We start from the raw sequence: 54,575 nt of genomic DNA, 5'->3' as shown, positions 1-54,575 counted from the left end.
CGCCCTCGGCTCGGCCGTCCACGACGCGTGTGCGCGGCTGATCGGCGCCGTGCTCGACCTCGCGCGCGACGACCCCGGATCACCGTTGCACGGCAGTGCTCCCGCGGACGTGATCGCCACCGGCGGACGGATCCAACGGCGCGACGACCCGGACCGCGGCGAGACCTACACCGCCGTATTGACCCGCCACGGACTGCCGGAGCTCACCGCCGAGGGAAGCAGCACCCCGGCCGATCCCCACCGCCTGGGAATGGCACCCGCGGGGTCGTTCGGAGCGCATTTCGCCGAGGTCCGCGTCGACGAGGACCTCGGCCTGGTCCGGGTGACACGCGTGGTGTCGGTGATCGACGGTGGGCGGATCCTCAACGAGAAGACGGCCACCAGCCAGATCATCGGTGGCGTGATCGGCGGGATCGGCATGGCGCTGTTCGAGGACACGGTCACCGACCCGGCCACCGGTCGCATCACGAACGCCACTTTCGGCGACTATCTGGTCCCCGTGCACGCGGACATCCCCGACCTCGACGTGACCTTCGTCGGCGAGCCCGACCGGATGAACCCGATCGGCACCAAGGGAGTCGGTGAGGTCGGCCTGGTGGGCGTCGCCGCCGCGATCGCCAACGCAGTGCACCACGCGACCGGGGTACGCGTGCGGTCGCTGCCGATCACTTTGGACGCATTGCTGTGACACGCCGGCGGGAGGGCTGCCGAACCGGGACCCGAGGTGCGTCAGCCGAGGGCCTGAGCGAGATCGGCGATGAGGTCGTCGGGGTCCTCGATGCCCACGGAGATCCGGACGAGCGAGTCCGTGAGGCCGATCTCCTCACGCAGCTCGACCGGCACGCCCGAGTGCCTCGTGGACGCAGGGTGCACACGAGCGTCTCGGTGCCGCCGAGGCTCACGGCCAGTTTGCAGATCCGCAGCCACTCCAGGAAGGCGAACGCACCGGCTTCCCCGCCCTCGACGTCGAACGAGAAGGTCGATCCCGGCGCGGTGGCTTGCCGGTCGAACACTGCCCGGGCCGGATCGCCGGGCTCGAGGAACCCGAGATAGTCCACTTTGGTCCGGCCAGGAACTCCGCGAGGCGCCGCGCGTTGCGGCACGCTCGCTCCGCACGGATGTGCAGGGTCTCCAGCGAACGCAGCAGCAGCCAGGACGAATGGGGGTCGAGCTGCGTTCCGATCGCGCCGCGGGTGCGATCGACGCGGCCGACCAGGTCGGCGCTGCCGGTGAGGCCGCCGGCCACCAAGTCGCTGTGCCCTCCGGCGTACTTGGTCAGCGAGTACACCGCGAGGTCGGCACGGTGGCGCAGCGGTTGCTGGAACATCGGGCCCAGGAGCGTGTGGTCGCACACGACCACCGGGCGCCGGCCTTGTCGTTGTGCGATCAGGTCGGCCACGTCGGCCATCAACGACAGGTCGACAACGCCGCTGGTCGGATTGGCCGGTGTCTCCACGAAGATCACCCCGACCGGCCCGAGCGCCATCGCCTCCTCGGCGGCGTTCGTGACGTCACCCCGGTCGAGGCCGTCGGTGAACCCGGCCGATGGAATTCCCAGTGCCGACAAAGTGCTGCGCACCAGCGTTTCGGTGCCTCCGTAAAGGGGCCGCGAGTGCAGGACAACCTCACCGGGGCCGACGAACGTCAGCACCGTCGTCGCGATCGCCGCCATGCCTGACGAAAAGACGGCGCCGCGCTCGGCTTCGTCCCAGACCGCGAGCCGGTCCTCGAGGATTTCGAAGTTCGGGTTGTTGAAGCGGGAGTACACCAGGCCCGCCTCCTCGCCCTCGCGGGCCGGGCGCCGCCCCGACGTGATGTCGAAGAAGTCCTTGCCCTGCTGGGCGGACTCGAACACGAACGTCGAAGTCAGGAACATCGGCGGCTTCAGCGATCCTTCGGACAGCGCCGGCGAGAAGCCGTAGCCCATCATCAAGGTCTCCGGCCGCAGCTGCCGACCTCCGACGTCACGCTGCTTGTAGTTCCCGCTCTTCATCGCCCAACTCCCTCATGATTCTCCACCGCACGCCTATCGCGGCGGCACGACAATTCCGGCTTTCGTGAAACGAAACGGGACTTCCTTGTCCTCACGTCGGCTCCCTCACGCGCGAGGCTCGGGGCGACACTCACGCCGAAATCACGAAGTCGGGAGACGGCGCGCTCGGCGTTCACCGCACGCTCCGGCACGTGCAAACCCGCGGCGAGCGGTGCCCCGCCGTCCAAGCCCAGCACTCGCTCGGTGCCGATCAACACGCCCACCGCGGTGACGTGGGCCTGGCCGAACGGATCGCTGACCGTCACGCGCGTGTGACGCACAGCGCCGTCGGCGCCAAGACCGAGGATTTCCGCCACCGCGATCCCGCTCGCGTCCAACGCGACATGCACCAACGACGGCAGCAACCGGAACAACAGGCCAGTCAAGGGCAAGCCCGGATTCCTCACTGGCAGCACGTTGTCCCCGCGCCGGTGACGTGCTATACACACCTGCTATAACGATACGTTATAGTACGGAGGATCGGGATGGGGCAACCGGTGCGGTCGTGGATCGATGATCACGCGGCGCGGACACCCGGACGCGAGGCGGTCGTCGATCTGGCGACCGGGCGCAGGCTCACCTACGCGCAGCTCAGCCTGCGGGTGCGGGCGCTGGCGGTGGCCTTGCGGGAGCGTGGTGTCGAGCGAGGCACCCGGGTCGCCGTGCTGTCCCGCAACGACTTCCGCACCTTCGAAGTCCTCTATGCGTGTGCGCACGTGGGCGCGATCTGCGTACTGCTCAACTGGCGGCTGAGCCCGGACGAGCTCACCGCCATCGTCACCGACGCCGACCCGCTGGTCCTGCTCGCCGAGAGCTGGTCGGCGCGGACCGCGGACCAGCTCGCCGAGACGACCGGCATCGCGGTGCGGGTGACGTGGGCCAGCGAGGCGGATGAGCACGACGACTACGAGCCGCTGACCGAGGCGCGCGACGGTGCCGTCGAGCGGTTTCCGGAGGTCGACGAAGACGACCCGTGGACGATCATCTACACCTCCGGGACCACCGGCCTGCCCAAGGGAGTGCTCGCGACACACCGCAACGTCTTGGCGAGCATCACGGGGATCGCCCTGGCCGGCGAGGTCGGTCCCCAGTCCCGCTGCCTGACAGTGCTGCCGACCTTCCACGTCGCTGGGCTGGCCCTGTTCGCGCATCCGGTACTGCTGCTCGGTGGAACGGTGGTGGTGATGCGCCAGTTCGACCCGGCACGGGCGCTGGCACTGCTGACGGACACCACCGAGCCCCTCACCCACTTCTGCGGCGTACCGGCCAACTTCCAGTTCATGGAGCGGCTGGACGCCTTCCGGGACGCCGACTTCCGTGGTGTCGTCGCCGCGGTGGGCGGTGCGCCCGTGCCGACGGCGTTGATCGAGTCGTGGACCGGACACCACGCTTCGATGGTGACCGTGTACGGCATCACCGAGGCAGGAGCGACGGTGATCGCGGTCCCCGCCGCGCGAGCGGTGGACAAGAACGGCACGATCGGCCTGCCGCTGCTGCACGCGGCCTGCCGGATCCGAGCCGAGAACGGCCGGGCCGCCGATCCGGGCGAGGTCGGCGAGCTGCAGATCCGGGGCGCCCTGGTCACTCCGGGCTATTGGCGCAACCCCGAGGCGACCAGGACGGCCATCGGCGAGGACGGGTGGTTCGGCACGGGGGATCTGGCCGTGCGAAGTGCGGACGGGTACTTCACCGTCGTCGACCGCCGCAAAGACATGTACATCTCGGGTGGGGAGAACGTCTACCCCGCCGAGGTGGAGAACATTCTCCACGCCCATCCTCAGGTTTCCCAGGCGGCGGTCATCGGCGTCCCGGACGACCGTTGGGGCGAGGTGGGTCTCGCCTATGTCGTCCCCGCCGGAACCCAGGCGCCTGCCCCGGCGGAACTGGCCGACTGGTGCGCCACCCGGCTGGCCCGCTACAAAGTGCCCGCGCGGTTCCACCTCACCGAAGAGCTCCCGCGCAACGCGACGGGAAAGATCCTCAAGACCGAACTGCGCCGACTCGCTGCCACCTCATGACGACCCGGCCTCGCCCCGCCGCCGGGCAGGACCCGCTGACGGACCTGCATGCACGACGCCATGCCCTGACCGAGGCCTGGGCTGATTTCTTCGGTGGCGCAGCCGTTCCGGCGCAGTGCGTTCCCGCCGACATCGAGGCGAGCTGGCACCGGACGCGGCGGAGCGGGCTGCGCGAAACCGCGCCCGCCGAGTTGCCCGGCGTGCCTGCGTCCGCGGAAGGGTCGCTGCTGGCCGGCCACCGCCGCTCGTTGGAGCAACCGCTGCACGACGTGGCCGAGAACACCGGGTTTCTCGTTGCCTTGGCAGGTCCGGACGCCTCCCTGGTAACCGCGCGCGCCGGCCGGCACATGGCGAAACCCGCACGCCGGCTCAACGCGGTCGACGGCACGCTGTGGACCGAGAACGCGATGGGCACCAACGCGGTCGCGCTCGCGCTACACAGCGGGCACCCGGTCGAGGTGTTCACCGCACAGCATGCCAATGAAGTGCTGCACGACTGGACTTGCTGGGCCTTCCCGGTCCGGGATCCGCGTACCGGGGCCATCATCGGTGCGGTCGATGTCTCGGCGCCGTGGTCGCACCATTCGGGCAGCGGACGCGCTTTGGCCCGTACCCTCGCGGCGCTGGTCGAGCTGCGCTTGAGTGATCTGCCGCCGGCCCCGGCCACGACGTCCGTGCTCGCGCTGTCCGTGCTCGGACACCCGCGGGCCACGGTCAACGGGCGGTCCCTGCACCTGTCACCCCGCCAGTTCGAGATCCTCACGATCCTCGCTCTGCGCCCCGACGGCACGGACCTCAAGCAGCTGCACGCGGCCCTGTACGGCGACCACCCCGTGGCCGCGGTCACCCTGCGGGCCGAGCTGTCGAAGCTGCGGCATTGTCTCGGTGCGGACGTGGTGCGGTCGCATCCTTACCACCTCGCCGGTGAGGTCCGGTGCGATCTGGCCGAACAGCTCCACCATGTGGCCGACGGCCGGCTCGGCGCCGCACTGGAGCTGCAGCGCGGCGACCTGCTCCCCGCCTCGGAGGCCCCGTTCCTGCGCGCGATGCGCGATCAGGCCCAGGTCGCGCTGCGCACCGCGGTGCTCACCACCGGGACCGTCCGCGAGGCGTTGCGCTACCTGGACAGCTTTCCCGACGACCTCCAGGTCCTCGAATCCGCCTGCGCCCGCTCCACCGCCACGGCATCGGAGCACGCACTGTGTCTCGGCAAGCTGCACGCCGCGTCCGCGGGCAACCCCTGACCCCGGCCCGGGCCACCGCAGCGCCAACGCTTCACCAACCTCGTGCGCGCTTGGCTGTCCGCCATCGACGGCACAGCGCTGTCCCGATCGAGGAGAAACACCATGACCACCATCCCCCGTCCTGCCTCGACACCGGTCTCGGCGGCCAGGGATTTCCTGTCGCGGGCCGGAAAACTGCTGATCGACGGCCGGTTCGTCGACGCCGCCGAGGGACGGACGTTCCCGAGCGTCGATCCCGGCAACGGGCAGGAACTCGCTCGGATCGCCGAGGCCACCGAACGGGACGTCGACCTCGCGGTGGCGGCCGCGCGCCGGGCGTTGGACGGTCCCTGGAAGCGAATGTCCACATCGGAGCGTGGCCGGTTGCTGCACCGGATCGGCGACCTGATCTCCCGGCACGCGGAGGAGCTCGCGGAGCTGGAGTCGCTGGACAACGGCAAGCCCTACAGCGCCGCGCTGGGAGTGGAGGTACCGCTGGCAGCCGACATGTTCTGGTACATGGCGGGCGCGACGACGCGCCTGAACGGACTCTCCGTCACTCCCACCGTGCCTTACCTGCCAGGCCAGGAATTCCACGCCTACACCCTGCGCGAGCCCGTGGGCGTGGTCGGGCAGATCATCCCGTGGAACGCTCCCTTGCTGATGGTCGCCTGGAAACTGGCGCCCGCGCTGGCCACGGGCAACACCGTTGTCCTCAAACCGGCCGAACAGACCCCGCTGACCGCGCTGCGCGTCGGCGAGCTGCTGCTGGAGGCCGGCCTGCCCGAGGGTGTGGTGAACATCGTCCCGGGCTTCGGGGAGATCGCCGGGGCGCACCTGGCCGCGCACGACGGGGTCGACAAGATCGCGTTCACCGGATCGACCGAGGTCGGCAAGTCGATCGTGCGTGCCGCCGCGGGCAACCTCAAGCGGGTCTCGTTGGAGCTCGGCGGTAAGTCGCCGAACATCGTGCTCGCCGACGCCGATGTCGACGCCGCGATCGCGGGGGCGTCGCTGGGCATCTTCTACAACCAGGGTGAGGTCTGCTCGGCCGGAAGCCGGCTCTACGTGCACGAGTCGCAGTACGACCGCGTCGTCGAGGGCATCGCCGAACGGGCCCGGGCGATCAAGGTCGGGTACGGCATGGACCCCGACACCGACATGGGTCCCCTGGTCTCCCGCGAACAGTTCGACCGCGTCAGCCACTACCTGGGCCTGCGCCACGGACCGGAGGGCGGCCGGGCCCTCGCCGGCGGCAACGTGCTGGACCGGCCCGGCTACTTCGTCGAGCCGACCGTGATCGCCGGCCCGGATGCCGGGCACCCGATCGTGCGGGAGGAGATCTTCGGTCCCGTGCTCACGGCCCTGCCCTTCACTGACCTGGACGACCTGGCCCACCAGGCCAACGACACCACCTACGGCTTGGCCGCCGGCGTCTGGACGAAGGACCTCTCCGCCGCGCACAAACTGGCCCGCCGGCTGCAGGCGGGCACCGTGCACGTGAACACGTACCACGTGTTCGCCGCCGAGCTGCCGTTCGGCGGGTACAAACAAAGCGGCTGGGGACGGGAGAAGGGCGACGAGGTGCTGCAGCAGTACTTGGAGACCAAGACCGTCGTCGCGGCGCTCTGACCAGCGGCGACCGGCACGTGAGCGGTGGTCGGCTAGGGTCGGGCGCTGTGACCCCGAAGCCGACCACCGCGGCCGGTGCGCAGGCACCCTCGGCCCGGGACCTGCGCACCGCCACCCTGGACGCGGCCGCCCGGCTGCTGGCGACAGCAGGGCCGGACGGGCTGACCATCCGCAAGATCGCCGCCGCCGCGGGCTGCTCGACCATCACCGTCTACCACTACTTCCAGAACAAGCAGGGGCTGCTGGACGCCGTCTACGTCGAAGGGCACACCCGGCTCAGCGAAGCCCAGCGCCGGCAGCAGTTCACCGATGATCCCGAAGCCGACGTTCGCAACACCTGCCTCGTCTACCGCGACATCGCCTTGGCCAACCGGTACTACTTCCACGTGATGTTCGGGCAACTGGACTCGGTCCACCGCCCCACCGGCGACACCCGGGCGACCGGCCGGGAAAACTTCGCCCGCTTCATCGAGGTCGTCCGCAGGTGGGGCGAACGGACTCCGCTGCGGACCGACCCGGAGTCCGCCGCACACGCACTGTGGGCCTGCGGGCACGGCATGGTCGCTCTCGAACTGACCGACAACGCCCCCCACAGCGCGGCCGCGCACCGCTATCGCACGGCCATCGACCTCATGATGACCGGCCTGCGCACCTGATCGGCGCCCTGCCGCCACAGTCATCGGCACAGTCATCTGACGGGTGATCGACCCCGGACGGGCCCGCGAACATGGAGGCTGTCGGAGCGAACGCGGGGAAGGGATTCGCGTCATGACAGTCGGCGCCCGTCGGGAGCGTCCGGAGGCGAACGAGGCCGCGGCCGTCTCGCTCCGCGACGCCGTGCGGGAGTTCGCGCTCACGGCGATCGTCCTGTGTGCCACCGTGGTCGCGGTCGGGGTGGTCTTCGGGAGTGGCTGGAAGGTCGCGGAGACGCAGGTCCGCGTGGGACAGCTGGTGATCGCCGGATTCGTCGCGGTGCTCCTCGTCGTCCTGATCCGGTCGCCGTGGGGGCGGCGCTCGGGTGGCCACATGAACCCGGTCGTCACGCTCGGTCTCTGGTTGATGGGCGCGTTCCCCGGGCGGCACGTCACGCCCTACGTGTGCGCGCAGAGTCTCGGCTCGCTCGCGGGCACGGCCGTCGCGGCGGTCGTGCTCGGACCCCTCGCGGGGCAGGTCCACTTCGGAACCGTGTCGGCGGCGCCGGCGTGGAGCGCGGGTGCCGTCTTCGCTTGCGAGGCGGCGGGCGGGGTTGCGACGACGCTGCTGGCCGGGTATTTCCTCGCCCATCCCCGGTACGCGCCGCTGCTGCCCTACGCGATCGCCGTCGCCGTGGCCGCGTTGATCGTCGGCCTGGGCCCGCTCAGCGGCGGTGCGGTGAACCCCGCCCGTCAGCTCGGGCCCGCCGTGCTCGACGGTTCGGCGCACTTCCTGTGGATCTACCTGCCCGCACCCGCCGCCGGCGCGATCCTCGGCGCCGTGATCCACCGCCTGCTGATCCGGCGAGTCCCTGCCACACATCGGCTGTGCGGCACGGATCCGCACTGACCTGCCCGCGGCGAGCGCGTCGGGCCCGGCCGCCGTGAACATCACTTCGGGGATCCGCCACGGTCGTGGCGTCTTCTCGTCGCGTGGCGCAGGATGGGGCCATGCTTTCGTATCCGATGTGGCGCCGGTGTGGAACGAACGTCGAGATCCCGGGGGTGCCCGCGTGACCGAACCGACGAAACCCGCAAACCGCCTGCGGGGCTACGTGTCGCACGGCGAGGACCTGCGGTCCGGCCGGCTCAGCCCCCGTACCTACCTCGAAGAGACGCTGACCCGCATCGACGAGCTCGACGGCACGGTGGCCGCGTTCGTCGTCGTCAACCGCGCGGGGGCGCGGCTGGCCGCGGACGAGTCGGCGCGGCGGTGGGCCGCCGGGAAGCCGCTGTCGCCGATCGACGGCATGCCCGTGGCGATCAAGGACATCATCGAGACCGCCGACATGCCGACCGGGCAGGGCTCGCCGCTGTGGGAAGGCACCGACGGGAAGCGCGACTCGGCGAGCGTGCACGCGTTGCGCGAGGCCGGCGCGGTCATCGTGGGCAAGACCACCACGACCGAGCTGGCGTCGAAGCACCCGTGGCACGAGACCACGAACCCGCACGACCCGAGCCGCACGCCGGGCGGCTCTTCCAGCGGCACAGCGGCGGCCGTCGGGGCCGGCATGGTCCCGGTGGGTCTCGGCACGCAGCTGCTCGGCTCGATCCTGCGCCCGTCGAGTTTCTGCGGCGCGGTGGGCTTCAAGCCGAGCGTCGGCGCCGTCAACCGGAGTGGTTCGCACGACCACTTCAGCCAAAGCTGCCAAGGCTCGATCGGCGCGACGCTCGCCGACACCTGGGCGGTCCTGCGCGCCATCGCCGACCGCGCCGGCGGCGACCCGGGCTACGGCGGCCTGGCCGGCGACGTGGACTTCACCCGGCGCACCAAGCCGGTGAAGCTCGCCGTCCTCGAGACCGCCGGCTGGAGCGCGACGACCGAAGGCGCGCGTCGGGCGTTCGCCGCGGTGAAGCAACGCCTGCAGGAGCACGGCGTCAAGGTGCTGGACCGCACGCAGGACGACCGGGTCGAAACGGTCGAAAAGGCGGTCGCCGAGGCTCTACGGCTGACGCAGGCGATCGTCGCCTGGGAAGGACGCTGGCCGCTCAACACCTACGCCGACCTGGACGCCGCCAAGCTCAGCCTCGACGCCCGCGACCGGCTGAAAATCGCCGAAGCGATGACACAGCAGGAATACCGCGAGCTCCTCGACCAGCGTGCCGCGGTACGCGCCACCTACGAGAACACCGCGGCCGACTACGACGCGGTGATCACCCTCGCCGCCTGCGGCGCCGCCCCGACCGGCCTCGGCTCGACCGGCGACGTCGCCATGAACGTGACCGCCTCACTGCTCGGCTGTCCCGCCCTGACCCTCCCGGTGCTGGCCGACGAAGGCTTGCCGCTCGGTCTGCAGGTGCTGGGCCGCACCAACCGCGATGCGGAGCTGTTCGACGTGGCGAACTGGATCGCGGGTGATGCGCTGGGCCGGCCGGATTTGGTAGGTAAGGTCTTTTAGCCGGATAGGCGGCCGACGGCGAGGTCGGGCCGGCGGCTGAGGAAATCGCGCAACTGCACGAGAACCAGGCGCGCCGAGCGGCTCAGCCGCGGATCAGGAGGGTGACCGCGTCGCCCGGCTCTCAGGTGCACGGCTACTTCTTCAGAATGAAACTCAAAACCCCGATGACCAGCGTGACCAAGACGGCTACCGAACCGATCACCGAGGAGCGCCACGCGTGGCTTGCCTGCGTACGGTGTTTTCGGTAGTCCTCGTTGCTCAAAGCGTGTACTGCTGCATATGACTCGGGGAGTCGCTGGAGCGACCACGTGCCCGACACAACGGCCAGGAACGTCACACCGCCGCCCAGAAACCAGCCGGAGGCACCCATATCGGGAACAATTCTCACGGGCGTGACCACAGCCATCACCGCCGCGAGAAGGTATGGCCATGCTGCCGCCCGGTACCGGGCGGACGGTCGGGGACCAGGTCTGTCTTTCGTCTGCCGTGCCCGTGCCCACCGCGTGTAAACGGCTTCGCTCAAATGCCGCTCGCCGATCGCGACTGCTTGGGTGCTGCTCAGGATCACTTCAACGTTTGCCGACTTCACGACGATGCGACGAAGCTCCGCATCCGACAGCTTCGGAAGGTCAGCAGGCTCCTCGAACGAGCCGCCGTCGAACTCGAACTCGGTGCGAGTCGCCCCGTCGGCGAGGCCCTCGTCGAGAAGCTCACGGAGAGCTTGAAGGTCGTCGATGGTGACATGCACCCGGCCCAGTCGCCGCCGGTGCCGGCCGAGGGCCTGCTGCTGGTCCAGAAGCCCGCGTCGCTTGACCGTCATCAGCGAAGCGTATCGAGCAACATAAAACGATCTTTAACCTGATGACCAAATCCGCAGGAGATCCCCAGCGCGCATTCAAACCACGCCGAAAGGGTCACCCTGGCGACCGGCCCGATGCCGCCCCGGCGTCGTGCCCACGAGTTTGGTGAACGCGGCGATGAAGTGGCTCGGATTGGCCCAGCCGCAGGCGTGCGCGACATACGTGGTGTCGTGGCCTTCGGACAACAGGCGCAGCTGGGTGCGCCACGCGTAGAAGGTCATGCCGAGTTCGTGGTGGAGCAGGCGGCTGAGGGTGCGGGCGCTGGCGCCGATCGTCCGCCCCAGCTCGGCCAGCGGGGTGTTGTCCGCCGGGCTTTCGTGCAGCAGCCGGGCGACGGCCTGCAAGCGGTCGTCGTGGGGGTCCGGCAGGTGCAGGGGCTGTTCGGGGGCCTCGTGGAGCTCGTCGACGAGGACGCGGCGGAGGCGGGCGCGCGCGGCGGGGTCGAGAGGGCGCGCGGCGGGGTCGTAGTTGCGGGGACCGGTGAGGGTCAGCAGGGCGCTGCGGGCGAGGTCGGACGCGGTGAACACGGCGGGGTGGTCCGGCACGAGCCGGGCGAGGGACGGGGGCAGGAAGACGATCCGCATGTCCGTGTCGCCGTGCGCGCGGTGGTGGTGGGTGGTGCCGGCGGGGGTCCAGGCGACGCGGTTGGCCGGGACGATGGAGGTGCCCTGTCCGGTGTGGACCGACAGCACGCCGCGAGCCGCGTAGACCAGGTGGCCACGCGGGTGGGATGACACGGGGCTCGTTCCACCCGACGGCCAGAAGTGCGCGCCTCCGGACGGCCAGACGTGCGAGCGGGCAGGTTGGCGGCCATCGGGCATGGGTTGGCATTTTACCGGTGGCCGGTCAGCACGCGACCGGGCGAGAGTGCACGGCATGAGTACGACGATGCGAGCGGCGGTCTGCGTCCGGGCGGGCGGGCCGGAGGTGCTGGAGATCCGTGAGGTGCCGGTGCCGGCGGTGCGGAAGGGCTGGAGCCTGGTGCGGGTGCGCGGCGCGGGCCTCAACCGGTCGGAACTGAGGACGCGCCAGGGGCACTCCCCCCACGTGACGTTCCCGCGGGTGCTGGGCATCGAGTGCGCGGGAACCGTGGCGGTCTCCACCGATCCCCTGCTGCCGGAGGGCACGACGGTCGCGGTGTGATGGGTGAGCTGGGACGGGAGTACGACGGCGGTTACGCGGAGTACGCCCTGGTGCCGAACCCGCTGCTGATGCCGATCACGACCACGTTGCCCTGGGACGTCCTGGCCGCGCTGCCGGAGACGTACCTGACCGCGCAGGGCGCGCTGGACACCCTGGCGGCCACGCGCGGGCGGCTGCTGATCCGCGGCGGGACGTCGTCGGTGGGGCTGGCGGCCGCGTCGATCGCGGCCGCCCACGGGGTCGAGATCGCGGCGACGACCCGGCGGCCGGACAAGGCCGACGCCTTGAGGGCGGCCGGTGTCGACCACGTGCTCCTCGACCCCGGTGGCTCGCTGGCGGCGAGCGTGCACGCGCTCTGGCCCGGAGGACCGGACCACGTGCTGGACCTCGTCGGCGCGAACACGGCGGTCGACTCGCTGAGCCTGGTCCGGCGCACCGGGACGGTGTGCGTGGCGGGTTCGCTGAGCGGGTGGGTGATCCCGGACCTCGAACCGATCGCGATGATTCCGTCCGGAACGAAGCTCACGGCGTTCCACAGCGACACCCTCAAGGGCAGCACGCCCGCGCTGCAGCGGATCGTCCGCGAGGTCGAAGCCGGCGCCTACCGGCCCAACGTCGACCGGGTCTTCGGCCTCGAGGACATCGCCGCGGCGCACCGGTACATGGAAAACGACCGCGCCACCGGGAAACTTGTCGTGCTGCCCTAGGTCGAGCCTGACAAAGCTGCGCCTTGTTGCCGCGATGCTGCCGGTCGTGTCGCCGAAACGGCTTGGTCGTTCGAGTTGGCGGCCCGACCGACGATTCGGTCCTGGTCGCGCAGCTCGACAAGGTCCTCACCATGATGCGGACGCGGTGCTTGATCCCGGTCACCGCGGAGGGGATCGTCGTGGACGGCTCGACGGTGCGGCCGCGCTGTCAGGTGGCCGAGCTCGGCGGCGTCGTCCTGGCCGGAGCGCGCTCCCGAAGGGTGTGTCCCGGCGGGAGGTCCGGTGCGAGCGCACCGAACACGGCTGGTGGTGCGCGGCCCGTATCGACCCCTGAGCCGCCGTCAGCCAGACAGGATCGGTACGTGGTCCTCAACTGCCTGCCGAACAGGCCGGGCTGCTCCCAGCGCAACGGTCGGCATCGGGATACCGGCTCCATGACGACGAGTCGGTGAAGCCGCCCCTGCCACCTGGCCTCACCCTCGGTTTCTCGAACATACGTTCGATATTTGAGAGATAACCGCCCACACGGCAACCTCCTCGTGCTTGACGCGATCGGGCCCGTGGGGATGTACTTGACTTGGCGATGGATCCCGCCGGGTCCTCTGGGCCGAACCGCCTCGCATGGGGCTGATGGCTTCCTGGTGCAGACGTGTGACGACCACTCGTGCCAGGAGGACGCAGATGACCACGAAAAGCTCCGAGCGGGTTTTGCGGCTGTCGATCTTTGTCGGCGACGGCGACCTCTGGCACCACAAACCGCTCTCCACGGAGATCGTCGACCGCGCCCACCATGCCGGCCTCGCCGGCGCGACCGTCATCCGCGGCATCGAGGGCTACGGCGCCACCTCCCGGATTCACACCCAACGCGCGTTCCGGCTCGGCAACGACCTCCCCATGCTGATCACGATCGCCGACAGCGAAGAGCGAATCAGGGCCTTCCTGCCGCAACTGGACGACCTCGACATGAGCGGGCTGGTCACTCTCGACGAGGTCGAGGGCATCCGCTACACCGCACCCGAGCGCCCGCACACCCACTGGTGGCAGCACACCGAGTAGCCCGCGGACCGGGCGAGAACAGCAGACGGTACCCGACACGAGGACTCCCGGCAGGAGGCGCGACCCATGCAGCTCACCGGAAAGGCGTTGCGCACCTTGATCTTCCTCGGCGAGGACGACACCTGGAATCACAAACCACTGCACCACGAAATCGTGAAACGCGCCCGCGAAGCCGGCCTTGCCGGCGCGACGGTGCTGCACGGCTGCGAAGGTTTCGGCACGACATCACGAATCCACACCGACGAGATCTTGAGTCTGACCGAGGACCTTCCCATCGTCGTGATCATCGTCGACGCCGAAGACAAAGTCCGCGCGTTCCTGCCCGCGCTCGACGAGCTCATCGCCAACGGCACCGTGCTCCTCGACGAGGTCGAAATACTCCGCTACGAAGGGGCGCCCCGAGCATGACCGTCCCGGTGCGCAGGCACGCTTACCTGTGTCACCTACTTGCTGGCACTGCGCCCAGCGGAGGCGTCCACCAGCCTTCGATGCACCCGATTACCGTGGGCACAACGTCGTCGAGCGAGGCTTCAACCTGCTCAGACAATGGCGCGGCTTGGCCACTCGCTACGACAAGCTCGCCATCGTCTATTGCTCCGCAGTCGTCCTGCGTGCCGTGATCACCTGGACCAAGACATTGTCGGACCGCCCTAGCCGCGGACCACGGAGACCGTCCACTCAGGACGGCAGCTCCACCTCGAGCCCCATGATCGTCGTGGTCCGGCTGCGGCGGAACCATCTGCGGGCCGGGGCGATGTCGGGCAGCTCGTCGAGCAGGGCCTTGCGTTGCGCCGGAGTCACCGCGCGCCAGCGCAGTTCCAGCACGGGCCGGACCGGGGACACGAAGGCGCGCACCCGCTCGTGAACCTCGGCGACGCGGGTGCGGTACTCGCGGTCCGGCTCGTACGACAGTTCCAGGTCGATCAGCGGCTCGGCGCCCCCGGCCCGGTGCCGGCACCTCGACAGCATCCGCGCGATCTCGTCCACGGCGAGCTGCACCGTGGTGGTCATCCGGTCCTGCCAAGGGCCGGGGTGCGGCGCGTTCACCCCGGCCGGCGCCAGGTCCGCCAACGGCACGATCACGGCGCCGATCGCGGTCCCGGTGAGCTCGACGCGAAGCCGGCGCCCGCCCGCGTCGGCGGTGAAGCGTGGCACCCGGCCGGCCAGGCCGACGCCGGACCGCAGCCGCACCCACTCCGAGACATCGCCGGGCGGGTGGCCCGACAGCACGAACGTGAACTCCAGCTCGTCACCCGCGAGGTTCATCCTGGCCGGAAACGGGGATCCGAGGTCGGTCATGAACGCCGAGCCGATGGTGAGAGCGACGCTGGACCCGCCTCCGGTCATCACCGCCTCCTCGTGTGGGGGTGGAGCTACACCTGCAGGTCCGTTTCGATGCGCTTGAGGTAGTGCCGCGCCAGCGCCAGGTTCGCGCGTTCGCGATCCAGCACCAGATAGAGGAACAGCGAGTTGCGGGAGCCGACCGAGTTCAGCAGGCGGATCAGGTGGTACTGGCGGTGCAGCGTGATCAGGATGTCCTCGATGTTGTCGTTGAGCGCGAGCGACGCCATCACCCGCAGCTTGGACCGCACCACCTCGGTGTTGCCGGCCGCGGCGACCTCGAGGTCCAGCCAGTCGCCGCCGCCGCTCGTGCCGAGCGACATCCCGCTGTCGTAGTCGACCAGGGCGACGCCGATGGCGCCGGCGATGGACATGGCTTCCTTCAACGCGGTGTCGATGTTCATCATTGCTCGAACTCCTCTTGTGAACTGGTGGTGGGCGGCGTGCCGGATTCGGCTAGGCGGCCAGGATCGCGCCGAGCCGCTCGATGACGGGGCGGGACTCGAACAGCAGGCGGCCGACGTTGAGTCCCTTGTCCCCCATGACGACCAGCACCGCCACCCGGCCGATCGCGTATACGGCCATGTAGCCGTCACTGCTGAAAACCACGGTCTGCTTCAACGTGCCTTGCCCGCACACCTCCGACGCCTGGCGGGCGATCCCGAGATCCGCGGCCGCCAGCGCGGACAGCTTCGCGGGATCGAGGTGGTCGGCCGCGTCGGCCATGATCGGTATCCCGTCGACCGCCGCGAGCACCGTGTCGGTGACGCCGGCGACGTTTTCCCGGAGTTTTCTCAGCTCGGCGGCCAGCGCGTCGAAATCCACTATTCTTTCTTCCTGCATCGAAAAGGACGAACGGATCGGATGGAATTCCGAAGACCCGGTGTGCCCCGGTGAGCGGGCGGGCAAGATCCGCGCACAGCACATTCGGAGTCGATCCGATGATCACGTTCCAGCAATGACTCCGAGTCAATTCGTGGTGCGAAACCCGCCCGGCCGACTCGATCATCGCCCATTGGGGTCACTCTTGCGAGCGCAAACACTACCGACACCACCACTCTCCGCCAACCGGCCACACAAGATCACTTGCAGCGCTACACGATCAGCCCAACTACATTCCGTCACCACCGAGCAGAATCGAGGAAATGGTCTGGTCCCGGTCAAAAGATCACCACATCGCGTACCGGGCCGTTTTCCGTCTTCGATCACCGGCGCGAACTGCCACGACACAGCCGGGGTATCGCGGCCGCCGACGCTGGATTTACCGTCCTCTCACCTGCGCCGGTTCACGGCTCACGCAGGACTGGTACAACTGTGAAACACGCCACTTCGCGCACCTGAATACGCCCATTCGGCCGCCGTAAATGCGCATTTCAGCGTATTCGCCATCGCGTTTCGAGCGCGGCGTTCGACACTCCGATGTGGACGCTGCCGGACGGTGCCGGCCCGAGTTAGCCCGAATGGCCGCAGCGAGAGGCTTTCCAAAACGGACTTATCCCTACATGATGGGATCCGATCGGAGGCCTGAACCACTTCGAGGGGACGATGTGATGGCCACCTGGTGGATCGACTACAGCAGCAGCAAACTGTCCGCAGCCAAGATCCTGGCCACGCCGGTCGGGCCGGACGGCGAGCACCCGTCGGGCGTGATCCGGTACATCGACGCGCCGAACCGGCTGGGCACCAAGCACACGAACACCACCGAGTACAACGACCATCGCGCGGCCGGGCTCGGGATCGCCATGTACTTCGAGGTGGGCAAGAACGATCCGATGGGCGGGTTCGCACAGGGGCAGGAATACGGCAGGCGCGCTCTCGCCGGGGCGAACCTGCTCGGGTTCCCCGGAGTCGTGTTCTTCTGCGCGGACCGGTGGTTCACCTCACCCGGATTCCCGACCATCACCCCGGCCCTGTGGCGCGGCTACCTCGACGGCGCCGTCAGCATCCTGGGCCGCGGCCGCACCGGCGCCTACGGGTTCTCCGACGCCATCGACGCCGCGGTGGGCCACGTCGACTACTTCGTCCAGTGCGGCCGCCAGTCCGAGGTCCGCGATTTCGTGCACGGCTGGCAGGACAACAACGTCCAGCCTCAGGTCGACGGCATCCAGACCGACCGGGTCCTGATCCGGCACCCGATCCCGTTCACCCCAACCCGACCGGGCGCATCCGGTGTCCAGAACGACGAGGAGTGGAACATGCAGCTGGAGTCCGGAGAAAACCGCAGCCTCTCCTTCGACATCCCCCCCGGGGCCACCCAGCTCCGTGTCAACTGCCCGATCGACTTCCTCGTCGTGCACGGGATCTGGCAGGCAGGGGAGTCCCTGCCCGCCGGGACCAACTTCGACTACAAGTGGAGCTACGAGGACGATTTCCGCGTCGACCGCCTCCGCCCGTGGAAGATCCGCGTGGTCGCGGGCGCGACACAGGGGTCGATCATCTACTCCTACTCCCCCGGCCGCCCTGAGCGGACCGCGTCGCTGTCCTTCCGCTGACCGGCGGACACCAGCTCACCCGGACCGGGCGAGGCGGGCGAGCGGTCCGGGCGGCGACGATGGCGGGCAGACCACCGTCGGCGCGCAGACGAGGAGGCGGACGTGGCCGAGGAAACCGGCGCCGGACGCCATCCCGCGGCGCAGAGGGCCGTCGCGGCCGTCGCGGCGCTGCTCGGCGCGCTCGCGGTCACCGCCGCGTGCTCAGGTGACCAAAGTGGACAGACGCCGGCGCCGTCCAGCGCGGCGTCGGCCCCGGCCTCGCCCGCGCCGACCTCGCGTGACTCACGCGTCGAGTGCGCCGCGGTCGCCACGGCGGCCCAGAACCTCGCGACCAAGACGGCCTCGCTCGTCACCGGCCAGGCGAGCCGCGACGAGGTGACCACCGCGGCACGTGACCTGCGCTCGTCCCTCGACGCCGCCCGGGCCGTGCTCGGGCCGGAAGCGCAGTCCGACCTCGACGCCGCCGGCACCGCGCTCCAGCAGCTGCAGGACGTGCTGACGACCCAGCCGCTCGACGTCTCCGCGTTGCGCACAGCCGCGACGCAGGTCGCCACGTCGGTCGGCGCCGTCGTCTCGGTGTGCGGCGGCTCGACGAGCACCCCGAGCACCCCGAGCGCTCCGGCGACGACCTAGGCGTCGCGCACGCCCGGCACCACACCGGCCTGCCGGTCACGCGAGGGGATAACCCGCCTGAGCGAGCAGTTCCGCCGAAAGCGCCCACAGCCGCCGTGCCTTCGCCGGGTCGAGCGCGAAGTCCGCGACACCCCGCCGCACGCCCGCGGTGAACGGCTCGGCTTCCTGGCAGTCCTCGAAGTACTTCCCGGTCACACCTGCCACGAGCGGCGACGCGGCGAGCAGCACCGAGGTCGCGGCGCCCTGCGGGATGTCCTTCACGGACACGCCGGTCGCGCCGGAGGGATCGAAGGCCGACGGCGGGTTCGCCATGTGCCGGCCGAGGTTCGTGGACCAGACGCGGCCCGGGTTGAGCGCGTTCACCGCGATCCCCTCGGCCGCCCAGAGCCGAGCCGCCTCGACGGCGAAGAGGATGTTGGCCGTCTTCGACTGGCTGTAGGCCGCCCACGGGTCGTACGGCGTGCGCGTGAAGGAGACGTCGTCGAAGAGCACCTCGCCGTTGACGTGTCCCACCGAGCTGACCACGACCACGCGGGCGTGCCTCGCCGCGGCGAGCGCGCTGTGCAGGCCGGTCGCCAGCTGGAAATGGCCGAGGTGGTTGGTGGCGAACTGCAGGTCCCAGCCCGGCGCCGTCCGCCGCTCGGGTGTGGCCATCACGCCGGCGTTGGCCACCAGGATGTGCAGCGGCCCTTCCCAGGCCGCGACGAACGCGCTGACCGAGGCCGGGTCGGCCAGGTCCAGGGTGGCCACCCGCACGGCGGAGCTCCCCGTGCTCGCTCCGATCTCCCGCGCCACCCGCTCCCCCGCCGCCGGGTCGCGCACGGCCAGTGTCACCTCCGCGCCGGCCGACGCGAGCGAGCGGGCGGTCTCCTCGCCGATCCCCGACGCCGCCCCGGTCACGACGGCGCGCCGGCCGCTCAGGTCGACTCCGGCGACCACCTCGGCCGCCGTGGACGTCGCGCCGAAGGGCGTGGTCACTCGCTGGGTCATGGTGCTGTCCTCTCCGCTCCGCTAGTGTCGTATGTGGAGCCGGTTCCACATACGACTATAACCGGATTCGGGTCCACTTAGCAAAGAGGGGTGGCGTGACGAACACCGGACGGTCGCTGCGGGCCGACGCGCAGGAGAACCAGGACCGCATCCTCGAGGCCGCGGCGCGCGCGTTTTCCCGCCAGGGGGCGGACACCTCGCTCAAGGCCATCGCGAAGGAGGCCGGCGTCGGCATCGCCACGCTGTACCGGCGGTTCCCGGCCCGGGAAGACCTCGTGGAGGCGACATACCGCAGCGAGACCGAACGCCTGGCCGGATCCGCCGCGGACCTGCTCGCCGAGCGGCCACCCGACGCCGCCCTGCGCGCGTGGGCGGAGCGGTTCGTGGACTACATGCTCACCAAGAACGGGATGGCCGAAGCACTGCCCGGCATCCTGGCCGCCCGCGAAGGCCTGCGCACACACAGCCGTGACCTGCTGCGCGCGGCGATCGAGCGCATGCTCACCGCCGCAGCCGAGGCCGGGACACTGCGCGCCGACGTCCCGGCCGACGACGTGATGATGGCGATCGGCGGCGTCACCCTCATCGCGGGCCACGAAGACCAGCGCGAGCTGGCCTCGCGGCTGCTGGACCTGGTCGTGGCCGGGCTCCGGCCCTGCTGAACCTCAGGCGGTCTGCACCCCGACCAGCTCGGCCGAGCGGTCCCACAGCCGGCGGGCGAGGTCGTCGTCGGTCGCCTGCGGGTTCACGCGCCGCGCGGGCTTGCCGCGCTCGTAGTACGCGCCGGACTCCCACTCGGCGCCCGGTTCGGCGGTCGCCAGCCAGACCAGCTGGCGCGCGCCCTTCTCCGGGCTGACCATGACCATCCGGCCCAGCGGGTTCTTGTAGACCAGCCGGAAGAAGCTGGAGCTCTCGGTCGCGAAGGCCGTGGCGACGGCACCGGGGTGGAACGCGGCCGCGGACAGGCCCCGAGCATGGAAACGGGCGTGGAGCTCGCGCGTGAACAGGATGTTCTCCAGCTTCGCGGTGCCGTAGGCCTTGTGCGGGGTGAACGCCGCGTCGTGGTCGAGGTCCTCGAGCCGCAGGTCGCCGAACAGCCGGGCGCCCGAGCTCGAGGTCTGGATCACCGACGCGCGAGACACCAGCAGCGTGTCCATCAGCAGCGTGGTGAGCAGGAACGGCGACAGGTGGTTGACCTGCACGGTCTTCTCGAAGCCGTCCTCGGTCTTGGCGCGGTCGCCGAAGATGCCCCCGGCGTTGTTCACGAGCACGTCGATGCGCGGGTGGGCCGCGTCGAGCGCGGCGGCCAGGTCGCGTACCTCGGCGAAGCGCGCGAAGTCGGCGACGTGGTGCTCAACCCCGAGCTCCTGGGCGACGGCTTCGGTCTTGGCGGGCGAGCGCCCGACGACCACGACCCGGTGGCCGTCGGCGTGCAGGCGGCGGGCCGCGGCCGCACCGATGCCGTCGCTGGCACCGGTGATCACGATCGTCTTCGGTTCGGACATGACGCTCCTCGTTCCCAGGCTTGCTTGATCGACACTGTACGCCACTTGTGGCACTCAGTGCCAACTGTGCCGAACGCTGTTAGGGTGGCCTGGTGACCGACCACCGCCCCGGCCTGCGCGAACGGACCCGCCGGGCCGTGCAGCAGGACATCACCGAGGCCGCGCAGCGGTTGTTCGTCAAGCACGGCTACGAGCGCACGACGATGGGCGACGTCGCCGAGGCCGCGGGCCTGTCGCGGCGCAGCCTGTTCCGCTACTTCCCCACCAAGGAAGACCTGATCGTCGGCAAGTTCGAGGTGCTGGCCGAGACGATGGTCGAGCGGCTGCGCGAGCGCCCGCTCGACGAACCGGCGTGGACCTCGCTGCGCCGGGCGTTCGACCTGCTCGTGCCCTACGTCGACGCGCCCGGCAAGCACGAGGTCGCCGAACCCATGCAGCGCATCGTCTTCGCGACACCCGCCCTGCTCGCGAGCTACCTCGAGAAGCTGCACCGCATGGCGGCCGCGGCCGAGACCGTGCTGCGTGAACGCGCCGAAACCCGCGGCACGCCATGCGACCCGACCGACCCGGCGCTCCCCGCCGTCGCCGGTGCCGCGTTCTCGTGCCTGCTCGCCGCGCAGCACGCGTGGCTCGCCGGCGGGGGCGCGGAGACGTTCGCCGTGTGCCTCGACCGGGCGATGGCCGCCGTCGCCCCCGCCGGGAACGCTTGATCCGTAGCGGTTTCTCCCACGTCGACGCGGGTTTTTGCTGCCAGCGCTGCCGTGCGGCGGCCAAGAACCGCTGAAATCGTTGCCGCGGAAGGTGTGTCCCGGGCCCGCACAACGGCGCAGGGAGCGCGTAGGGTGCGAAGGGCCGCCCCTGCCCCCGGCGGCGAGCCAGCGGAGTGAGGGGCCGCCGTGGATTCCATGGACTTGACGGGCATCGCCGAACCGCACCTGAGCACCGTGGCCGCCATCGTCGGCTACGTGCGCCAGGGCCGGTTCACCGAGGCCGAGGCGCAGAGGATGATCGACCGTGTCCGGGCGCGGGGCCCGGAGAGTCCATACGGGACAGTCGGATCCGGGCTGACGACGGCCGCCGGGGAAAACGCTTCCCCGGAGCCGGGCAACTCGTGATCAGTTCTTGCCGGACACCCGCGTCAGCACCACGGCCGGGTCGAGCTCGCCTTCGGCCAGCGAACGGGCGACTTCGCCGAGCCGGGTGTTGTGGCTGCGCGCGTACTGGCGCAGCGCCGTGAACGCGTCGGCCATCGACAGGCGCCCACTGATCGACAGCACGCCCTTCGCCTGCTCGATGACCACGCGGCTGCTCAGCGCCGACTGCAGCTGGTCCGAGAGCACCTCGCCGCGGCGGATGGCGCGTTCCTGCAGGATCCCGATCGTGGCGGTGTCCGCGAGGCCCTGTGCCAGCTCGAGGTCCTCGGCCGGCACGTTGGCGCGGCCGAACAGGTTCAGCGCGCCGATCGTCAGCCCGCGCAGCCGCAACGGCAGCGAGTGCACCGAGGCGAACCCCGCCCGCCGCGCCGCCGCGGCGAACCGCGGCCACCGCTGGCTGTCGGCGCCGATCGTCGTCGCGTGCACCGCGACGCCGGATCGGAAGCAGGCCACGCCCGGTCCCTCGTCGACACCGAGCTTGACCAGCTCCCGCAGCCCGTCCTGCTCCGTCGAGGAGGCCCGCACTTCCAGGCTCCCGCGCTCGTCCGCGAGCATCAGCCCCGCGGCCCCGACTTCGAGCAGCTCGACGCAGCGCTGCGCCAGAATGTCCAGCAGGTCCGTCACGTCGTACTCGTCGACCAGTGTGTCGGCCATCGAGACGAACGTACGGATCATCCGCCGCTCTCGGTCACCCACAGCGGCCACCTCCCCCATCTCGCCCTTGGTACCCATACTGGTCCTCCTCCCCGCGCCACGTCCAACGCGAAGCGACCCGCGTCCGGTGGATTTCCCGGCAGAGGGGCCGAAGGCGTCGCTGCCGCGGTCATCCGTACCGGGCGCGGCCACCACGCCGGCGGTCGGTGCGTCGATTTCCGCCGTCGGGACTCGCCTTCCGGGGTCGGGGTCCCGCCGGCGTCACAGGCGGGCGTTCGCGATCAGGAACGTGTAGTGGCCCTCCAGGTCCTCCCGGACGTCGAGGACCTTCTCCGCGAGCCCCACCCTGGCCTCGCGCGAGAGGAACAGCTGCGTGTCGTCGATCGCGACGACATCGTCGCCCTTGGCCGGGCACGTGGCCACCTCCACCTCGACCGCCGCCCCCGCCCGGGGCGGGCCGTCGAGCACCAGACGGCAGCCGCCGCGCCGTCCGACTTGGTGGGCCTCGGTGATCCGGTCGATCGCCGCGATCGCCGATCGGGTCATGGTGAGCATCCGCCATCCCGCCTTTCTCCGGTCGTTTCTCCAGTCCCGCTTCGGCTCCGGCCGGTCAGGACCTCGTCTTGCCGTCCAGTTCCAACGTCCACTCCCGCTGCCACAACCTGAGCCGCCGACGGTCGAGCCCGAGGACGAGGGCTCCGTAGAGCAGGCTCAGCAGCGCGCAGAACCCGGCCCACGCCCCGAACCCCGTCATCGCACCCTCGACCGAGGCCGTACGCGGATCGAGCGGCGGCGGCACCGGGTCACCGGCCCGGTCGAGCCACACCACGACCAGGTCGCCGGCCTTGGTCTCCGGGTCTGCGTCGACCTGCGCAACGCGGAAACCGCCGTCGGGCAACCGCCAGCGGGCATCGCGCGGCTGCGCCCCACTCGGCACGCCGTCCGGGCCGACGGCGTGCTGCGGCGGCCCGTCGACGAGCAGTGTCGCCTCGACGCGGTGCCGGCTGGCCGCTTCCTCGGTAGCCTGTTTTCCGCGCTGCGCGGCGGTTTCCGAACCGACGACGCCGGCGAACGGCACCGCCAGCAGCGCGAACACCACGAAGGCGGCCAGCACCGCTGCCTGGAACCGGTCCGACGGCCGGACCACCACGCCGCCCCGCGGGAACAGGGCGTGCCGCATCCGTTTGAACCAGTCCGCCGAACGGGTCACGGTGCTCGCCCCCCGTCGCCGGGACCTCCTCCGGCCACCGGCACGGGCGTGCGCGCCCGGTGCCCCGAAGCGCCGCGCGCGGCGAACCAGATGCACGCCACACCACCGGCCAGGACCACCACGCCGACCACGACGAGCAGCACCGACAGCCAGCCGATCGCCGGCACGGTCGCGCCGGCTTCCGCGTCGACCGCGACGCCTCGGGAGCCGTCGGAGTTCATTACCACGACGGTCCAGTCCCCGTCGCGCACGGGCCACGCCACGGACTGCGTGCCGGGGCCCGACGCCTGGCCGGCCCAGATTCCCGCCTGCTCCGGCGGGATCGTCAGCGCGCGGCCCGGGTTGTCGACGCCGACCGCACCGCGGTCGCCGAAATCGATCACCGTCGTGTGCTCGACGCCGGCGAGGTACTGTGCCGCGCTCGCGGCGGGCGCGATGCCGACGAAGACACCTTGCGTGGCGTCGACGGCGGTGGCGCGGATCCGGGTGTCGCCGACGATCGCGGCGAGGTCCGGCCCGCCGGTGCCCAGGCCGTGCAGCTGCACGGGGTCACTCACGAGCGCGTATCCCGAAGCGTTGAAGGGGGCCGAGCCGGAGAAGTAGCCGTCGGCGTCACGCTGGTTGCGGTCGGCCCACATCAGCGCGCTGCCGCCCGAGAGCAGACCGGTGGAGAACAGCACCAGCACCGCGCCGCAGATCGCGGCGGCGATGCGGCCACCCGTCCAGCCCGTGGCCGCCGGGCCGGGACCGCCCGCCGATGGTGTCGGGGGTGCGGCGAACGGCGGTGTCGCGGGCTCGGTCCCCGGCTCGGTCGCCGAACCGGGCGGCGGCTGGGTCAGCGGCCCCGGCGAAGGCGCCGGTCCGCCCGGCTCGCTGCCGCCCAGGTCGAGCCGGAACGGCGGGTACCGGTCGATCAGCAGCGACACGTACGCGGCGACCCGCAGCACCCAGCGGTCGAGCCCGAGAATGAAGTCGAACAGCGGGCGCGGGTACTTTCCGGTGAACAGCAGGACGACCGCGGCGATCAGCACCAGGATGCCGACGAGACCACCGGCCGCCCACGTGAAGTCGAACCGGCCCGACCGGGTGAACAGCCACGTGCCGCCGCCGACGAACAGTCCCACGAGGATGAGCTGCGGCAGCGCCAGGAGCCACCACTTCACGAGCACGAGCCCGCGTGAAAGCCGTTGCGGGTACTCGACCTGCAGCCGCGCCGGGTACTCGGGCACGTCGCCGAACGTGAACGGCGGGTACCGGTCGGTGCCGAGTGCGGCATAGGAGTAGTAGTGCACGCGGAAACTCCACCGCAGCACGCCCACGGTGAACTCGAACAGCGAACGCGGGTAGCGGCCCGTCACGAGGATCGCGAAGAACGCCGCGATGCCGAACGGGTAGGCGATCCACAGGACCGCCAGGATGAGGTGGTGCGGCAGCGCCAGCAGCCACTTGACGAGCCAGAGCCAGCGGGACAACGGTTCGTCCAGTTCGGCCTCGACGCGGACCGGGTAGCCGGTGTTCACGCGACGCACCTCCTTCACCTCGACCACCGGCGAGGCCGCGGATGCCCGCTTCGGTCCGAAGTGGACTCCGCTTCGCGGGAACCGCCGGAGGCGGGCGGGTATCGCACTGCGGGTGCGACCCGTGGGGAACTTCCCGGGCGCTCGATGGTGGCGTCCCACCTCGCCGAGGTCCGGAGCCGGCGCCACGCAGCGCCAAAGGCAAGGACAGGCTTAGAGTGTTGCACGCTGTGACCACACCCACCAGGGCCGCGGCTCGCGGCCGGTTCACCGTGACCCTCCGGAGACCACCGCGTGGGCCGGGCTCACGGGGACCGTCCACAGGAGACGGGTGCCACCCGATGGCGGACGCTCCACGCGAAACGTGCCACCCGACTCGGTCGCGCGCTGCTCGAGGTTGCGCAAGCCACTGTGCAACCTCGAGCAGCGCGCCACCCCCGCCGGCAGGCCCACCCCCGTGTCGGACACCTCGATCACGAGGTGCTCGCCCAGCGTCACGGTCAGAGCCAGCGCATCGGCTCGGGCGTGGCGCAGCACGTTGCTCACGGCTTCGCGCACCACGGCTTCGGCGTGTTCGGCGAGGATCGGCGGCACCCGGTCCAGCGGGCCGGACAGGCGCACGGTGGTGCGGATCGCCGAGTCGCCCGTCGTTTCGGTGACGGCGTGCTGGAGGCTCGCGCGCAGGCCGCCACGGCGCCCCGGGGCCGCGTGCAGCTCGAAGATCGCGCTGCGGATCTCCTCGATGACCTCCTGCAGCTGGTCGATGTGCCGGCCCAGCCGCGTCGCGACGGCCGGTGTCCCCGCGGCGCACCGTGTCCCGCATCTGCAGCCCGACCGCGAACAGCCGCTGCACCACGTGGTCGTGCAGGTCGCGCGCGATCCGGTCGCGGTCCACCACGACGTCGAGCTCGCGGCGGGCGGCCTGGTTCCCGGCGTCGCGCAGCGCGAGCGCGGCCTGGTCGGCGAACGCGGACACGATCTGCAGCTCCTGCTCGTCGAAGCGCGCCGCGCCGGGAGCGCGCACGGCGAGCAGGACGCCGGCGATCGACTCACCCGAGCGCAGCAGCACCACGAGCGCGGGACCGAGGTCGACGCGCGGGCCGTCGGCGAGGTCCAGGCGAGCCCGGAGACGCTGCGCGGCACGTGGTCGCGCAGCACCGCCCCCGACGTCGACCCGGCGACGGGGATCCGGCGGCCGGTGAGGGCATCGGAGTCCGGACCGGCGCAGACGGTGACGACGAGCGCGGCTTCGGTGGCGGGCACGGCGATCAGCGCGTCGACGGACCCGGTGAGGCCGGCGGCGCGGCTCGCGATCAGGCGCAGGACTTCGCTGATCTCGGTGCCGCCGAGGAGGGCGGCGGAGATTTCGCCGGTGGCTTCGAGCCAACGCTGGCGGTTGCGGGCTTCCTCGTAGAGGCGCGCGTTGTCCACGGCGATGCCGGCCGCGGCCGCGAGCGCGGCGAGGGCTTGCTCGTCGTCGTCGGTGAAGCCGGTGCCGCTTCGTTTTCCGGTGAGGTAAAGGCGCCCCAGCAGCACGCCGCGCGCTCGCAGGGCGACGCGAAGGGAGGTGTGGCCGGCCCCTGGGGCCCGCGAACGGTCGAGGTGGTCGAGCTCGGTGACGACGAAGCCGGTGGTGGCGCCCTCGGCGTCGAGCACCGCGAGCGCGCGGTAGCGGGCGTCGACGAGGTCCGCGGCGGTCGCCACGATCCGGCGCAGCGTGCCGTCCAGTTCCAGACCGGAGGACAGGCCGAGGACGGCCGTGAGCAGCGCGTCCAGCCGGTCGCGTTCCCCGGCCGGAGAGGTCGCGGGTACCCGGTCGACGTCCGGCATGCCGTCACTGTGGCACACCGGCCCGGGCCCGGGGTCACCCGTGAACGGCGACCTTGGACCCGGCACGCGGGACGTTCGGCACTAGGCCCGGCCCGGCGCGCGGGCGCAGCGTGGGACCGGGACGCGGAGGTGCCCATGAAGGCCGGAGTCATACCCGTCGGGCGGCTGAACGCACGCCAGGTCCGGTCCGTGCTGCTCGCCGCGACGACCCCGCCGCCCCTGCACGACACCCGGCCGTGGCGGTTCCTGTGTACGCCGGGGTCCATCGAGCTCTACGCGGGCCCGGCTTCGGGTGGCCGCCGCGGGCAGCTGCTGGACTGCGGCGCGGCGCTGCTGAACCTCCGGCTCGCGGTGAAGGCCCAGGGCTGCCACCCCGACGTGCGGCTGCTGCCCGCCGCGGCGCGGCCCGATCTACTCGCCGTCGTGCGGCCGCGGGGGCTCGAGCCGGTGACGCCGGTCGACCGCCGCCTCGTCGAAGCCATCCGGCTCAGGCGCGGCAACCGCAGCCCGTTCAGCGCGGCCCTGGTGCCCCCGGCGGTGCAGCGCGAGCTCCGCAAGGCGGCGGAACTCGAACGCGCCTGGCTCGCCACGATCGGCGACGCACAACTGCCGCGGCTGTGCGAAATCATGCTCCCCCAGCACTCCGCGGGCACCGACGCCGCGGGCACCGACTTCGCCGCGGCACCCGGACGATTGCTGGTCGCCGTCGGCTCGCTGCACGACACCCCGCTCGCCCAGCTGCAGGCCGGCCAAGCCGTGCAACGCGTCCTGCTCACGGCGGCCACCGCCGGGTTGTCCGCCGTCCACTGGTCCGGCACCCTCACCCCGGCCCGCCGCCGCGACCTGCGCCGCCTGCTCGGCGGCGGCATGTGGCCCCAGGCCCTGCTGCGCCTAGGCCACGGCGCGCCCGTCCCGCCGCGACCCCACACCGACCTCGACGCCGTGGTCGCGAGCGACAAAAGCCCGTTCTCCCGCGGGTGGCCGTGATCGCCCCGGCCCTCGAGTCGAACGTGGCACCACTCGAAGAACGACCGTTCTCTATCCGTGTCGACCGTGATCACTCACCCGCACAACGATTTTGCCCGGCAGCTTGGTCGCCTGCGCGGCAGTGCGAGGGAGTGCAGACGCACTACTGCTGCCGTTTCAATGGCACCCCAAGCCACACTGGGAGAAGTCTCGGCAACCCGCAGAGAACGTACGTTCTCTCAAGGCGGCCGGGGTCAGCCGCCGGCGCGGCGTTCCTCGTCGTGGAGCGCCGTGACGAGAACTGCCGCCTGGGTGCGGCGTTCCACGCCGAGTTTGGCCAGCAGGCGGGAAACGTAGTTCTTCACCGTCTTCTCCGCCAGGAACATCCGTTCGGCGATCTGCCGGTTGGTCAGCCCTTCGCCGATGAGGTCCAGCAGCACGCGCTCCTGTTCGGTCAGCGCGGCGAGCGGACCGGGGCCGCGGGTGCTCTCGCGCAGTTTCGCCATCAGGGCGGCGACCGCGCGTTCGTCGAGCAGGCTGTGGCCCGCCGCGACGCGACGGACGGCGTCGACGAGCTGGAGTCCCTTGATGTCCTTGATGACGTAGCCGTCGGCGCCGGCCAGGACCGCGTCGACCATCGAGCGCTCGTCGGTGAAGGACGTGAGCATCAGGCAGCGCAGGCCGGGCAGCGTGGCGCGCAGGTCGCGGCACAGGCGGACGCCGTCGCCGTCGGGGAGGCGGACGTCGAGCACCGCCACATCCGGGCGCACGGCGGGGATCCGGGCCAGCGCCTCGGCGACGGAGGCGGCCTCGCCCACCACCGTGAGGTCGTCCTCGTCCGCCACGAGCTCGGCCACGCCGCGGCGCACCAGCTCGTGGTCGTCGACGAGGAAGACGGTGATCACCCGCGGTCCGGTCACGGACCGAGGTTACGCCGCGCCCGGCCGGTTAGACTGCCTGAACACGTGGACCCCAGCCCCCGGCCACCGCGGTTTTCCGGAGAGGCGCGGGATGTCCGTGGAGAATCAGCCGAAGCCCGACGTACCGCAAGTCCCTGTGCTGCCCGGGATTTCGCGGGTGCGCACGCTCGTGAGCGCCGGGCTCGTGACCGTCGAGGTCTCCGGCGCGCTGAGCCCGGCGGGCGACGCGGTGCTCGCCGCACACCTCGCCGAGGCCGTGACCCTGCGAGCCGCGGCCGTGGTGGTGGACCTGACGGCGTGTACCGCGCTCGGGCCGGAGTCCGTGGCCGCGCTCGCCGGCGAACGGTTCCGCGTGCGCGCCGGAAACCCGGGTGTGACAACCATCCTCGACCGAGCGGGAGTCGCCCACGAAGCCCCCGACGACTCCGTGGAATCTCCCCCGCCCGGTCCGGCAACGGTCATCCGGTCCGGCGCGACACGCTGAACCCGCTCAGGCGCGATGGCGCCCGACGTGAAAAACCCGCCACGGCAACGAACGCGGCCGGTTCCCCGCCGAATGGCGGTTACGACCCGGCGCCGCGTCGGTGACATCTGTGACCGGAACCAGCTTGCTGGACCGCGGATCCGGGGTTTCGGCGTCCACGATCGGCACGTGCGAAACCGCCTCCGCGTCGACGCATTCGCCGGTGACCACCCCGGTCCGGACCGTCACGCCGTTCTCTTCGCGAGCCAGGTAGGCGAACTTCCGCCCCACCGCGAACGGCTCGGTTTCCGCCTCGAGTCCGTTGGTCATCCGCCTCCACCCTTCGCCGACCCAGGTTTACGAAGCCGGGTCCGGGGCCTCGTCGGCGAATCTACCGCATGATGTCCGGATTCCGGGTTTTTCACCCGAACAGGCGCACCGTCCTCAGTGGATCATCAGGTCGGCCAAGGCGGTTCCCCGGCCTGGTTCGCCCTCCCGGAAGGCGGGCGGGCGTCGAGGATGTCCGTGGCTCGCACCAGGCTCACCGGCGCGTCGGCGGCGGTCCCGCACGGGCGCACCGGGACCCATGTGGTGCTGGTGTGCTCGTCGCGCAGCCCGCGGCCCGCGATCGTGCCCGTCTTCTCCTGCCACGGAGATTCCGCGGATTCCCTGGCGGCATGGCGCACCCGGCACCGATACCGCACTTGCCAGCCCGGCGGGTACCCGCCACCGTGGCGCAACGGCCAGTCGTGAGAAGCGCTTCCCGTCTTCACATCGCCGCCCTCGACGGACGGATCGTGCGGACTGTCGTCCCCCGACACCGCCGCTCACCCCGATCCTGCGTGAAAAACATCGCCGGTCGCCGGGGTCCTGGGCAAGAAGTTCACAGAGTAGGCGCGCGCGGGCCGGTGGTCGCTCGGCCACCCGGGTGGTTCCTGCCAGCGGCCGGGCACAGTCCGTGTCCGAATCGAAGATCCACAGTGGACCGCAACCCGTCCGAGCCTCGCGAGGAAGCGTTTTCACCGTGGCCCCTCACCCGACCGGGCAAGCCCGGAACGGGATATGCTGAACGTTCCCGCCCCGGCCCCCGGCGACGGCCCCGCGGCCGGAAGATCGGAGGGTCCGATGACCACCTCTGCCCCGCGCTCCTGCGCGGTGACCTCGGGCGGGCAGCCGTGAAGCGCACGACCGTACCGTCCGTCGCCGACCTGCACAGCGCCCGCGAGCTCCCCGACGACCAGCGCCGCCACGTGGTCCGCCTGGTCGCCTCCGCCGCCGAGGACGTCGACGACTGCGCGCTGCTGCTCGCGATCCTCGGCCTCGACGCCGCCGACGGCCTCGCCCAGGACCACCGCTGACGAAACCGCGTCAGGAAGCCGTTTCCAGGGCCAGCAACGCCAGTTTCGCGTCTTCGCCACCGCGGTATCGCCCGGAGCTGCCGTCGGCACGCACCACCCGGTGACACGGCACGACCAGCGGCACCGGATTGCGCGCGCACGCCGTCCCGACGGCGCGCACCGCCTTGGGACTTCCGGCCGCGGCAGCGACTTCGGAGTAGCTGCGCGTGCTGCCGTACGGGATCTCGCCGAGCCGCCGCAGCACCTCGCGGCGGAAACCCTTGGCCAGCCGCAGATCCACCGCGACGTCGAACGTGTGGCGCCGGCCGGTGAAGTACTCGTCGAGCTCACGGGACACTGTGTCCAGACGGGCCGGCGCGGCGAGCACCCGCGGACTGATGGCCGCGGCCAGCTCGGCGAGCACGCAACCGTGGTCCTCCACGGAGAACGCGACCCGCACGAGCCCGGCACCGGTCGCGGCCAGCAGCAGCGGGCCCACGGGCGAGTCGACCGTGCGGTACGCGACGTCGAGCAGACCGTCGCGTTCGGCCGCGGCGAGCAGGCGGGCGCGCAGGCGATCCTGTGCGGCTTCGTCGTCGGCCGGCAGTGCGGCGAACAGATCGGTGGTCATGGCGCTGCTCCTTCCAGCTCTCCTCGGCGCGACGCCGCGCGCAGGGCCTTCACCCCGTCGGCGGCAGCACGGCGGGCGGCGGCCGCGGTGCCGCCGGTGATGGCGGCGACCTCCTCGTACGGGAACCCGCCGAGGTAGTGGTAGGCGACGGCCGCTCGCTGTTTGTCCGGCAACGCGGCCAGCGCGTCCCACAGGTCGCCGTCCCAGTCGTCCGGACGGCCGGTGCGGCTCGGCTCGTCGGGGGTTCGCTCCACAGGCACGGCGTGCCGCGCGCGGGCGCGGGTGAGGTCCACGGCCTTGCGGTGCGCGATGGTGACCAGCCACGCCGCCACGTTCGCCCCGGCCGGCAGGTCGGGGTAGGCCTTGAGCGCGGCCAGGAACGTCTCGGACCACGCGTCCTCGGCGTCGTGCGGGCCCACCACCGCCCGGCAGACCCGCAGCACCATGGCCCCGTGGTCGGTGACGAGCTCGTCGAACGGGCGCGGGCTCAGAAGAGCCTGCCGTCATCCTCGGCGGGCGGCTCCTCCAAGCTCAGCAGGAACCGCTTGCGGTCCACGCCACCGGCGTACCCCGTGAGGCCGCCGCTCGCGCCGACCACGCGGTGGCACGGCACGACGATGCTGATCGGGTTCCAGCCGTTTGCGTTGCCCACCGCCTGCGCGGCGCCGGGGTCGCCCAGCTCGGCGGCGAGCTCGCCGTACGTGCGCTTCTCGCCGTACGGGATCTTCGTGAGCAAGTCCCACACCTTGCGCTCGAAGCCGGATCCGCGCGGCGCCAGCTCGAGATCGAACTCCCGGCGTTCGCCCGCGAAGTACTCCCCCAGCTGCCGGGTCGCCTCGCCGAAGCCCTCGTCCGAGCGCGGACCCAGGCCCGCCAGCCGCGGTTCGCGCTTGTGGCCCTCGAAGTAGAGCCCGACGAGCGCCGTGCCGTCGGCGACCAACGTCAGGTCGCCGACCGGCGACGCCGTGACCGTGTGCCGAACGCCCATGTCCCTGTTCCCTTCTTCTCGCCTCTCACCAGGTAGACGCGCGGGCGCGCCGAAACGTGAGATCCGCGAGGCGAGCGATTTCCCCGCCGCGCCACGATAGTCCGGCGAAGTCCGGGACGACCGGCCGGACGAGCCGCTAACGTCGCCGTCGAACGCCGTCGAACGCCGTCGTCGCGGGAGGAACGCATGGACCCGAACCTGCTTTCGGCCGGGCAGCTCGCCGCGACCCTGCGCGCCGGCGAGGTCACAGCCGTCGAGCTGGCCGAGTCCGCGATCGAGCGCATCGGGAAGTACGACGGGGCTGTCAACGCGATCTGCGTGCCCGATTTCGGCCGCGCGCTCGACGCTGCCCGCGCGGCCGACGCGGCGCGCGCCCGCGGTGAGGACGGCCCGCTGCTCGGCGTGCCGATCACGGTCAAGGAGTCGTTCAACGTGGCCGGGCTGCCGACCACATGGGGTCTCCCGCCGTTCGCGGGCTTCGTCGCGAACCAGGACGCGCTGCCCGTCGCGCGGCTCAAGGCGGCCGGCGCGGTGCTGCTCGGCAAGACCAATGTGCCGCTCGCCCTCGGCGACCTGCAGACCTACAACGACATCTACGGCACGACGGCCAACCCGTTCGACCTCGCCCGCACACCCGGTGGCTCGTCCGGCGGCTCGGCGGCCGCGCTGGCCGCGGGGTTCGGCGCGCTGTCGATGGGCTCGGACATCGGCGGCTCGCTGCGCACCCCCGCGCACTTCTGCGGGGTCTACGCGCACAAACCGTCGTACGGGCTGCTGCCGTCGCGGGGCCACACGCCGCCGCCGGCTTCCGCGCTGCCGACCGAGGTGGACCTGGCCGTGATCGGCCCGATGGCGCGCACCGCGGCCGATCTGGGTGTGCTGCTCGACCTGCTCGCCGAGCCGGATCCGCTCACGCTCGGGGTCGCCTACGGGCTGCGCCTGCCGCCGGCCCGCCACGAGCGCCTGGCGGAGTTCCGTGTGCTCCTGCTCGAAGACCACCCGGACCTCCCGACGTCGGCGAGCGTGCGCGCCGGCCTCACCCGCGTGACCGAAGCGCTCACCGCGGCCGGCGCCCGCGTGGACCACGGCAGCGGCCTGGTGCCCGACCTCACCGAGTCGGCGCGGCTCTACCTGCGGCTGCTGTTCGCCACCTTCGGTACGAACTTCCCGGCGGAGGTCTACGAACGGTTCGGCCGGCTGCTCGCGGACCTCCCGCCGGGCGAGGACAGCCTCCACGCCGCCCGCGTGCGCGGGACCCGGCTGAGCTACCGCGACTGGTTCGCGGCCGACCTGGCCCGCGAACGCCAGCGCCAGGCCTGGCGCGCGGTGTTCGCCGAGTACGACGTGGTGCTCTGCCCCGTCTCGCCGACCCCCGCGTTCGCCCACGACCACTCGCCGCACCAGGAGCTGCGGCGCGTCCTCGTCGACGGCGCCGAGCACCCCTACGGCGACCAGCTGGTGTGGGCCGGCCTTGCCACGCTGCCGGGACTGCCGACCACGGTCGTGCCCACCGGCCTCGACGCCGCCGGGCTGCCGGTCGGGGTCCAGCTCGTCGGGCCGATGTTCGAGGACCGCACTCCCCTGCGCCTGGCCGAGCTGCTGGAGCGGGATCGGCGGGTTCACCGCACCGAACCTCGACCGCCCGTAGTTCCCCATCCCGAGCGCGATGGACCGCGGGGGTGGTGGCATGATCTCGCCGGCAGGACCCGCCTCAACCCGGCGGGGCCATCGACTCGAACTCCAGCGCGCCGAGCAACGCGAGCCGTGCGGCCGACTCCGTGCCGGGCCGCGCCGTGCAGACGACGATCCGCAGGTCGCCGTGGCGGCTGGCGAGCACGTCGCGGTCGAGGTCGAGCCGCCCGGCGTCGGGGTGGGCCACGGTCAGGCAGGTCGGCTGGCGCGCGAGGTCGTCGACGCCGGGCGTGTCCCACCGGCTGCGGAACTCCTCGCTCGCCGAGCCCACCCGGCCGACCAGGGCCGACAGATCGGGGTCACGCGGGTAGCGCGACTGCGCGAGCCGCAGGTCGGCGACCAGCGCGGTCTCGTAGTCCTCACGCTCGGCCGCGGTCAGCACGGTGCGCGTCGGGCAGCCGGTGAAGTGGCGCCACACGGCGTTGCGCTCGTCTTCGCGCGCGGCGGGCTCGCCCAGCAGCGCGACCCACGGCCGGTTCCACGCGATGAGCGTCCACATCGCGTCGTGCACGGCGATCGGGTGGTCGTCGAGGCGTTCCAGCAGCCGCCGCGTGCTCTCGGGCACCAGCCGCCCGACGCGGCCACCGCCCAGCTCGTGGCCGGCGAGCCGGAACAGCCGTTCCTGCTCGGCGTCGGACAGGTGCAACGCCCGCGCGAGCGCGACGCACACCTGCACTCCGGGAGCCGGCGCGCGGCCCTGTTCCAGCCGCACGACGTGGTCGACCGACAGCCCGGCCAGCACGGCCAGCTCCTCGCGCCGGAGCCCGCGCGCTCGTCTCGGCCCGTGCACCGGCAGGCCGGCCCGGCCGGGTACCAGCCGTTCCCGCCAGCCCCGCAGCGTCGACGCCAGCTCGTCCGGGCTGTTCACACCACCCATCCTCGCAAATCGCGGCCGGTGATCGTACCGCCGCTTTTCGCAAGCCCGGGAAGGCGTTCGGCTCCGGACGGGTCGGCCACCCGCCCGGAGCCGCAGGTCCGGCCGCCGCACTCAGTGGCGCAGACCCGCCTGCTTCAGCAGCGGCATCACGTTGTCGCCGAAGTACTTCAGCTCCTCGTTGTAGTCGATGAGACCGAAGATCATGCCTTCCATCCCGGCCTCGTTGAGCGCGCCGAGCTCCTCGGTGACCTGCTCCGGAGTTCCCACGATCGGGTAACCGCCCCAGCCGGCGATGAACCGCTCCTGCATCTCCTTCACCGCGTGGTCGAACGACTGGCTCGCGCCCGACCCGGCGATCTTGATGACGTTGCCGGCAGCACCCCAGTCGCCTTCGTCCACGACCTGCTGGAAGGCGCGCTTGGCCTCCTCCTCGGTGTCGCGGCAGACGACGAGCCCGTAGGTCATCACCTTGATGTCGCGCTGGTAGTCGTCGCGGGCCTTGGCCTTGACCTTCGCGGTGTAGGCCTTGATGTTCTCCAGCGTGTCGAGCGAGGCGAAGTTGATGTCCACGTTGCGCGCGGAGAACTCGATGCCCGCGGGCGAGTTGCCCGCGTTGAGCAACGCCGGGCGCGGGCCCTGGTGCGGCTTCGGGTAGGCCTCGACGTCGTTGCCCTGGAAGTACTTCGAGGCGACGTCGAACGAGCCGGGCTCGGTCCACAGCCGGATGGCGTAGTCGATCCACTCCTGGCCGAACGCGTAGCGCTCGTCGTGCTGGCGCTGCTCGCCGCCGAACATCTCCATCTCCGGCGGCACCCAGCCCATCACCAGGTTGAGCGCGAAGCGCCCGCCCGAGATGTGGTCGATCGTGGTGGCGGCCTTCGCCGCGACGATCGGGTGCACCGTCGGCAGGTGCGAGGTCGACGCGATGGCGATCCGCTCCGTCGCCTCGGCCAGGCCGGCGGCCCAGGCGTAGGTCTCGAAGCAGTTGCCGTTGAAGTTCGTCGAACCGCCGAAGCCCTTCCAGCGCGCGACCGGCACGAGCACGTCGAAGCCGAGGCCGTCGGCGCGCTGCGCGATCTCGCGCGTGTGCTCCCAGGTGATCTTGTAGGTGCTCGGGGCGTGGCTCATGATCAGCCCGTAGGAGCAGTTGGTGCCGAACAGGCCCAGCTTCATCTTCTGGTCGCCGAACAGCGGGTTCGTCTCGGCCCGGTCCACCAGCGGCCGGGTCTCGTCGGCCGGGCGCGGGTCGGTCGGGGCGAGGCCGAGGCGTTCGTTGGCGGTCATCGTCATGGGGGTCTCCTTCGCGGAAATGGGGTGGCTCAGCCGAGCTGGAACGGGTCGCGGGTGCCGCCGGTGAGCTCGACGAACACGGACTTGTTCTCCGTGTACTCGTTGATCGCGTCGGCGCCGTTCTCCCGGCCGATGCCGCTGGCGCCGTAGCCGCCGAAGGGCATGTTCGGGGCGATCACGCGGTAGGCGTTGATCCACACAGTTCCGGCGCGCAGCTTCGCGGCGACTCGGTGGGCACGGTGCACGTCCTTCGTCCAGACCGCGCCGGCCAGGCCGTAGGGCGTGTCGTTGGCGAGCTTGAGTGCCTCGTCCTCGTCGTGGAACGGGTAGACGGCCAGCACCGGGCCGAACACCTCCTCGCGGACGATGGTGTTCTCCGCCGTCACGCCCGTGACCACGGTCGGCTTCACGAACAGGCCACCGCGAGCGGCGTCGGGCTCACCACCGCAGGCGAACGTCGCGCCCTCCGCGGCCGCGCCCTGCAGGTAACCGAGCACCTTCTCGTACTGCGGCCGGTTGGCGACCGGGCCCATCTCCGTTTCCGCGGCCGTCGGGTCGCCGAGCTTGATGGCGTTGGCCCGCGCGACGACCTTCTCGACCAGCGCGTCGTGGACGTCGGCGTGCACGATCAGGCGCGAGCCCGCCATGCAGGTCTGCCCGGTGGCCGCGAACACGCCCGCGACCAGGCCGTTGGCGGCGGCGTCGAGGTCGGCGTCGGCGAACACGACCTGCGGCGACTTCCCGCCCAGCTCCAGCGTCACGCGGTTGAAGTTCGCCACGGCGGCCTGCGCGACCTTGGCGCCGGTCGCCGACGAGCCGGTGAACGCGACCTTGTCGATGCCCGGGTGCTTCGCCAGGGCCTCGCCGGTGGAGCGGTCCCAGCCGGTGACGACGTTGAGCACGCCCGCGGGAAGCCCCGCCTCGTGCAGCACCTCGGCGAACGCGACGGTGGAGGCCGGCGCGTGCTCCGACGGCTTGACCACCATCGTGCAGCCCGCGGCGAGCGCGGGGGCGAGCTTGAAAGTGAGCAGCAGCAGCGGCGAGTTCCACGGCGTGATGGCGCCGACCACGCCGACCGGTTCCCGCCGGGTGTAGCCGAAGTAGTTCGGGTTGACCGGCGGGACCGTGCGGCCCTCGATCTTGTCGGCCAGGCCGGAAAAGTAGTAGTACCACTGGGGCAGGCTGTTGAGCTGGCCCAGCATCTCGCGCAGCAGCTTGCCCGAGTCGTTGACCTCCAGCCGGGCAAGGCGCTCGGCGTTGGCGGCGATCGCGTCGCCGCAGCGGCGGATGATCGCGGCGCGCTGGAAGCCGGTCATCGCGCCCCACTCGCCCTCGAACGCCGCCCGGGCCGACGCGACGGCCTCGTCGACGTCCTCGAGACCGCCGTCCGCGAGCCGGGCCCACGGCTTGCCGGCGTAGGGGTTCTGCGACTCGAAGGTCCGGCCCGAGCGGGCATCGACGGACTTGCCGTGGATGAAGAGCTTGAGTTCCTCCAGCGGTGGCGCTGAGGTGGTCGTCATCGACCTCTCCTTCGTTGCAGGGGGCTGGCGCCTGGGGATGCCGGGAAACGCTAGGGATCGGCGACGGCCCGCCGATATCCCCGGACGGCAGCCTCGGATCCGCTCAGCGCGAAGGTGCGCGTCCCACCCGGCGAGACGAGAAGCACACGCGGCCGGGCAGTGCTGCACTCAGCGGATAGCGCCACGCGCTTTCGGGCTAGTAGGGGGCCGCGGCGACCACCTAGTGTCGAGCTGGCCCGGAGCACCGGCCTCACCGCTCGAGGCCGCCGGAGAAGAACCGACACTGAGCAGAAAGACGACACAAGGAGGTGTCGGATGGCTGCCCGTCCCGAGGGCGTCCCGGCCGAGGCGCCGCTGTCGCGCTACCGGGTGCTCGGCACCCGCTCGCTCGAAGAGGCCCGCGACGCGGTCACCAGGATCTACCTGGACCACGACCTCACGGTGCCCGGCAACGAGCTCGACATGACGTTGAACTCGACCGCCGACCGGATGTTCACCGTCGGTTACCTCAGCTACCAGTCGTGCGCGAAGCTCGTGATGCCGCCGACCGAGGACTGCTACCACGTCAACCTCACCATCGCCGGCCGCACGGACGCCGACCGCACCGACGGGCGCCGCGCCACCACGCGGGCGCGCACCAGCGGCGTCGTGCTGCTGCCCGACCAGGTCAACACCGTGCGCTGGTCACCGGACGCGGCGCAGCTCATCCTCAAGATCGGCCGCCGGACGCTGGAGACCCACCTCGGCGAGCACCTCAACCGCCCCGTCGACGAGGTGCTCGACTTCGACTTCGGCATCGACTTCACCACGCCCGCCGGCAGCACCCTGCTCTCGTCGGTGGAGTTCCTCGCCCGTGAGCTCGAACGCCCCGGCGGCCTCGCCGACATGCCGATCGCGCGCGAGCAGCTCGAAGCGTTCGTGATGACGCAGCTGCTGCACGCCGGGCGCCACCAGTACGCCGACGACCTCGCCGCGCCCGACGACCCCGTGCGCCAGAGCCGCCTCGGCCCGGTGATCGAGTACATGGAGGCCCACGCCGACGAGCCGCTCACCCCGCAGGAGCTGGCGAAGGTCGGCTGCATGAGCGTGCGCACGCTGCACGCCACGTTCCAGCAAGTCCTGGGCGAGTCACCGATGAACCACCTGCGCCGGATCCGCCTCGACCACGTGCGCGCCGAGCTGCTGCGCAGCGACCCGGCCCTCACGCGCGTCACGGACATCGCGCTGCGCTGGGGTTTCTTCCACCAGAGCCGCTTCGCGCAGCAGTACCGGGAACGCTTCGGTGAGCTGCCGCGCGAGACGCTGCGGGCCGTGTCGGCCTGAGCCGGGATCAGTTCTTCGCGCTGATCCCGTACGCCCCGCGGTGGAACAACAGCGGCGCCCGCGAAGGATTCGCACCCAGCGCGTGCACGCGGGCGGCGACCATCGTGTGGTCCCCGCCCGCGTATTCGTGTTCCAGCGTGCAGTCGATCCACGCGGCGACGCCGTCGAGCACGGGCGCGCCGGACGGGGCCGGGCGCCATTCGACACCGGCGTACTTGTCCGTGCCCGAGCGGGCGAACGCGGTGCTCAGCTCGGCGTGGTCTTCAGCGAGGACGTTGACGCAGAAGCGCCCGACGGCGCGAATCTTCGGCCAGCTCGTGGACGAGCGGGCCGGCGCGAACGACACCAGCGGCGGGTCGAGGGAGAGCGAGCTGAACGACTGGCAGGTGAACCCGGCGGGGCCGCCCGGCGCCAGCGCCGTGACGACCACGACGCCGGAGGCGAAGTGCCCGAGAACCTCGCGCATGTGCGTGGGCTCGACCTGCGGCGGCTCGGTGCGTGTCCGGTTGTCCATGCGCCGCAACGGTAAGAGCAGTTCGCCGCCGGCACCATCCGCCAACCGCGGGCGAATAGCCGCGGCGCGCGGACCGGAATCCCCCGGCGGCGCACAGGACGGATAGTCCGCCACCGCGATCGGATATCTCGCCGCGCACCCGCGTTCCTACGGTGTGCGTCGTGTCTGCCACCGACCTCCCCGCCGGCGCGCTCGCCGGGATCCGCGTCCTCGAGCTCGGCACGCTCATCGCCGGCCCGTTCTGCGGCCGGCTGCTCGCCGACCACGGCGCGGACGTGATCAAGCTCGAAGCCCCCGACCGGCCCGATCCACTGCGCGTGTGGGGCCAGGCCGAGCTCGACGGGCACCACTTCTTCTGGACCGTCCACGCCCGCAACAAGCGGTGCGTCACGCTCGATCTGCGCCGTGCGCAAGGCCGCGAGCTGTTCCTGCGCCTGGCCGACACGGCCGACGTCGTGGTCGAGAGCTTCCGCCCCGGCACGCTCGAACGCTGGGGTCTCGGCTTCGACGTGCTCGCCGAACGCAACCCCGGGCTGATCCTCGCCCGCGTCTCCGGCTACGGGCAGACCGGCCCGCACGCCGAGCGGCCCGGCTACGCGTCGGTGGCCGAGGCGATCGGCGGAATGCGCTACCTCAACGGCTTCCCGGGCGGCCCGCCGCCACGCGCGGCACTGTCGCTGGGTGACTCGCTCGGCGGGATGTTCGCCGCGCAGGGCGTGCTCGCGGCCCTGCACGCGCGCGGGACGAGCGGGCGCGGCCAGATCGTCGACGTCGCGCTGGCCGAGGCGTGCCTGGCGATGCTCGAGTCCGTGATCCCCGACTACGACGCCACCGGGCTGGTGCGCGAACCGTCGGGCACCCGCCTCGACGGGCTCGCGCCCTCGAACCTCTACCGCTGTGCCGACGAACGCTGGATCGTCATCGCCGCCAACCAGGACACGGTGTTCGCGCGGCTGTGCACGGCGATGGGCCGCGAGGACCTCACGACCGACGCGCGATTCGCGACCCACGTGGCGCGCGGGCGCAACCAGGACCAAATCGACGCGCTCGTCGGCGAATGGGCCGCGCGCCACGATTCCGCCACGCTCACGTCGATCCTCGAAACCGCCGGTGTGGTCGTCGGCCCGGTCGCCACCGTCGCCGACGTGGTGGCCAACCCGCAGTTCCAGGCACGCGAAATGCTGCTGCCGCACTTCGACGACGCGATCGGCAAAGAGGTGCTGGGGCCTGGCGTGATGCCGGTGCTGAGTGGCACGCCGGGTTCGGTGCGCTGGGCCGGTCCCGCGCAGCCGGGCACGCACAACGCGGAGGTCTACACCGGACTGCTCGGCCTCACCGGCGCCGAGCTGGCCGAGCTCTCCGAAGCCGGAATCGTCTGAGAGGCAACGATGGTCTTCTCCGTGAACTTGCGCGAAGTCGGGCTGCGCGACGGTCTTCAGCTCGAAGCGCCGATCCCGCTCGCCGCCAAGCTGGACATCCTCGACGCCGTGGCCGCCACGGGCGTGCGGCGCGTGGAGGTGACGTCGTTCGTCTCCCCCGCCGCCGTGCCCGCGCTCGCCGACGCCGAGCAGCTCGCGGCCGAGCTCGGCCGCTGGCCGGACCTCGCGTTCTCCGCGCTGGTGGCCGGCCGCGGCGGGGCGCGCCGGGCCGTGGCCGCCGGCATGGCCGACCTCGAGTACGTGATCTCCGCGTCCGACGGGCACAGCCTCGCCAACGCGCGCCGGACCACGGACGAGGCCGTCGCCGCGGTGCCGGACATCGCGAAGCTCGCGCACGACTCCGGCGGGCGGCTGGAGGCGATCCTCGCCGTGGCGTGGGACTGTCCTTTCGACGGGCGCACGGCGGTGAGCCGCATCGTGGACCTCGCGCGGCGGGCCGTCGACCTCGGCGCGGACGAGCTGTGTTTCGGCGACACCATCGGCACCACCGTGCCCGGGCGGGTCACCGAGCTGCTGGGCCGGGTGCGCGAGGCGTGCCCGGACGTCGAGCTCGGCGTGCACTTCCACAACACCCGCGGCTCCGGGCTCGCGTGCGTGCTCGCCGCGCTGCAGGCCGGGATCACGAAGATCGACGCGTCGGCCGGCGGGCTCGGCGGCTGCCCGTTCGCGCCCGGCGCGAGCGGGAACATCGCCACCGAGGAGGTGGTGTACCTGCTCGAAGAGTCCGGTGTGGACACCGGCGTCGACCTCGGCAAGGTGCTCGAAGCCGCCGCGGTGGTGGAACGCGCCGTGGGACACGAGCTGCCCAGCAACCTCTTCCGCGCGGGCGGGCCGAACCGGCCCCGCGGGCGCGGCTGAAGGATACGCACAACGGCCATTCCGCTGCGGGTTACGGCTATTCCGGCCGCCGCGGTCCTCGTACCCTCACGCCCACGACCCCGACCTTCCAGGAGCCGACGATGACCCAGCCCACCACCCCGGCCGGCCTGCCCTCGACGCTGGCGGTGCAGCGCGCGGTCGCGGCGCTCGCGGCGGGCCGGATGATCGTGGTGACGGACGCGGCCGACCGGGAGAACGAGGGTGATCTGGTCCTGCCCGCCGCCGTCGCCGACGCGGAGCGGCTCGCGTTCGTCGTGCGCCACACCACCGGCATCGTGTGCGCGCCGATGACCGCCGAGCGTGCCGACGCGCTGCGCCTGCCCCCGATGGTCGAGGACAACACCGACGCCCACGGCACCGCGTTCACCGTCACCGTCGACCACGTCGGCAGCGGCACTGGGGTGTCGGCTGAGGACCGGGCCAAGACGTTGCGCGCGCTCGCCGCGCCGGGCACCCGCGCCGGCGAGCTGCGCCGGCCCGGGCACGTGTTCCCGTTGCGCGCCAGGGAAGGCGGGGTGCTCGTGCGCGCCGGGCACACCGAGGCGGCCGTCGACCTGCTGCGCCTGGCCGGGCAGGAACCGGTGGGCGTGATCGGCGAGATCGTCGCCGAGGACGGCTCGATGTGCCGCGGCGAACGGCTCACGCGGTTCGCGGCCGAGCACGACCTGCCGGTGCTCGCGATCGCCGACCTCGTGCGCTACCGGCGGGCCACGGAACGGTTCGTGGAGCACGTCGCCACCTCCGCCATGCCCACCGTCTTCGGCGACTTCCGCGCCGTCGCCTACCGTTCCACCACCGACGGCACCGAGCACCTCGCCCTCGTCCACGGCGACGCGGCCGCCGCGAGCCGCAGCCCGCGCGGCGCCCTCGTGCGCGTGCACAGCGAATGCCTCACGGGCGACATCATCGGCTCCCTGCGCTGCGACTGCGGCGCGCAGCTCGAACAGGCTCTGCGCGCCATCGCCGCCGAGGGCGCGGGTGCCGTGGTCTACCTGCGCGGCCACGAGGGCCGCGGCATCGGGCTGGCGCACAAGATCCGCGCCTACGCCCTGCAGGAGACCGGCCTCGACACCGTCGACGCCAACACCACCCAGGGCCTGCCGGTCGACTCCCGCTCCTACGGCGTCGGCGCCCAGATCCTCGCCGACCTCGGCGTCACCCGCCTGCGCCTGATCACCAACAACCCCGCCAAATACGGCGGCCTCGACGGTTACGGCCTCGAGATCGTCGACCGCGTCGGCCTGCCCGCCGCCGCGACGGCGCACAACCTGCGCTACCTGCGGACCAAGCAGCAGCGCCTCGGCCACACCCTCGACGTCGACGAGAGCACCGGCTGAGCCGTTACCGAACCAGTACGCGCCGCGGACAGCCCGCGCATGCGCGCCCGGCACCGTCGGTCCCGACGAAGATAGACGGTGCACTCTGCGGGAAGGCGGACGACGTGGCCAAGGGTGCGGCCGTGGTGCTGGCGATTCTGGCGGTGCCGTTCACAACGGCGGTGGCGCCGCCACCGGCGCACGGCCTGCAGTGGCGGCAATGCGCGAAGATCGCCGAAGGCTGGGCGATCGGCGAAGCGAGCGAGTGCGCGACGGTCCGCGTACCGCTGGACTACCGGCAGCCCGGCGGCCGGCAGCTCACGATCGCCGTCAGCCGGGTCCGCGCGGGCAATCCGGCGCACCGGCAAGGCGTGGTGCTCGTCAACCCGGGCGGCCCCGGCGAGCAGGCACGACCTTCCCTGACGAGCTCACGCGGACGGAGCTGGCCGGCCTCGGCCGCACGCACGACCTGATCGGGTTCGACATCCGCGGTTCGGATTACAGCGAGAAGATCCTCTGCCCGGAGCTGGATCCGGCGAACGTGCCACGCCCGCCCGCCACCGACACCGCCGAGCAGCGCTTCAAGGACCAGGCGAACACCGTCGCCGGCCGGCTGCGCACGTGTGCCGGGAAGGGCCCCGATCTGGCGCGGTCGATGACCACGGCGAACGTCGCCCGCGACATGGACGTGATCCGCCAGGCGCTGGGCGAGGAGAAGATCGGCTACTTCGGCAACTCGTGGGGCACGGCGCTCGGCACCGCCTACCGCACCCAATTCGGCGAGCACGTCGACCGGATGCTGCTGGACTGCGTGCTCGCGCCGGGCGAGGCCGTCGCGCGGTCCGACGACCAGACCGCCGCCGCCGCCGAGGCGCACTTCGACGACGTCACGCGCTGGCTCGCCGAGCGCGACGCGACGTACGGGTTCGGCAGCACCGCCCCGGCCGTCACGCAGGCGCTTCTCGCGCTGCGGAGCCGGCTCGCGGCCCAGCCCCTGGCGGACCGCGACGACCACTGGGCCAACCGGCAATTGCTCGCCCCGCGCGCCGACTGGGCGACGGCCCGCGCAAGCGCTCGCCGCCGCCCGGGACGGGAAGGTGCCGACGACCACGGCACCGCCCGCGGAAGCACCGGTCGGCAACGGGTCGACGTCGGCTACCGGGACGGCGAGATCGGGTTCGTCCTGGCCGCCGTGAACTGCAACGACTCCCCCGGCGCCCGCGATATCGACCAGGCGTGGGCACACGGGCTCGAGCTCGCCGCCCGGTACCCGGTGGCCGCCTACGAACCGGGTGGCGACGCGCGGTGCGCCGGCTGGCCGTTCGCGCCGCAACCCACCAACCTCGCGCGCGGCTCCGGCCCGTTGCAGCTCGTCGGCCACGAGTGCGAGACCAACACCCCGTTCCCGTGGGCCCGCGAGATGCAGGCGAAGGTCGGCGCCGCGCTCCTGACCGTGGCCGACGACGTGCACTCGTCGTTCGCGCACCTCCCGTGCGCCGACGAGGCCGTCGAGTTCTTCGGCACCGGGGCGACGTCGAACGGAACCTGTTCCGGATAGTCCTTTGTGGACCTGCTCCGGGGTACCCACGACGTGGAGTGGCCGGGCCCTCGGGCGGACTTCGATCATGGTCACCGAGGGTTCCACCACGACCACGAGCAGTCGCATGATATCGGTATCGGTCTGCCCAGCCAGGTGCGTGAGGTCGACGCGACGGTGATCCCGGCGTGGGCGGCGAAGGCGGAGGAAGCCGGGTTCTCGACGCTCGGCACCGTCGGGCGCATCGCCTACCCGGCAGTGCTCGACACCGTCGCGCCGGCCGCGGCCGCGGGTGCCACGCGCACGATCGGGCGTTCGGCGGGTAGATGTCCACCAGCAGCGAGCGCAGCGCGCCGACGCTCGTGCGCAGCCGCCCCGCGGCGTCGGTGATGACCTCGGCGCGGCGGACCTCGTCCGGGTCGCGGAGCCTGGCCGCGTCGAGGCTGAACGTGAGCCCGGACAGGTCCTGCACGATCCCGTCGTGCAGGTCGAGCGCGATCCCGCCGGCGCTCGGCGTCGGAGGCGTCCACGGCGTGCTGCGGTCGCGCTCCCACTGCGAGCGCCGCACGCGCCGCGCCGGCGACCACGCGAACGGCACCTGCACGACCTCCGGCACCAGCGGGCGCCCGTCGGCCGCGCGGGATCCCGACGTAGACCTCCAGCAGCTTCCCGAACGACGTCTCGAGCCGGTTCTCCGGCCGCGTCAGGTCGCGGACCTCCGACACGCTCCCCTGCACCCGCAGCGCCTCGGCCTCCTGGCCGGTGAGCGGGTAGCGCTCGCCGATGAGCGCGGACGCGTCGGAGTACAGGACCGTGCCGTCGGCGGCCCAGACCTTCACCCCCACCAGCGAGCCAGCACGTAACGCCGGATGGCCGCGTCGAACGCGGTCAGCGCGGCCGGGTCGCGGTTCACCACGGCCGCGTCGAGCCGCGGTTCGACCACGCCGCGGGCCGAGACGGACGTGGTCTGCACCGCCGGCTGGGTGGCCTGCGCCGTGCCCGCTTCGCGCGCGAGGTAGGCGATGGGCCCGGCCAGGGCCGCGAGCACGACCACCCCGGCGATCGTGAACCGGGCGAGCAGCCCGGCCGTGGACGGCTCCGCTCCGGTGACATGCGAGCACGGTATCGGCCCGGGCGCCCGGTTCGGACCTGTCCGACCGGGCTACGACCTCCCGGGTCGAGCGGGGCGGGAACCGGCTCCCCGGCCGGAGCACTCCGGCGGTCACCCTGCGTGACATTTCGCCGGATCCACTCGGCGTAGCCGGAGCTAGGCCGTTTCGTGGCCGAGTCGTTGCTCCGCGTGAAGCGCCGCGCGCCGGCGTTCGCCGGGGCTTGTGAAGGCGATCACTGCAGCGTAGGGGCCGGATGTGGGCGGTGTGCCCCGGTTTCCACCTGGTCGGCGGCGTCTCTTAATGAGACTCCCGCCCTCCGGGGACAGGCGTATACCGAGCGATGTGCCACCGCGACGACCAGGCACATTCCGGATGCCCGACCAGGGAGCCCGCACATGACCACCCTCGATGCCAGTGCCGAAAGTGTCCCCCGAGTACCTGCTCAGCACACTGCGGAGGCCGCACCCGAAGCGGCCCCGGCTGCCGACCCGATGATGGTCGGTCTGCCCAGTTTCATCGTCGGATCCGTCGCGCTGGGGCTCGTCCTCATCGGCTACGTACCCGCGACCGCCGTCGGCGCGTCACTCGCCGTCATCATCGCCGCGACCGGCCTCGGCCTGCTCATCGCAGCGGTCTGGGCCGCCGCCGTGGGCCAGAGCGCGGTGGCGGGCGTGTTCGCCATCTTCTCCGGGTTCTGGCTGAGCTACGCGCTGCTCGTGCTCGGCCTGACCCACAACTGGTTCGGGATCGACGCGACAGCAGCCGTCGACACGCAGGGGTTGTTCCTCATCTCCTGGCTCGTCATCGTCGGCATGCTGACGCTCGCGACCCTGCGCTTGCCGGTGGCCTACACCCTGCTGTTCGCCCTCATCGAGGTCGCGCTCGTGCTCGTGCTGGTCGGCACGCTGCAGGGTTCGGCCGGCATCCTCCAGGTCGGCGGGTACGTCGTGCTCGTGTTCGCCGCCGTCGGTGTGTACCTGTTCTTCAACTCGGCCTCGACGGCCACGGGCGGGTCCGCGCTCCCGCTCGGCCCGCCGATCATGCACTGAGCGAACTGCGTCACACGTGCCCCGGAGTCCGCGACTCCGGGGCACTTTCCTGCGACGATCGCGGTCTCGTCCACGGGACACCAAGACGTGACAGGAGGACCATGCCCGACGGATTCCGCGACATCCCGACCACTACCCTCGCCGATCTGCTGAGCCGCGACCAGGTGATGGACATCGGCGTGCGCCCGCTGTGGGGCCCGGTGCCGCGCGTCGCCGGCCCGGCCTACACCGTCCAGTGCCCGGCGGGCGACAACCTGATGCTGCACGCGGCCATCCACCGCGCGCCGGCCGGCTCGATCGTCGTGGTGGAGTCCGGCGACCTGGACTACGCGCTGGCGGGCGGCAACGTCTGCGCCGTGGCGCAGCGAAACGGGATCGCGGCGTTCGTGCTGGACGGCGTTATCCGCGACCTCGCCGAGGTGCGCGAGCTGGGGTTCCCCGTGTTCGCCCGCGGCCTGATCCCGATCCCCGGCACGAAGGCGGCCGTCGCACCGCTGGGTGAGCCCGTGAGCTGCGGCGGGGTCACCGTGCACGCCGGTGACATCGTGACCGCCGACGAGGAGGGCGTCGTGGTCACGCCGGCCGCCGACGCGGAACGGATCCTCCTGGCCGCGCAGGCCCGGCTCGCCAAGGAGGAGGCGCAGACGCTCGACGAATGGGACGCCGACCACGAGGCCCGGATCGACGCGATCCTCAAGGAGCGCGGGTTCGAAGGCTGAGGGTCCCGCGCCGCGACCGTCGAGTGTGGACGGTCGCGGCGCGGGTTTCCGGTTACGGGTACGACTTCAGCATCGCCAGCCCGGTGACGGCGTCCGACGGGCCACCCGTGTCGTTGACGACGTGGGCGATGGTGCCCTGGCCACCGCCGAGTGAGAACGTGATCATGCTGTGGAACCGCACCCCCGGCCGCTTCGGGGCGGCGATGGCGCGGTCGGACACGATCGTGCGGTCCTCGGCGAAGATGCAGTAGCTGCCCAGGCCCCACGCTTCGTGTGTGCGGACGTGGTCGCCCACCGCGTAGGCGGGGAAACCGCGGTGGGTCCCGTCCATCCACGCGGCCTGGTTCGGCGGGTCGTAGGGCATCTCGTTCTGGAAGAAGTAGGTGCGCCCGCCCTCGCCGTTCCACTGCACCTGGGCCTTCTGGTGGTGCTCGACGAACAGGCCGTAGGCGCTCACGCCCGAGCCGTTCACGACCAGGCCGACGTCGGAGGTGTTGGCGTCCCAGCCGACGCCCGCGCCGTGGTCGGCTCGCCACAGCCACATGTTGTCGATGACCACGTCGGCGCTGTTGACGACCACGCACCGCTTGGCCTTGCCCACGCCGGCACCGCCGACGCGCACGAACACGTCGTGCATCGAGCTCGGGTTGCGCGCGTGGCCGCGGCGCGACCCGTCGGGCCCGAAGCGGATCAGCGGGTCGGACGCGACCGGTCCCGCGTCCACGAGCAGGCCGGCGACGCGCACGCCGTCCACGTCGGCGACGTCCAGCGCGGTGACGCCGTCGTCCGGGATCAGGGTGGCGTAACCGAGACCGAGCACGACGGTGTTCGCGCGCGTGACCGTGAGCGGTTCGTCGACGTGGTAGATGCCCGGGGTGAGCAGCAGGTGCTTGCCCTGCGCAAGGGCGGCGTTGAGGTCAGCGGCGGACTCCGCCGGCTTGGCGATGTGGAACGCGTCGAGGGGCAGCGAGGTGCCCTCGGGCTTGCGCGCTTCCCAGCTGGTGGCCTCCGCGTCGGTGCGGACGGCGGGCACGAACACCTGGTAGGCGCCTGCGCCGTCCACGTACAGGAACGGCTTCTCGCAGATCACCGGCGTGCGCTCGATCGACGTGTACGGCGGGGTCGGAAACGAGGTCGCGGGCGCGCCGGGCGACCCGACGAACACGAAGTTCCAGTTCGAGCCCACCCACGAGCCGACCACGGAGTTGCGCGTCAGCCATTGCTGCTGGGTGCCGGAGTTGACCTGGCCGGTGAGCTGGCAGTCGGCGATGAACCCGCCGCTGGAGTAGCCGCCGTCGGACAGCTTGAGGTCGCCGAGCAGGTAGATGCGGCGGTAGTAGGTGGCCTGCGAGACGGCCCAGGTGTCGACGCCGCTCTTCGGGACGGCGTTGAGGTTCTCGGCGCCGCGCCAGAAGTTCACGAGCGTGCCGTTGCCGTGCGCGTCGCCCTCGACGCCGAGTGAGCCGGTGATGCTGGCGCCACTGGGCTGCAGGCCGAGGCCGGCGACCTGGGTGTAGTAGCCGAGCTTGACGTCGACGGAGTAGGAGCCGGGTTTGAACAGCAGCGCGTAGCGGCCCTGGCCGAACTGGCTGCCGCGCTGCTGGGCGTATATGGCGTCGAGGGTGGCCTGGATGTTCGCGGTGCCGGAGTCGAAGACGTGGACGTTGGGGCCGAAGTCGGGCTGGCCGGCGGCGTGGGTGGCCGGGGGCGGGGCTTGTTTCGGGGTTTGCGTCGCGGGTGCGGCCGCGGCAGGGCTCGCGAGGGTGAGCGCGGACGTCGCCGCGAGGGCGGCGCCGGAGCCCAGCGCCAGGAAGCTTCTTCTCGCGAGTGTCTGGTCGGGGTGTTCGGACTGTGGTGACTGTGCTGGCCGTGCTGGCACTGGAGAGACCGTCCTTTCGACACGACACGACACGTGGCGGCGTGTGCGGGCCGAGGAATCCGTGCGGCACCGACATTTCCGAGCCGGGCTCGCCGGTGTCAAGGCGGCTGTCGGTGACCGGGACAGCCGAAAGTCCTGAACGCCCCGGCGGTGGCGGTACCGGGCAAAGGCGGCAGGTCGCGGAAACGGCTAGGGTCGGGGATGGGGACCGCGACGGCAGGAGAGCCACATGACCACGAACCAGCCCGGCGACCAGGAGCCGTTGGACGCCGAGATCGTCGAGAGCCCGGAGAGCTCCGACAGCCCCGGCGTTCCGGCGGCGGACCTGCCCGAGCCCGACTACAGCGAGGGCGGCGTGCCGTCGTTCGACTTCGTCCGCGACCGCATCGAGAACCGCTACAACACCTCGGTGGGCGCGCAGGAGCTCGCGGGCATCGGCGGGCCGGAGACGATCGAGTCGCTCGACAAGAAGATCGCCGACCGCGACAAGGCCGCGAAGGACAAGCTCGCCGAGATCCGCCGGTCGATGGGCAAGCAGTAACGTCCCTTGTGGACGGTCAGCCCAGCAGGTCCAGCACGGCCTCGGCCGCCGCGGTGGCGCCGCCGGCGGCGGTGATCTCCTTGGCCATGCGGGCCAGCCGGTCTTGCACGCCGGGGTCGCCGGCGACGCGCAGCACCGTCTCGCGTACGAGCTCCGGAGTGAGGGCCCCGGAGTCGAGCACCTCGCCGAGGCCGAGCTCCTGGACGCGGCGGGCGTTGAGGGCCTGTTCGGGCACCCGGGGCAGCGTCACCAGCGGCACGGCCCGCGAGAGCGCCTCCATGATCGAGTTCATGCCGGCGTGGGAGACGAACGCGCTCGCGTGACCCAGCACCGCCTGCTGCGGCACCGACGGCAGCGCCTCGACGTTCGGCGGCAGCTCGCCCAGCAGCGCGGGATCCGTGCGGCCGAGCGACATCACCACGTGCCACTCCGTGCCGGCGAACGCCTGCGCGCACGCGCGGAACACATCCGGCCGGTCGGTGAACGCCGTACCCAGCGACACGAGCAGCACCGGCTTCCCGGCCGGCGGCGCCCACTCCCCGGCCCGCACCGTCGGGCCCACGAACCGGTAGGTCTCGTCGAAGGTCTCCGCCGCGATCTGGAACGCGGCCGGCACGAACACCAGCGTCAACGGCACCGACGGCGCCGCCATCGGCACCAACGGCGCGGGCACGCCCTGCTGCGCGGAGAACTCGTGCAGGTGCGTCGCGAACCGGATCAGCGCCTCGTTGTCCGGCCGGAAATCGGGCGGCAGCAGCTCCGCCAGCGGCAGGTGCTCGTTCACGGCCATACTCGCCACCAGCGCCACCGCCGGCACCCCCAGCCGATGCGCAACCGCCGCGGCGACGGGCGCCACGGTCGCGTCGAAGCACACCACGTCGGCATCCCGGACTTTCTCCACGAGCGCGTCGATCTCGGGCGCCGCCGCCTCCAGCAACCCGTCCAGCAGGTCCACGAAACTCGTGGTGCTGAACGTCTCCCGCGACAACGCCGTCGGATCCAACGTCCACGGCAACCGCACCGCCTCCGCCCCGGCCCCCTCGATGGCCGCCGCGTGCGCCGGCCCACTCGCGAACGTCACCCTGTGCCCGCGCCCCACCAACTCCGCCACGAGCGGCAACGCCGGGTTGACATGCCCCGCCGCAGGCGCGGCGACGAAGAACAGGTGCTTGCGCACAGGTGGTATCCCCTCGCAGTCCGGACAAGATCACCGTAGCCGCGCCCGGGAGCCTTCCAGCCGGATACTGTCCGTTCGACCACCACGCACCACCCGGATCGACACCCTGTTCGGCGGGTGGGCCGGGCTGAGTGGACCACTCGCGGCGCCGGGTCGGGCGCGAGCGGACTGTTCGCGGCGCCCTATCGCGTACGAACCGCGCACTCGCGCCCCGCGGACCCCGCGACCGGACCGTTCGCGCCACGGCAGCAGAGCGAGCCAACCACTGGCGCACCGGGTGGAGAGCGAGCGGACCCCTCGCGGCGCCGAGCCCGCACGAACCGCCCACTCGCACACAAGTGGCCCAGCCCCACGACCGGACCGTTCGCGCGGCCGCAGCAGGGCGAACGGACCACTTGCGAACCGGCAGCAGCGCGAGCGGACCACTCGCAGCGCCGAGCCCGCACGAACTTCCCACTCGCGCGCCGGCGAAGCCCGTGACCGGACCGTTCGCGCCGCGGCAGCAAAGCGAACGGGCCCCGGGCCCGATGCGCCCCCGGCAGTCCGGTCGCCGCCTGGGCTTCGTCCCGATCGGTCCCGCGGAGCCGACGTTGCTGTGCGAACGGCGTGGTCGCACACCGCGGCCCACCGACCGGACCGTTCGTGCCGCCGCGGTAGCGCGATCGGACCGTTCGTGCGGGCCTGGGTGGCGCGACCGGACCGTTCGCACCACCCAGGCCGAGCGAGCGGACCGCTGGCGCCGCCGAGCCGAGCGACCGGACCGTTCGCACCACCGAAGCCCCGCGACCGGACCAATCGTGCCGCCCCGGCCCACCGAAGCCAGGTGGAGGAGCCCACCGAAAACCACCCCGCGCAACCGACCCCGGCGTGATTTGATCGACCCCATGCCTACCTCCGTGCGTGTCCCCGGTCTGGTTCTCACCGAGCACGAGTTCGAAGTCCCCCTCGACCACGGCAGGCCCGAGGGCGAGCGGATCACCGTGTTCGCGCGGGAGGTCGCGGAGCCGGGGAGCGGAGAGGAGCGGCCGTTCCTCGTGTTCCTGCAGGGTGGGCCCGGGCATGAGGCGCCGCGGCCGGCGGGTGGGGCCGCGGCGTGGCTGGGGCGGGCGCTGCGGGACTACCGGGTGCTGCTGCTGGACCAGCGGGGCACCGGCAATTCCACCCCCGTCGGCACGTTGCCGGGGCGCACGCCGGCCGAGCATGCCGACTATCTGGCGCACTTCCGCGCCGACTCGATCGTGCGGGACGCGGAGCTGATCCGGCAGCGGCTGGGCGTGGAGCGGTGGAGCGTGCTGGGCCAGTCGTTCGGCGGGTTCACCTCGCTCGCCTACCTCTCGCAAGCGCCGGAGGGCCTGCGGGAGGCGTACTTCACCGGCGGCCTGCCACCCGTCGGACGCCACCCCGACGAGGTGTACAAGGCGACGTACGCGACGCTGCTGGAGCGCAACCGCCGCTACTACCGGCGTTACCCCGCCGACCGTGAGCGCGTGCGGAAGCTGCACGCGCGCCTCGACGCCGGTGAGCTCGCGCTGCCCGACGGCACGCCGCTCACCTCCGGGCTGTTCCGCCAGCTCGGCCACGTCCTCGGCTCGAGCGAGGGCGCGGAGACGCTGCACTACCTGCTGGAGCGCGACCCCGGCTCCCCCGCCTTCGCCCACGACGTCGCGGCGACGCTGCCGTTCTCGGCGCGCAACCCGCTCTACGCGGTGATCCACGAGGCCTGCTACGCCGACGGCCACGCCACCCGCTGGTCCGCCGAGCGCACGCGCCCGGCCGAGTACGACGACGACGTCACGCTCTTCACCGGCGAGCACGTCTTCCCCTCGGTGTTCACCGACCTGCCCGGTCTCGCCCCACTGCGCGAAGCGGCCGAGCTGCTCGCCGAGCGCGAGTGGCCGCGCCTCTACGACGCCGACGCGCTGCGAAGCTGTGAAGTGCCGTGCGCGGCCGCGATCTACGCCGAGGACGCATACGTGGACCGCCGGTTCTCAGAAGAGACCGCCGGGCTGATCCCGACGATGCGCCCGTGGATCACGAACGAGTACGAGCACAACGGCCTGCGCGTGGCGGGCGAGCACGTGCTCGGCCGGCTGATCGACCTCGTCCGCGGCCGCGCCTGAAGATCGAAAAGAAGTGCCGGATAGCTCACGGGAATGGTGGGCGTGTTACGATCGGTTCCGTTATCACGCCCGCCGGTTTCGTTATCAGGTCGTTTCCCGAGGCCACATCAGAGCAATTCTATCGGCCCGGGAAAGCGGAACGTTACAGAATTCGATCGTGGTTTTTTCCACCCGGGAATCATTTCCCTTCGACGCTTTTCTGCGGCAGAATCCCGCCATTGCCCAACGTCGGGCACTGTCGCAGCAGGGAGTCGCCGTGAAGAAACCGCTGGGCCGTCTCGCAGGTGCCGTGCTCGCCGGCGTCGCCCTCACGCTCGCGTCCGCGCCGGCCGCCTTCGCGCAGGACGACCCCACCACGCCGGTCGAGACCACGGCGACGTCCGAGTCGACGGACTCGCCGGCACCGACCACATCGGACTCCGGCACCTCCGAGACCCCGACGAGCGACTCGAGCACCCCGACGTCCATCACTCCGCCGAGCACCACCGGTGACATCGAGACGCCTGCCGACCCCGAGGTGCAGACCACCGAGGGCCGCGCCCCGGCCGCCGCGAAGCCCCGCACGGCCGAAGACGCCAAAGACTCCGAAGACGACCAAAACTCCGACGAGAACACCGAAAGCACCGCCCCCGCCGACCCGTACACCGACAACGCCGGCCACGGCTTCGTCGGCCTCGGCGGTGAGGGCGTGCTGGTGATCGCCTGCGCGTCCGGCGCGCCGGGGAACGTCGCCACCGCCGGCCTGACCGTCACCGCCGGCCCGGACCAGGACGGCGCCGACGGCCGCTACTGGAACTACGACGTGCGCGTGGTCGACGGGTTCAACGGCACCACCACGCCGTTCAGCTGGACCTGCGACGGCCAGGAAGGCCACGGCGACGTGACCTTCGAACAGGTCACACCGCCCACTTCGGACACCAGCGAACCCCCGGCCACCAGCGAAACCCCGAGCAGCACCGGCAGCAACCCGAGCACCTCGGCGTCCACTTCGGACACCACAAAGGCCGCACCCGGCCCCGTCGTCACCCGCCCGGCGGTCCAGGTCCGCTACGCACCCCAGGGCGGCGTCGAGACCGGCTTCGGCGGCACCGCGGTTCTGGTTCTGAGCCGATGAACCGAACCAAGCTCATCGCGACGGCGGCCTCGGCGCTGGCCGTCACCGCCGTGCTGACCGGCTGCAGCTCGTCGCCCGCCCCGG

60 protein-coding genes and 2 pseudogenes (2 of these 62 only partly in view) are annotated in these 54,575 nt (G+C 71.6%); 33 read left to right on the top strand and 29 right to left on the bottom strand.

Annotated elements, in window-relative coordinates; genetic code table 11:
* On the top strand, window positions 1–688 hold the final stretch of the coding sequence (locus QRX50_RS28575; protein ID WP_285966234.1) for a xanthine dehydrogenase family protein molybdopterin-binding subunit. It extends 1,520 nt beyond the left edge of the window; only the last 688 of its 2,208 coding nucleotides appear in the window; its start codon lies beyond the left edge, outside the window; the stop codon is at window positions 686–688.
* A gap of 41 nt (window positions 689–729) precedes the next feature.
* Here QRX50_RS28575 and QRX50_RS49755 read toward each other — a convergent pair whose 3' ends face one another.
* Genes QRX50_RS49755 through QRX50_RS28560 form a run of 3 tightly spaced genes read right to left on the bottom strand, consistent with a single transcriptional unit; the run spans window position 730 to window position 2,406 of the window.
* On the bottom strand, window positions 730–843 hold the full coding sequence (locus QRX50_RS49755; protein ID WP_353074001.1) for a PLP-dependent transferase: 114 nt from the start codon (window positions 841–843) through the stop codon (window positions 730–732).
* 55 nt (window positions 844–898) lie between these two features.
* Window positions 899–1,993: an aminotransferase class I/II-fold pyridoxal phosphate-dependent enzyme gene (locus tag QRX50_RS28565; RefSeq protein ID WP_285966233.1), complete on the bottom strand. Its 1,095-nt coding sequence runs from the start codon at window positions 1,991–1,993 to the stop codon at window positions 899–901.
* On the bottom strand, window positions 1,990–2,406 hold the full coding sequence (locus QRX50_RS28560) for a hypothetical protein (RefSeq protein ID WP_285966232.1): 417 nt from the start codon (window positions 2,404–2,406) through the stop codon (window positions 1,990–1,992). Before QRX50_RS28560 ends, QRX50_RS28565 begins: the two co-directional genes overlap by 4 nt.
* Window positions 2,407–2,517: 111 nt before the next feature.
* On the opposite strand from QRX50_RS28560, the gene QRX50_RS28555 reads away from it, so the two are divergent.
* The 6 genes from QRX50_RS28555 (at window position 2,518) to QRX50_RS28530 (ending at window position 9,996) form a co-directional block, all read left to right on the top strand.
* Window positions 2,518–4,050 (top strand): class I adenylate-forming enzyme family protein, encoded by a 1,533-nt coding sequence (locus QRX50_RS28555; protein ID WP_285966231.1) that lies wholly within the window; start codon window positions 2,518–2,520, stop codon window positions 4,048–4,050.
* Window positions 4,047–5,294 carry a helix-turn-helix domain-containing protein gene (locus tag QRX50_RS28550; RefSeq protein ID WP_285966230.1) on the top strand — a complete coding sequence of 416 codons (1,248 nt, stop codon included), beginning with the start codon at window positions 4,047–4,049 and terminating at the stop codon, window positions 5,292–5,294. Before QRX50_RS28555 ends, QRX50_RS28550 begins: the two co-directional genes overlap by 4 nt.
* 102 nt (window positions 5,295–5,396) lie before the next feature.
* Window positions 5,397–6,905, top strand: coding sequence for an aldehyde dehydrogenase family protein (locus tag QRX50_RS28545; protein WP_285966229.1), 1,509 nt, complete (start codon window positions 5,397–5,399; stop codon window positions 6,903–6,905).
* A gap of 47 nt (window positions 6,906–6,952) precedes the next feature.
* Window positions 6,953–7,561: a TetR/AcrR family transcriptional regulator gene (locus tag QRX50_RS28540; protein WP_285966228.1), complete on the top strand. Its 609-nt coding sequence runs from the start codon at window positions 6,953–6,955 to the stop codon at window positions 7,559–7,561.
* Window positions 7,562–7,673: 112 nt separating this feature from the next.
* Window positions 7,674–8,447 carry an MIP/aquaporin family protein gene (locus QRX50_RS28535; RefSeq protein WP_285966227.1) on the top strand — a complete coding sequence of 258 codons (774 nt, stop codon included), beginning with the start codon at window positions 7,674–7,676 and terminating at the stop codon, window positions 8,445–8,447.
* A gap of 163 nt (window positions 8,448–8,610) precedes the next feature.
* Entirely contained in the window at window positions 8,611–9,996 is a 1,386-nt protein-coding gene (locus QRX50_RS28530) for an amidase (protein WP_285966226.1), read from the top strand.
* A gap of 133 nt (window positions 9,997–10,129) precedes the next feature.
* On the opposite strand, the gene QRX50_RS28525 is transcribed toward QRX50_RS28530, so the two are convergent.
* Together QRX50_RS28525 and QRX50_RS28520 are read right to left on the bottom strand one after the other, a co-directional pair.
* A complete protein-coding gene (locus QRX50_RS28525; RefSeq protein WP_285966225.1) occupies window positions 10,130–10,816 on the bottom strand; it encodes a hypothetical protein in 687 nt (228 codons plus the stop codon).
* A gap of 75 nt (window positions 10,817–10,891) precedes the next feature.
* Window positions 10,892–11,593, bottom strand: a complete 702-nt coding sequence (locus QRX50_RS28520) for an AraC family transcriptional regulator (RefSeq protein ID WP_285966224.1) — start codon at window positions 11,591–11,593, stop codon at window positions 10,892–10,894.
* A 139-nt stretch (window positions 11,594–11,732) separates the two neighbouring features.
* Here QRX50_RS28520 and QRX50_RS28515 point away from each other — a divergent pair, with 139 nt between their 5' ends.
* The 4 genes from QRX50_RS28515 (at window position 11,733) to QRX50_RS28500 (ending at window position 14,170) form a co-directional block, all read left to right on the top strand.
* The gene (locus tag QRX50_RS28515; protein ID WP_285966223.1) at window positions 11,733–11,999 is read left to right on the top strand and encodes an alcohol dehydrogenase catalytic domain-containing protein; all 267 of its coding nucleotides are present in this window, start codon (window positions 11,733–11,735) and stop codon (window positions 11,997–11,999) included.
* Complete coding sequence (locus tag QRX50_RS28510) at window positions 11,999–12,706, top strand: zinc-binding dehydrogenase (protein WP_285966222.1); 708 nt, start codon at window positions 11,999–12,001, stop codon at window positions 12,704–12,706. The genes QRX50_RS28515 and QRX50_RS28510 overlap by 1 nt, the downstream gene beginning before the upstream one ends.
* Window positions 12,707–13,387: 681 nt before the next feature.
* Window positions 13,388–13,762, top strand: a complete 375-nt coding sequence (locus tag QRX50_RS28505) for a DUF190 domain-containing protein (RefSeq protein WP_285966221.1) — start codon at window positions 13,388–13,390, stop codon at window positions 13,760–13,762.
* Window positions 13,763–13,828: 66 nt separating this feature from the next.
* Entirely contained in the window at window positions 13,829–14,170 is a 342-nt protein-coding gene (locus QRX50_RS28500; protein ID WP_285966220.1) for a DUF190 domain-containing protein, read from the top strand.
* Between the two features lie 270 nt (window positions 14,171–14,440).
* Here the strand turns inward: QRX50_RS28500 and QRX50_RS28490 are convergent, their stop codons facing one another.
* From QRX50_RS28490 to QRX50_RS28480, 3 genes are read right to left on the bottom strand one after another with little or no spacing between them, the layout of a single operon-like run.
* Entirely contained in the window at window positions 14,441–15,109 is a 669-nt protein-coding gene (locus QRX50_RS28490; protein ID WP_285966219.1) for a hypothetical protein, read from the bottom strand.
* 26 nt (window positions 15,110–15,135) lie between these two features.
* Window positions 15,136–15,507 carry a hypothetical protein gene (locus tag QRX50_RS28485; RefSeq protein WP_220247832.1) on the bottom strand — a complete coding sequence of 124 codons (372 nt, stop codon included), beginning with the start codon at window positions 15,505–15,507 and terminating at the stop codon, window positions 15,136–15,138.
* A gap of 52 nt (window positions 15,508–15,559) precedes the next feature.
* Complete coding sequence (locus tag QRX50_RS28480) at window positions 15,560–15,946, bottom strand: roadblock/LC7 domain-containing protein (RefSeq protein WP_255638156.1); 387 nt, start codon at window positions 15,944–15,946, stop codon at window positions 15,560–15,562.
* A 707-nt stretch (window positions 15,947–16,653) separates the two neighbouring features.
* Between QRX50_RS28480 and QRX50_RS28475 the strand changes: the two genes are divergently transcribed.
* Window positions 16,654–17,595, top strand: coding sequence for a glycoside hydrolase domain-containing protein (locus tag QRX50_RS28475; RefSeq protein ID WP_285966218.1), 942 nt, complete (start codon window positions 16,654–16,656; stop codon window positions 17,593–17,595).
* A 102-nt stretch (window positions 17,596–17,697) separates the two neighbouring features.
* Window positions 17,698–18,228: a hypothetical protein gene (locus QRX50_RS28470; RefSeq protein ID WP_285966217.1), complete on the top strand. Its 531-nt coding sequence runs from the start codon at window positions 17,698–17,700 to the stop codon at window positions 18,226–18,228.
* Window positions 18,229–18,264: 36 nt separating this feature from the next.
* On the opposite strand, the gene QRX50_RS28465 is transcribed toward QRX50_RS28470, so the two are convergent.
* Complete coding sequence (locus QRX50_RS28465) at window positions 18,265–19,218, bottom strand: SDR family NAD(P)-dependent oxidoreductase (RefSeq protein WP_285966216.1); 954 nt, start codon at window positions 19,216–19,218, stop codon at window positions 18,265–18,267.
* Between the two features lie 95 nt (window positions 19,219–19,313).
* Here QRX50_RS28465 and QRX50_RS28460 point away from each other — a divergent pair, with 95 nt between their 5' ends.
* Complete coding sequence (locus QRX50_RS28460; RefSeq protein ID WP_285966215.1) at window positions 19,314–19,880, top strand: TetR/AcrR family transcriptional regulator; 567 nt, start codon at window positions 19,314–19,316, stop codon at window positions 19,878–19,880.
* A gap of 3 nt (window positions 19,881–19,883) precedes the next feature.
* On the opposite strand, the gene QRX50_RS28455 is transcribed toward QRX50_RS28460, so the two are convergent.
* Window positions 19,884–20,723, bottom strand: coding sequence for an SDR family NAD(P)-dependent oxidoreductase (locus QRX50_RS28455; RefSeq protein WP_285966214.1), 840 nt, complete (start codon window positions 20,721–20,723; stop codon window positions 19,884–19,886).
* Between the two features lie 92 nt (window positions 20,724–20,815).
* On the opposite strand from QRX50_RS28455, the gene QRX50_RS28450 reads away from it, so the two are divergent.
* Both QRX50_RS28450 and QRX50_RS28445 read left to right on the top strand, forming a co-directional pair.
* Window positions 20,816–21,433 (top strand): TetR/AcrR family transcriptional regulator, encoded by a 618-nt coding sequence (locus QRX50_RS28450; protein WP_285966213.1) that lies wholly within the window; start codon window positions 20,816–20,818, stop codon window positions 21,431–21,433.
* 186 nt (window positions 21,434–21,619) lie between these two features.
* Window positions 21,620–21,838 (top strand): hypothetical protein, encoded by a 219-nt coding sequence (locus tag QRX50_RS28445; RefSeq protein WP_285966212.1) that lies wholly within the window; start codon window positions 21,620–21,622, stop codon window positions 21,836–21,838.
* Here QRX50_RS28445 and QRX50_RS28440 read toward each other — a convergent pair whose 3' ends face one another.
* The 5 genes from QRX50_RS28440 to QRX50_RS49750 all read right to left on the bottom strand — a co-directional run bounded on the left by QRX50_RS28440 (window position 21,839) and on the right by QRX50_RS49750 (window position 25,795).
* A complete protein-coding gene (locus QRX50_RS28440) occupies window positions 21,839–22,609 on the bottom strand; it encodes a GAF and ANTAR domain-containing protein (RefSeq protein WP_285966211.1) in 771 nt (256 codons plus the stop codon).
* 183 nt (window positions 22,610–22,792) lie between these two features.
* Window positions 22,793–23,077: a hypothetical protein gene (locus tag QRX50_RS28435; protein ID WP_285966210.1), complete on the bottom strand. Its 285-nt coding sequence runs from the start codon at window positions 23,075–23,077 to the stop codon at window positions 22,793–22,795.
* A 64-nt stretch (window positions 23,078–23,141) separates the two neighbouring features.
* Window positions 23,142–23,741, bottom strand: coding sequence for an Rv1733c family protein (locus QRX50_RS28430; RefSeq protein ID WP_285966209.1), 600 nt, complete (start codon window positions 23,739–23,741; stop codon window positions 23,142–23,144).
* Window positions 23,738–25,279, bottom strand: coding sequence for a DUF4389 domain-containing protein (locus QRX50_RS28425; protein WP_285966208.1), 1,542 nt, complete (start codon window positions 25,277–25,279; stop codon window positions 23,738–23,740). Before QRX50_RS28425 ends, QRX50_RS28430 begins: the two co-directional genes overlap by 4 nt.
* A 246-nt stretch (window positions 25,280–25,525) precedes the next feature.
* Window positions 25,526–25,795: an ATP-binding protein gene (locus QRX50_RS49750; protein WP_353074171.1), complete on the bottom strand. Its 270-nt coding sequence runs from the start codon at window positions 25,793–25,795 to the stop codon at window positions 25,526–25,528.
* Window positions 25,796–27,223: 1,428 nt separating this feature from the next.
* On the opposite strand from QRX50_RS49750, the gene QRX50_RS28420 reads away from it, so the two are divergent.
* A complete protein-coding gene (locus QRX50_RS28420; RefSeq protein ID WP_285966207.1) occupies window positions 27,224–28,075 on the top strand; it encodes a hypothetical protein in 852 nt (283 codons plus the stop codon).
* Between the two features lie 233 nt (window positions 28,076–28,308).
* Here the strand turns inward: QRX50_RS28420 and QRX50_RS28415 are convergent, their stop codons facing one another.
* Window positions 28,309–28,959 carry a response regulator gene (locus tag QRX50_RS28415; protein WP_285974590.1) on the bottom strand — a complete coding sequence of 217 codons (651 nt, stop codon included), beginning with the start codon at window positions 28,957–28,959 and terminating at the stop codon, window positions 28,309–28,311.
* Window positions 28,960–29,065: 106 nt separating this feature from the next.
* Here QRX50_RS28415 and QRX50_RS28410 point away from each other — a divergent pair, with 106 nt between their 5' ends.
* On the top strand, window positions 29,066–29,458 hold the full coding sequence (locus QRX50_RS28410; RefSeq protein WP_285966206.1) for a hypothetical protein: 393 nt from the start codon (window positions 29,066–29,068) through the stop codon (window positions 29,456–29,458).
* Window positions 29,459–29,464: 6 nt separating this feature from the next.
* On the opposite strand, the gene QRX50_RS28405 is transcribed toward QRX50_RS28410, so the two are convergent.
* Both QRX50_RS28405 and QRX50_RS28400 read right to left on the bottom strand, forming a co-directional pair.
* Complete coding sequence (locus QRX50_RS28405) at window positions 29,465–29,767, bottom strand: hypothetical protein (RefSeq protein ID WP_285966205.1); 303 nt, start codon at window positions 29,765–29,767, stop codon at window positions 29,465–29,467.
* 125 nt (window positions 29,768–29,892) lie between these two features.
* Window positions 29,893–30,258, bottom strand: coding sequence for a hypothetical protein (locus QRX50_RS28400; RefSeq protein WP_285966204.1), 366 nt, complete (start codon window positions 30,256–30,258; stop codon window positions 29,893–29,895).
* A gap of 354 nt (window positions 30,259–30,612) precedes the next feature.
* On the opposite strand from QRX50_RS28400, the gene QRX50_RS28395 reads away from it, so the two are divergent.
* Entirely contained in the window at window positions 30,613–30,795 is a 183-nt protein-coding gene (locus tag QRX50_RS28395) for a hypothetical protein (RefSeq protein WP_285966203.1), read from the top strand.
* A 10-nt stretch (window positions 30,796–30,805) separates the two neighbouring features.
* Here QRX50_RS28395 and QRX50_RS28390 read toward each other — a convergent pair whose 3' ends face one another.
* The 3 genes from QRX50_RS28390 to QRX50_RS28380 are packed head-to-tail and all read right to left on the bottom strand — an operon-like array spanning window position 30,806 to window position 32,393.
* Window positions 30,806–31,405, bottom strand: coding sequence for a methylated-DNA--[protein]-cysteine S-methyltransferase (locus QRX50_RS28390; RefSeq protein ID WP_285966202.1), 600 nt, complete (start codon window positions 31,403–31,405; stop codon window positions 30,806–30,808).
* Entirely contained in the window at window positions 31,402–31,851 is a 450-nt protein-coding gene (locus QRX50_RS28385) for an RNA polymerase sigma factor (protein ID WP_434533151.1), read from the bottom strand. Before QRX50_RS28385 ends, QRX50_RS28390 begins: the two co-directional genes overlap by 4 nt.
* A 41-nt stretch (window positions 31,852–31,892) precedes the next feature.
* On the bottom strand, window positions 31,893–32,393 hold the full coding sequence (locus tag QRX50_RS28380; protein WP_285966201.1) for a methylated-DNA--[protein]-cysteine S-methyltransferase: 501 nt from the start codon (window positions 32,391–32,393) through the stop codon (window positions 31,893–31,895).
* A gap of 186 nt (window positions 32,394–32,579) precedes the next feature.
* Here QRX50_RS28380 and QRX50_RS28375 point away from each other — a divergent pair.
* A pseudogene (locus QRX50_RS28375) lies at window positions 32,580–34,041 on the top strand (amidase).
* A gap of 63 nt (window positions 34,042–34,104) precedes the next feature.
* On the opposite strand, the gene QRX50_RS28370 reads toward QRX50_RS28375, so the two are convergent.
* From QRX50_RS28370 to QRX50_RS28360, 3 genes are all read right to left on the bottom strand, one after another.
* The gene (locus QRX50_RS28370; protein ID WP_285966200.1) at window positions 34,105–34,953 is read right to left on the bottom strand and encodes an MmyB family transcriptional regulator; all 849 of its coding nucleotides are present in this window, start codon (window positions 34,951–34,953) and stop codon (window positions 34,105–34,107) included.
* A 120-nt stretch (window positions 34,954–35,073) separates the two neighbouring features.
* Window positions 35,074–36,252 (bottom strand): LLM class flavin-dependent oxidoreductase, encoded by a 1,179-nt coding sequence (locus tag QRX50_RS28365; protein WP_285966199.1) that lies wholly within the window; start codon window positions 36,250–36,252, stop codon window positions 35,074–35,076.
* 29 nt (window positions 36,253–36,281) lie between these two features.
* Complete coding sequence (locus QRX50_RS28360) at window positions 36,282–37,772, bottom strand: aldehyde dehydrogenase (protein WP_285966198.1); 1,491 nt, start codon at window positions 37,770–37,772, stop codon at window positions 36,282–36,284.
* A 315-nt stretch (window positions 37,773–38,087) separates the two neighbouring features.
* Here QRX50_RS28360 and QRX50_RS28355 point away from each other — a divergent pair, with 315 nt between their 5' ends.
* A complete protein-coding gene (locus tag QRX50_RS28355; RefSeq protein ID WP_285966197.1) occupies window positions 38,088–39,095 on the top strand; it encodes an AraC family transcriptional regulator in 1,008 nt (335 codons plus the stop codon).
* A gap of 7 nt (window positions 39,096–39,102) precedes the next feature.
* On the opposite strand, the gene QRX50_RS28350 is transcribed toward QRX50_RS28355, so the two are convergent.
* Window positions 39,103–39,609 (bottom strand): flavin reductase family protein, encoded by a 507-nt coding sequence (locus tag QRX50_RS28350; protein ID WP_285966196.1) that lies wholly within the window; start codon window positions 39,607–39,609, stop codon window positions 39,103–39,105.
* Between the two features lie 161 nt (window positions 39,610–39,770).
* On the opposite strand from QRX50_RS28350, the gene QRX50_RS28345 reads away from it, so the two are divergent.
* The 6 genes from QRX50_RS28345 to QRX50_RS28320 all read left to right on the top strand — a co-directional run bounded on the left by QRX50_RS28345 (window position 39,771) and on the right by QRX50_RS28320 (window position 45,170).
* Window positions 39,771–40,988 (top strand): CaiB/BaiF CoA transferase family protein, encoded by a 1,218-nt coding sequence (locus QRX50_RS28345; protein WP_285966195.1) that lies wholly within the window; start codon window positions 39,771–39,773, stop codon window positions 40,986–40,988.
* Window positions 40,989–41,009: 21 nt separating this feature from the next.
* The gene (locus QRX50_RS28340; RefSeq protein WP_285966194.1) at window positions 41,010–41,906 is read left to right on the top strand and encodes a hydroxymethylglutaryl-CoA lyase; all 897 of its coding nucleotides are present in this window, start codon (window positions 41,010–41,012) and stop codon (window positions 41,904–41,906) included.
* A 101-nt stretch (window positions 41,907–42,007) separates the two neighbouring features.
* Window positions 42,008–43,264, top strand: coding sequence for a bifunctional 3,4-dihydroxy-2-butanone-4-phosphate synthase/GTP cyclohydrolase II (locus QRX50_RS28335; RefSeq protein ID WP_285966193.1), 1,257 nt, complete (start codon window positions 42,008–42,010; stop codon window positions 43,262–43,264).
* A gap of 104 nt (window positions 43,265–43,368) precedes the next feature.
* Window positions 43,369–43,716 carry a hypothetical protein gene (locus tag QRX50_RS28330; protein WP_285974779.1) on the top strand — a complete coding sequence of 116 codons (348 nt, stop codon included), beginning with the start codon at window positions 43,369–43,371 and terminating at the stop codon, window positions 43,714–43,716.
* Complete coding sequence (locus tag QRX50_RS28325; RefSeq protein WP_285974588.1) at window positions 43,686–44,801, top strand: alpha/beta hydrolase; 1,116 nt, start codon at window positions 43,686–43,688, stop codon at window positions 44,799–44,801. The genes QRX50_RS28330 and QRX50_RS28325 overlap by 31 nt, the downstream gene beginning before the upstream one ends.
* A gap of 135 nt (window positions 44,802–44,936) precedes the next feature.
* Window positions 44,937–45,170 carry a hypothetical protein gene (locus QRX50_RS28320; RefSeq protein WP_285966192.1) on the top strand — a complete coding sequence of 78 codons (234 nt, stop codon included), beginning with the start codon at window positions 44,937–44,939 and terminating at the stop codon, window positions 45,168–45,170.
* On the opposite strand, the pseudogene QRX50_RS49745 reads toward QRX50_RS28320, so the two are convergent.
* Together QRX50_RS49745 and QRX50_RS28315 are read right to left on the bottom strand one after the other, a co-directional pair.
* Window positions 45,157–45,252 (bottom strand): annotated as a pseudogene (locus QRX50_RS49745) (hypothetical protein); the annotation flags it as partial. The gene QRX50_RS28320 and the pseudogene QRX50_RS49745 overlap by 14 nt on opposite strands.
* Window positions 45,253–45,615: 363 nt before the next feature.
* Window positions 45,616–45,834 (bottom strand): hypothetical protein, encoded by a 219-nt coding sequence (locus QRX50_RS28315; protein WP_285966191.1) that lies wholly within the window; start codon window positions 45,832–45,834, stop codon window positions 45,616–45,618.
* A gap of 453 nt (window positions 45,835–46,287) precedes the next feature.
* Between QRX50_RS28315 and QRX50_RS28310 the strand changes: the two genes are divergently transcribed.
* Both QRX50_RS28310 and QRX50_RS28305 read left to right on the top strand, forming a co-directional pair.
* A complete protein-coding gene (locus tag QRX50_RS28310; RefSeq protein WP_434533150.1) occupies window positions 46,288–46,941 on the top strand; it encodes a GPR1/FUN34/YaaH family transporter in 654 nt (217 codons plus the stop codon).
* Window positions 46,942–47,042: 101 nt separating this feature from the next.
* Entirely contained in the window at window positions 47,043–47,660 is a 618-nt protein-coding gene (locus QRX50_RS28305; protein WP_285966190.1) for an RraA family protein, read from the top strand.
* A 52-nt stretch (window positions 47,661–47,712) separates the two neighbouring features.
* On the opposite strand, the gene QRX50_RS28300 is transcribed toward QRX50_RS28305, so the two are convergent.
* Entirely contained in the window at window positions 47,713–49,539 is a 1,827-nt protein-coding gene (locus QRX50_RS28300; protein WP_285966189.1) for a pectate lyase-like domain-containing protein, read from the bottom strand.
* Window positions 49,540–49,768: 229 nt separating this feature from the next.
* Between QRX50_RS28300 and QRX50_RS28295 the strand changes: the two genes are divergently transcribed.
* Window positions 49,769–50,080 carry a hypothetical protein gene (locus QRX50_RS28295; protein ID WP_285966188.1) on the top strand — a complete coding sequence of 104 codons (312 nt, stop codon included), beginning with the start codon at window positions 49,769–49,771 and terminating at the stop codon, window positions 50,078–50,080.
* Between the two features lie 16 nt (window positions 50,081–50,096).
* Here QRX50_RS28295 and QRX50_RS28290 read toward each other — a convergent pair whose 3' ends face one another.
* Complete coding sequence (locus QRX50_RS28290; protein ID WP_285966187.1) at window positions 50,097–51,257, bottom strand: macrolide family glycosyltransferase; 1,161 nt, start codon at window positions 51,255–51,257, stop codon at window positions 50,097–50,099.
* 884 nt (window positions 51,258–52,141) lie between these two features.
* On the opposite strand from QRX50_RS28290, the gene QRX50_RS28285 reads away from it, so the two are divergent.
* The 3 genes from QRX50_RS28285 to QRX50_RS28275 form a co-directional block, all read left to right on the top strand.
* Complete coding sequence (locus QRX50_RS28285; protein ID WP_285966186.1) at window positions 52,142–53,377, top strand: alpha/beta fold hydrolase; 1,236 nt, start codon at window positions 52,142–52,144, stop codon at window positions 53,375–53,377.
* Between the two features lie 256 nt (window positions 53,378–53,633).
* Window positions 53,634–54,491 carry a hypothetical protein gene (locus tag QRX50_RS28280; RefSeq protein WP_285966185.1) on the top strand — a complete coding sequence of 286 codons (858 nt, stop codon included), beginning with the start codon at window positions 53,634–53,636 and terminating at the stop codon, window positions 54,489–54,491.
* Window positions 54,488–54,575 carry the start of a class F sortase gene (locus QRX50_RS28275; RefSeq protein WP_285966184.1) on the top strand. It continues 509 nt past the right edge of the window, so 88 of the gene's 597 nt are visible here — the first part of the coding sequence; it begins with the start codon at window positions 54,488–54,490; its stop codon lies off the right edge, out of view. Before QRX50_RS28280 ends, QRX50_RS28275 begins: the two co-directional genes overlap by 4 nt.

The organism is Amycolatopsis sp. 2-15 (genome assembly GCF_030285625.1).
GTDB classification, from domain to species: Bacteria; Actinomycetota; Actinomycetes; order Mycobacteriales; family Pseudonocardiaceae; genus Amycolatopsis; species Amycolatopsis carbonis.
Note: the sequence above shows the minus strand (reverse complement) of the source record. Positions and strands in the feature narration are given on the sequence as shown.

What these genes read in the sequence shown, in the direction of transcription:
- QRX50_RS28565 (WP_285966233.1), bottom strand. Translation starts at nt 1,993, where the DNA reads ATGAAGAGCGGGAACTACAAGCAGCGTGACGTCGGAGGTCGGCAGCTG.
- QRX50_RS28555 (WP_285966231.1), top strand. Translation starts at nt 2,518, where the DNA reads ATGGGGCAACCGGTGCGGTCGTGGATCGATGATCACGCGGCGCGGACA.
- QRX50_RS28550 (WP_285966230.1), top strand. Translation starts at nt 4,047, where the DNA reads ATGACGACCCGGCCTCGCCCCGCCGCCGGGCAGGACCCGCTGACGGAC.
- QRX50_RS28545 (WP_285966229.1), top strand. Translation starts at nt 5,397, where the DNA reads ATGACCACCATCCCCCGTCCTGCCTCGACACCGGTCTCGGCGGCCAGG.
- QRX50_RS28535 (WP_285966227.1), top strand. Translation starts at nt 7,674, where the DNA reads ATGACAGTCGGCGCCCGTCGGGAGCGTCCGGAGGCGAACGAGGCCGCG.
- QRX50_RS28525 (WP_285966225.1), bottom strand. Translation starts at nt 10,816, where the DNA reads ATGACGGTCAAGCGACGCGGGCTTCTGGACCAGCAGCAGGCCCTCGGC.
- QRX50_RS28515 (WP_285966223.1), top strand. Translation starts at nt 11,733, where the DNA reads ATGAGTACGACGATGCGAGCGGCGGTCTGCGTCCGGGCGGGCGGGCCG.
- QRX50_RS28510 (WP_285966222.1), top strand. Translation starts at nt 11,999, where the DNA reads ATGGGTGAGCTGGGACGGGAGTACGACGGCGGTTACGCGGAGTACGCC.
- QRX50_RS28505 (WP_285966221.1), top strand. Translation starts at nt 13,388, where the DNA reads ATGACCACGAAAAGCTCCGAGCGGGTTTTGCGGCTGTCGATCTTTGTC.
- QRX50_RS28500 (WP_285966220.1), top strand. Translation starts at nt 13,829, where the DNA reads ATGCAGCTCACCGGAAAGGCGTTGCGCACCTTGATCTTCCTCGGCGAG.
- QRX50_RS28490 (WP_285966219.1), bottom strand. Translation starts at nt 15,109, where the DNA reads ATGACCGGAGGCGGGTCCAGCGTCGCTCTCACCATCGGCTCGGCGTTC.
- QRX50_RS28485 (WP_220247832.1), bottom strand. Translation starts at nt 15,507, where the DNA reads ATGAACATCGACACCGCGTTGAAGGAAGCCATGTCCATCGCCGGCGCC.
- QRX50_RS28480 (WP_255638156.1), bottom strand. Translation starts at nt 15,946, where the DNA reads ATGCAGGAAGAAAGAATAGTGGATTTCGACGCGCTGGCCGCCGAGCTG.
- QRX50_RS28475 (WP_285966218.1), top strand. Translation starts at nt 16,654, where the DNA reads ATGGCCACCTGGTGGATCGACTACAGCAGCAGCAAACTGTCCGCAGCC.
- QRX50_RS28465 (WP_285966216.1), bottom strand. Translation starts at nt 19,218, where the DNA reads ATGACCCAGCGAGTGACCACGCCCTTCGGCGCGACGTCCACGGCGGCC.
- QRX50_RS28455 (WP_285966214.1), bottom strand. Translation starts at nt 20,723, where the DNA reads ATGTCCGAACCGAAGACGATCGTGATCACCGGTGCCAGCGACGGCATC.
- QRX50_RS28440 (WP_285966211.1), bottom strand. Translation starts at nt 22,609, where the DNA reads ATGGGTACCAAGGGCGAGATGGGGGAGGTGGCCGCTGTGGGTGACCGA.
- QRX50_RS28435 (WP_285966210.1), bottom strand. Translation starts at nt 23,077, where the DNA reads ATGACCCGATCGGCGATCGCGGCGATCGACCGGATCACCGAGGCCCAC.
- QRX50_RS28420 (WP_285966207.1), top strand. Translation starts at nt 27,224, where the DNA reads ATGAAGGCCGGAGTCATACCCGTCGGGCGGCTGAACGCACGCCAGGTC.
- QRX50_RS28410 (WP_285966206.1), top strand. Translation starts at nt 29,066, where the DNA reads ATGTCCGTGGAGAATCAGCCGAAGCCCGACGTACCGCAAGTCCCTGTG.
- QRX50_RS28405 (WP_285966205.1), bottom strand. Translation starts at nt 29,767, where the DNA reads ATGACCAACGGACTCGAGGCGGAAACCGAGCCGTTCGCGGTGGGGCGG.
- QRX50_RS28390 (WP_285966202.1), bottom strand. Translation starts at nt 31,405, where the DNA reads ATGACCACCGATCTGTTCGCCGCACTGCCGGCCGACGACGAAGCCGCA.
- QRX50_RS28385 (WP_434533151.1), bottom strand. Translation starts at nt 31,851, where the DNA reads ATGGTGCTGCGGGTCTGCCGGGCGGTGGTGGGCCCGCACGACGCCGAG.
- QRX50_RS28380 (WP_285966201.1), bottom strand. Translation starts at nt 32,393, where the DNA reads ATGGGCGTTCGGCACACGGTCACGGCGTCGCCGGTCGGCGACCTGACG.
- QRX50_RS28365 (WP_285966199.1), bottom strand. Translation starts at nt 36,252, where the DNA reads ATGACGATGACCGCCAACGAACGCCTCGGCCTCGCCCCGACCGACCCG.
- QRX50_RS28360 (WP_285966198.1), bottom strand. Translation starts at nt 37,772, where the DNA reads ATGACGACCACCTCAGCGCCACCGCTGGAGGAACTCAAGCTCTTCATC.
- QRX50_RS28355 (WP_285966197.1), top strand. Translation starts at nt 38,088, where the DNA reads ATGGCTGCCCGTCCCGAGGGCGTCCCGGCCGAGGCGCCGCTGTCGCGC.
- QRX50_RS28350 (WP_285966196.1), bottom strand. Translation starts at nt 39,609, where the DNA reads ATGGACAACCGGACACGCACCGAGCCGCCGCAGGTCGAGCCCACGCAC.
- QRX50_RS28335 (WP_285966193.1), top strand. Translation starts at nt 42,008, where the DNA reads ATGACCCAGCCCACCACCCCGGCCGGCCTGCCCTCGACGCTGGCGGTG.
- QRX50_RS28310 (WP_434533150.1), top strand. Translation starts at nt 46,288, where the DNA reads ATGACCACCCTCGATGCCAGTGCCGAAAGTGTCCCCCGAGTACCTGCT.
- QRX50_RS28305 (WP_285966190.1), top strand. Translation starts at nt 47,043, where the DNA reads ATGCCCGACGGATTCCGCGACATCCCGACCACTACCCTCGCCGATCTG.
- QRX50_RS28295 (WP_285966188.1), top strand. Translation starts at nt 49,769, where the DNA reads ATGACCACGAACCAGCCCGGCGACCAGGAGCCGTTGGACGCCGAGATC.
- QRX50_RS28285 (WP_285966186.1), top strand. Translation starts at nt 52,142, where the DNA reads ATGCCTACCTCCGTGCGTGTCCCCGGTCTGGTTCTCACCGAGCACGAG.